Origin of the sequence: Rhizobium rhizogenes NBRC 13257 (assembly GCF_000696095.1) — a bacterium.
GTDB lineage: Bacteria > Pseudomonadota > Alphaproteobacteria > Rhizobiales > Rhizobiaceae > Rhizobium > Rhizobium rhizogenes.
In genome coordinates this window covers 285,136-339,649 of sequence record NZ_BAYX01000004.1, presented here as the reverse complement: position 1 = coordinate 339,649, position 54,514 = coordinate 285,136, and the positions used below count along the sequence as shown (strand labels likewise).

60 protein-coding genes and 1 pseudogene (2 of these 61 running past the window's edge) are annotated in these 54,514 nt (G+C 61.1%); 31 read left to right on the top strand and 30 right to left on the bottom strand.

All coding sequences use genetic code 11. The annotated features are described in order from the left end of the window. The 5 genes from RRH01S_RS11110 to RRH01S_RS11090 form a co-directional block, all read left to right on the top strand. Positions 1-590 carry the 3' portion of a uroporphyrinogen-III synthase gene (locus RRH01S_RS11110; RefSeq protein WP_012652678.1) on the top strand. The gene continues 136 nt to the left of window position 1, outside the view, so only the last 590 of its 726 coding nucleotides appear in the window; its start codon lies beyond the left edge, outside the window; it ends in the stop codon at positions 588-590. 79 nt (positions 591-669) lie between these two features. Then, complete coding sequence (locus tag RRH01S_RS11105; RefSeq protein ID WP_012652679.1) at positions 670-1,944, top strand: COG4223 family protein; 1,275 nt, start codon at positions 670-672, stop codon at positions 1,942-1,944. Positions 1,945-1,959: 15 nt separating this feature from the next. After that, entirely contained in the window at positions 1,960-3,558 is a 1,599-nt protein-coding gene (locus tag RRH01S_RS11100) for a heme biosynthesis protein HemY (RefSeq protein ID WP_012652680.1), read from the top strand. A 69-nt stretch (positions 3,559-3,627) separates the two neighbouring features. Beyond that, the gene (locus RRH01S_RS11095; RefSeq protein ID WP_007693694.1) at positions 3,628-4,113 is read left to right on the top strand and encodes a tellurite resistance TerB family protein; all 486 of its coding nucleotides are present in this window, start codon (positions 3,628-3,630) and stop codon (positions 4,111-4,113) included. Beyond that, complete coding sequence (locus RRH01S_RS11090; RefSeq protein ID WP_012652681.1) at positions 4,106-4,840, top strand: glutamine amidotransferase; 735 nt, start codon at positions 4,106-4,108, stop codon at positions 4,838-4,840. Before RRH01S_RS11095 ends, RRH01S_RS11090 begins: the two co-directional genes overlap by 8 nt. A 13-nt stretch (positions 4,841-4,853) precedes the next feature. On the opposite strand, the gene RRH01S_RS11085 is transcribed toward RRH01S_RS11090, so the two are convergent. Both RRH01S_RS11085 and RRH01S_RS11080 read right to left on the bottom strand, forming a co-directional pair. Continuing rightward, positions 4,854-5,474, bottom strand: a complete 621-nt coding sequence (locus RRH01S_RS11085; protein WP_012652682.1) for a poly-gamma-glutamate hydrolase family protein — start codon at positions 5,472-5,474, stop codon at positions 4,854-4,856. 9 nt (positions 5,475-5,483) lie between these two features. After that, positions 5,484-6,740, bottom strand: a complete 1,257-nt coding sequence (locus RRH01S_RS11080; RefSeq protein WP_034521687.1) for an MFS transporter — start codon at positions 6,738-6,740, stop codon at positions 5,484-5,486. Between the two features lie 113 nt (positions 6,741-6,853). Between RRH01S_RS11080 and RRH01S_RS11075 the strand changes: the two genes are divergently transcribed. Together RRH01S_RS11075 and RRH01S_RS11070 are read left to right on the top strand one after the other, a co-directional pair. After that, on the top strand, positions 6,854-7,177 hold the full coding sequence (locus tag RRH01S_RS11075) for a YggT family protein (RefSeq protein ID WP_042471625.1): 324 nt from the start codon (positions 6,854-6,856) through the stop codon (positions 7,175-7,177). Then, the gene (locus RRH01S_RS11070; RefSeq protein WP_037218966.1) at positions 7,174-7,488 is read left to right on the top strand and encodes a DUF167 domain-containing protein; all 315 of its coding nucleotides are present in this window, start codon (positions 7,174-7,176) and stop codon (positions 7,486-7,488) included. The genes RRH01S_RS11075 and RRH01S_RS11070 overlap by 4 nt, the downstream gene beginning before the upstream one ends. Here the strand turns inward: RRH01S_RS11070 and ppa are convergent, their stop codons facing one another. The 5 genes from ppa to RRH01S_RS11045 all read right to left on the bottom strand — a co-directional run bounded on the left by ppa (position 7,489) and on the right by RRH01S_RS11045 (position 13,676). After that, positions 7,489-8,025, bottom strand: a complete 537-nt coding sequence (gene ppa, locus RRH01S_RS11065) for an inorganic diphosphatase (protein WP_007693707.1) — start codon at positions 8,023-8,025, stop codon at positions 7,489-7,491. It lies immediately after the preceding gene. Positions 8,026-8,151: 126 nt separating this feature from the next. Further along, positions 8,152-8,658, bottom strand: a complete 507-nt coding sequence (locus RRH01S_RS11060) for a GNAT family N-acetyltransferase (RefSeq protein WP_007693708.1) — start codon at positions 8,656-8,658, stop codon at positions 8,152-8,154. A 206-nt stretch (positions 8,659-8,864) separates the two neighbouring features. Continuing rightward, positions 8,865-10,691 carry a translational GTPase TypA gene (gene typA / locus RRH01S_RS11055; RefSeq protein ID WP_012652687.1) on the bottom strand — a complete coding sequence of 609 codons (1,827 nt, stop codon included), beginning with the start codon at positions 10,689-10,691 and terminating at the stop codon, positions 8,865-8,867. Positions 10,692-10,873: 182 nt separating this feature from the next. After that, entirely contained in the window at positions 10,874-12,937 is a 2,064-nt protein-coding gene (locus tag RRH01S_RS11050) for a M3 family metallopeptidase (protein WP_042471619.1), read from the bottom strand. A gap of 97 nt (positions 12,938-13,034) precedes the next feature. Then, positions 13,035-13,676 carry a LysE family translocator gene (locus RRH01S_RS11045; RefSeq protein WP_042471616.1) on the bottom strand — a complete coding sequence of 214 codons (642 nt, stop codon included), beginning with the start codon at positions 13,674-13,676 and terminating at the stop codon, positions 13,035-13,037. Positions 13,677-13,835: 159 nt separating this feature from the next. Between RRH01S_RS11045 and RRH01S_RS11040 the strand changes: the two genes are divergently transcribed. Then, positions 13,836-14,318: a MarR family winged helix-turn-helix transcriptional regulator gene (locus RRH01S_RS11040; RefSeq protein WP_007693713.1), complete on the top strand. Its 483-nt coding sequence runs from the start codon at positions 13,836-13,838 to the stop codon at positions 14,316-14,318. Between the two features lie 80 nt (positions 14,319-14,398). On the opposite strand, the gene RRH01S_RS11035 is transcribed toward RRH01S_RS11040, so the two are convergent. Further along, the gene (locus tag RRH01S_RS11035) at positions 14,399-15,622 is read right to left on the bottom strand and encodes an argininosuccinate synthase (RefSeq protein WP_007693714.1); all 1,224 of its coding nucleotides are present in this window, start codon (positions 15,620-15,622) and stop codon (positions 14,399-14,401) included. A 239-nt stretch (positions 15,623-15,861) separates the two neighbouring features. On the opposite strand from RRH01S_RS11035, the gene RRH01S_RS11030 reads away from it, so the two are divergent. Together RRH01S_RS11030 and RRH01S_RS11025 are read left to right on the top strand one after the other, a co-directional pair. Next, a complete protein-coding gene (locus tag RRH01S_RS11030; protein ID WP_034521699.1) occupies positions 15,862-16,716 on the top strand; it encodes an SDR family NAD(P)-dependent oxidoreductase in 855 nt (284 codons plus the stop codon). Between the two features lie 64 nt (positions 16,717-16,780). Further along, positions 16,781-17,422: a LysE family translocator gene (locus RRH01S_RS11025; protein ID WP_007693716.1), complete on the top strand. Its 642-nt coding sequence runs from the start codon at positions 16,781-16,783 to the stop codon at positions 17,420-17,422. Here RRH01S_RS11025 and RRH01S_RS11020 read toward each other — a convergent pair. From RRH01S_RS11020 to RRH01S_RS11000, 5 genes are all read right to left on the bottom strand, one after another. Then, positions 17,406-17,828: a hypothetical protein gene (locus RRH01S_RS11020; protein WP_034521701.1), complete on the bottom strand. Its 423-nt coding sequence runs from the start codon at positions 17,826-17,828 to the stop codon at positions 17,406-17,408. The genes RRH01S_RS11025 and RRH01S_RS11020 overlap by 17 nt on opposite strands. A 5-nt stretch (positions 17,829-17,833) precedes the next feature. After that, entirely contained in the window at positions 17,834-19,069 is a 1,236-nt protein-coding gene (gene rlmN / locus RRH01S_RS11015) for a dual-specificity RNA methyltransferase RlmN (RefSeq protein ID WP_007693718.1), read from the bottom strand. A gap of 264 nt (positions 19,070-19,333) precedes the next feature. Further along, on the bottom strand, positions 19,334-19,885 hold the full coding sequence (locus RRH01S_RS11010) for an invasion associated locus B family protein (RefSeq protein ID WP_034521703.1): 552 nt from the start codon (positions 19,883-19,885) through the stop codon (positions 19,334-19,336). A gap of 335 nt (positions 19,886-20,220) precedes the next feature. Next, on the bottom strand, positions 20,221-20,610 hold the full coding sequence (locus RRH01S_RS11005) for a YkvA family protein (protein WP_007693721.1): 390 nt from the start codon (positions 20,608-20,610) through the stop codon (positions 20,221-20,223). 65 nt (positions 20,611-20,675) lie between these two features. After that, the gene (locus RRH01S_RS11000) at positions 20,676-20,981 is read right to left on the bottom strand and encodes a 4a-hydroxytetrahydrobiopterin dehydratase (RefSeq protein ID WP_007693723.1); all 306 of its coding nucleotides are present in this window, start codon (positions 20,979-20,981) and stop codon (positions 20,676-20,678) included. A 36-nt stretch (positions 20,982-21,017) separates the two neighbouring features. Here RRH01S_RS11000 and RRH01S_RS10995 point away from each other — a divergent pair, with 36 nt between their 5' ends. Then, a complete protein-coding gene (locus RRH01S_RS10995; protein WP_012652694.1) occupies positions 21,018-21,500 on the top strand; it encodes a low molecular weight protein-tyrosine-phosphatase in 483 nt (160 codons plus the stop codon). Here the strand turns inward: RRH01S_RS10995 and thpR are convergent. Continuing rightward, positions 21,431-22,027, bottom strand: coding sequence for an RNA 2',3'-cyclic phosphodiesterase (gene thpR / locus RRH01S_RS10990; RefSeq protein WP_007693727.1), 597 nt, complete (start codon positions 22,025-22,027; stop codon positions 21,431-21,433). The genes RRH01S_RS10995 and thpR overlap by 70 nt on opposite strands. 68 nt (positions 22,028-22,095) lie before the next feature. Further along, a complete protein-coding gene (locus RRH01S_RS10985) occupies positions 22,096-22,746 on the bottom strand; it encodes an arylesterase (RefSeq protein ID WP_012652696.1) in 651 nt (216 codons plus the stop codon). Between the two features lie 75 nt (positions 22,747-22,821). Between RRH01S_RS10985 and RRH01S_RS10980 the strand changes: the two genes are divergently transcribed. From RRH01S_RS10980 to RRH01S_RS10960, 5 genes are all read left to right on the top strand, one after another. Continuing rightward, positions 22,822-23,532, top strand: coding sequence for an ABC transporter ATP-binding protein (locus RRH01S_RS10980; protein WP_007693732.1), 711 nt, complete (start codon positions 22,822-22,824; stop codon positions 23,530-23,532). Further along, positions 23,529-26,075 carry an ABC transporter permease gene (locus RRH01S_RS10975; protein WP_012652698.1) on the top strand — a complete coding sequence of 849 codons (2,547 nt, stop codon included), beginning with the start codon at positions 23,529-23,531 and terminating at the stop codon, positions 26,073-26,075. Before RRH01S_RS10980 ends, RRH01S_RS10975 begins: the two co-directional genes overlap by 4 nt. 195 nt (positions 26,076-26,270) lie before the next feature. Further along, the gene (locus RRH01S_RS10970) at positions 26,271-27,014 is read left to right on the top strand and encodes a Bax inhibitor-1/YccA family protein (RefSeq protein WP_007693736.1); all 744 of its coding nucleotides are present in this window, start codon (positions 26,271-26,273) and stop codon (positions 27,012-27,014) included. A gap of 118 nt (positions 27,015-27,132) precedes the next feature. Further along, positions 27,133-27,690, top strand: a complete 558-nt coding sequence (locus RRH01S_RS10965) for a GNAT family N-acetyltransferase (protein ID WP_012652699.1) — start codon at positions 27,133-27,135, stop codon at positions 27,688-27,690. Positions 27,691-27,990: 300 nt separating this feature from the next. Further along, positions 27,991-28,614 carry an outer membrane protein gene (locus RRH01S_RS10960; protein WP_034521707.1) on the top strand — a complete coding sequence of 208 codons (624 nt, stop codon included), beginning with the start codon at positions 27,991-27,993 and terminating at the stop codon, positions 28,612-28,614. A 107-nt stretch (positions 28,615-28,721) separates the two neighbouring features. Here RRH01S_RS10960 and RRH01S_RS10955 read toward each other — a convergent pair whose 3' ends face one another. From RRH01S_RS10955 to acnA, 3 genes are all read right to left on the bottom strand, one after another. Next, positions 28,722-29,123, bottom strand: a complete 402-nt coding sequence (locus RRH01S_RS10955; protein ID WP_034521709.1) for a DUF2794 domain-containing protein — start codon at positions 29,121-29,123, stop codon at positions 28,722-28,724. 300 nt (positions 29,124-29,423) lie between these two features. Continuing rightward, positions 29,424-30,167 (bottom strand): DUF1223 domain-containing protein, encoded by a 744-nt coding sequence (locus tag RRH01S_RS10950; protein WP_007693744.1) that lies wholly within the window; start codon positions 30,165-30,167, stop codon positions 29,424-29,426. 263 nt (positions 30,168-30,430) lie between these two features. Continuing rightward, positions 30,431-33,121, bottom strand: coding sequence for an aconitate hydratase AcnA (gene acnA / locus RRH01S_RS10945; protein WP_034521712.1), 2,691 nt, complete (start codon positions 33,119-33,121; stop codon positions 30,431-30,433). A gap of 262 nt (positions 33,122-33,383) precedes the next feature. Here acnA and ccmA point away from each other — a divergent pair, with 262 nt between their 5' ends. The 5 genes from ccmA (at position 33,384) to RRH01S_RS10910 (ending at position 36,493) form a co-directional block, all read left to right on the top strand. After that, positions 33,384-34,031, top strand: a complete 648-nt coding sequence (gene ccmA / locus RRH01S_RS10935) for a heme ABC exporter ATP-binding protein CcmA (RefSeq protein ID WP_012652703.1) — start codon at positions 33,384-33,386, stop codon at positions 34,029-34,031. 199 nt (positions 34,032-34,230) lie between these two features. Further along, a complete protein-coding gene (gene ccmB / locus RRH01S_RS10925) occupies positions 34,231-34,890 on the top strand; it encodes a heme exporter protein CcmB (RefSeq protein WP_012652704.1) in 660 nt (219 codons plus the stop codon). 58 nt (positions 34,891-34,948) lie between these two features. After that, a complete protein-coding gene (locus RRH01S_RS10920; protein WP_012652705.1) occupies positions 34,949-35,710 on the top strand; it encodes a heme ABC transporter permease in 762 nt (253 codons plus the stop codon). Between the two features lies 1 nt (position 35,711). Then, the gene (gene ccmD / locus RRH01S_RS10915; RefSeq protein ID WP_012652706.1) at positions 35,712-35,885 is read left to right on the top strand and encodes a heme exporter protein CcmD; all 174 of its coding nucleotides are present in this window, start codon (positions 35,712-35,714) and stop codon (positions 35,883-35,885) included. Beyond that, entirely contained in the window at positions 35,882-36,493 is a 612-nt protein-coding gene (locus RRH01S_RS10910) for a DsbE family thiol:disulfide interchange protein (protein WP_012652707.1), read from the top strand. Before ccmD ends, RRH01S_RS10910 begins: the two co-directional genes overlap by 4 nt. 212 nt (positions 36,494-36,705) lie before the next feature. Here RRH01S_RS10910 and RRH01S_RS10905 read toward each other — a convergent pair whose 3' ends face one another. Genes RRH01S_RS10905 through dapF form a run of 5 tightly spaced genes read right to left on the bottom strand, consistent with a single transcriptional unit; the run spans position 36,706 to position 41,718 of the window. Next, positions 36,706-37,299 (bottom strand): DUF2585 domain-containing protein, encoded by a 594-nt coding sequence (locus RRH01S_RS10905; RefSeq protein ID WP_042471606.1) that lies wholly within the window; start codon positions 37,297-37,299, stop codon positions 36,706-36,708. Beyond that, positions 37,296-37,970 carry a septation protein A gene (locus tag RRH01S_RS10900; RefSeq protein WP_374188750.1) on the bottom strand — a complete coding sequence of 225 codons (675 nt, stop codon included), beginning with the start codon at positions 37,968-37,970 and terminating at the stop codon, positions 37,296-37,298. Before RRH01S_RS10900 ends, RRH01S_RS10905 begins: the two co-directional genes overlap by 4 nt. A 38-nt stretch (positions 37,971-38,008) precedes the next feature. Continuing rightward, positions 38,009-39,526, bottom strand: coding sequence for a signal recognition particle-docking protein FtsY (gene ftsY / locus RRH01S_RS10895; protein ID WP_042471601.1), 1,518 nt, complete (start codon positions 39,524-39,526; stop codon positions 38,009-38,011). Positions 39,527-39,541: 15 nt separating this feature from the next. Further along, on the bottom strand, positions 39,542-40,816 hold the full coding sequence (gene mtaB / locus RRH01S_RS10890) for a tRNA (N(6)-L-threonylcarbamoyladenosine(37)-C(2))-methylthiotransferase MtaB (RefSeq protein WP_042471598.1): 1,275 nt from the start codon (positions 40,814-40,816) through the stop codon (positions 39,542-39,544). Continuing rightward, a complete protein-coding gene (gene dapF, locus RRH01S_RS10885) occupies positions 40,813-41,718 on the bottom strand; it encodes a diaminopimelate epimerase (RefSeq protein WP_012652711.1) in 906 nt (301 codons plus the stop codon). Before dapF ends, mtaB begins: the two co-directional genes overlap by 4 nt. 270 nt (positions 41,719-41,988) lie before the next feature. Between dapF and RRH01S_RS10880 the strand changes: the two genes are divergently transcribed. Then, positions 41,989-42,432 carry an SRPBCC family protein gene (locus tag RRH01S_RS10880; protein WP_007693771.1) on the top strand — a complete coding sequence of 148 codons (444 nt, stop codon included), beginning with the start codon at positions 41,989-41,991 and terminating at the stop codon, positions 42,430-42,432. 80 nt (positions 42,433-42,512) lie between these two features. Here the strand turns inward: RRH01S_RS10880 and RRH01S_RS10875 are convergent, their stop codons facing one another. Both RRH01S_RS10875 and RRH01S_RS10870 read right to left on the bottom strand, forming a co-directional pair. Beyond that, a complete protein-coding gene (locus RRH01S_RS10875; protein ID WP_012652712.1) occupies positions 42,513-43,532 on the bottom strand; it encodes an MBL fold metallo-hydrolase in 1,020 nt (339 codons plus the stop codon). Continuing rightward, positions 43,529-44,491: a hypothetical protein gene (locus RRH01S_RS10870; protein ID WP_034521723.1), complete on the bottom strand. Its 963-nt coding sequence runs from the start codon at positions 44,489-44,491 to the stop codon at positions 43,529-43,531. The genes RRH01S_RS10875 and RRH01S_RS10870 overlap by 4 nt, the downstream gene beginning before the upstream one ends. A 414-nt stretch (positions 44,492-44,905) precedes the next feature. Here RRH01S_RS10870 and ffh point away from each other — a divergent pair, with 414 nt between their 5' ends. The 7 genes and pseudogenes from ffh to RRH01S_RS34785 all read left to right on the top strand — a co-directional run. Continuing rightward, positions 44,906-46,471 (top strand): signal recognition particle protein, encoded by a 1,566-nt coding sequence (gene ffh, locus RRH01S_RS10865; RefSeq protein WP_042471595.1) that lies wholly within the window; start codon positions 44,906-44,908, stop codon positions 46,469-46,471. An 18-nt stretch (positions 46,472-46,489) separates the two neighbouring features. After that, on the top strand, positions 46,490-46,792 hold the full coding sequence (locus RRH01S_RS10860) for a chorismate mutase (protein WP_007693779.1): 303 nt from the start codon (positions 46,490-46,492) through the stop codon (positions 46,790-46,792). Between the two features lie 115 nt (positions 46,793-46,907). Continuing rightward, complete coding sequence (gene rpsP / locus RRH01S_RS10855; protein ID WP_007693780.1) at positions 46,908-47,270, top strand: 30S ribosomal protein S16; 363 nt, start codon at positions 46,908-46,910, stop codon at positions 47,268-47,270. Positions 47,271-47,393: 123 nt separating this feature from the next. Then, positions 47,394-47,966, top strand: a complete 573-nt coding sequence (rimM, locus tag RRH01S_RS10850; RefSeq protein WP_012652715.1) for a ribosome maturation factor RimM — start codon at positions 47,394-47,396, stop codon at positions 47,964-47,966. Positions 47,967-47,973: 7 nt separating this feature from the next. After that, positions 47,974-48,666 carry a tRNA (guanosine(37)-N1)-methyltransferase TrmD gene (gene trmD, locus RRH01S_RS10845; protein WP_012652716.1) on the top strand — a complete coding sequence of 231 codons (693 nt, stop codon included), beginning with the start codon at positions 47,974-47,976 and terminating at the stop codon, positions 48,664-48,666. Between the two features lie 151 nt (positions 48,667-48,817). Continuing rightward, positions 48,818-49,552 carry a phosphotransferase gene (locus tag RRH01S_RS10840; protein ID WP_012652717.1) on the top strand — a complete coding sequence of 245 codons (735 nt, stop codon included), beginning with the start codon at positions 48,818-48,820 and terminating at the stop codon, positions 49,550-49,552. A gap of 38 nt (positions 49,553-49,590) precedes the next feature. After that, positions 49,591-49,695, top strand: a pseudogene (locus RRH01S_RS34785) (tRNA (guanosine(37)-N1)-methyltransferase TrmD); the annotation flags it as partial. Between the two features lie 201 nt (positions 49,696-49,896). Here the strand turns inward: RRH01S_RS34785 and RRH01S_RS10835 are convergent. Both RRH01S_RS10835 and RRH01S_RS10830 read right to left on the bottom strand, forming a co-directional pair. Then, positions 49,897-50,463, bottom strand: coding sequence for a flavodoxin family protein (locus tag RRH01S_RS10835; RefSeq protein ID WP_042471590.1), 567 nt, complete (start codon positions 50,461-50,463; stop codon positions 49,897-49,899). A gap of 187 nt (positions 50,464-50,650) precedes the next feature. Continuing rightward, positions 50,651-51,013 carry a DoxX family protein gene (locus tag RRH01S_RS10830; RefSeq protein WP_080515873.1) on the bottom strand — a complete coding sequence of 121 codons (363 nt, stop codon included), beginning with the start codon at positions 51,011-51,013 and terminating at the stop codon, positions 50,651-50,653. A 143-nt stretch (positions 51,014-51,156) separates the two neighbouring features. Here RRH01S_RS10830 and RRH01S_RS10825 point away from each other — a divergent pair, with 143 nt between their 5' ends. Beyond that, positions 51,157-51,732, top strand: a complete 576-nt coding sequence (locus RRH01S_RS10825) for a TetR/AcrR family transcriptional regulator (protein ID WP_012652719.1) — start codon at positions 51,157-51,159, stop codon at positions 51,730-51,732. A 162-nt stretch (positions 51,733-51,894) separates the two neighbouring features. On the opposite strand, the gene RRH01S_RS10820 is transcribed toward RRH01S_RS10825, so the two are convergent. Together RRH01S_RS10820 and RRH01S_RS10815 are read right to left on the bottom strand one after the other, a co-directional pair. Then, entirely contained in the window at positions 51,895-52,284 is a 390-nt protein-coding gene (locus tag RRH01S_RS10820) for a cupin domain-containing protein (RefSeq protein ID WP_007693790.1), read from the bottom strand. Between the two features lie 114 nt (positions 52,285-52,398). Then, on the bottom strand, positions 52,399-52,881 hold the full coding sequence (locus RRH01S_RS10815; protein WP_080705427.1) for an Lrp/AsnC family transcriptional regulator: 483 nt from the start codon (positions 52,879-52,881) through the stop codon (positions 52,399-52,401). Positions 52,882-52,960: 79 nt separating this feature from the next. Between RRH01S_RS10815 and RRH01S_RS10810 the strand changes: the two genes are divergently transcribed. Then, positions 52,961-53,935, top strand: a complete 975-nt coding sequence (locus RRH01S_RS10810; RefSeq protein WP_012652722.1) for a threonine ammonia-lyase — start codon at positions 52,961-52,963, stop codon at positions 53,933-53,935. Positions 53,936-53,956: 21 nt separating this feature from the next. Here RRH01S_RS10810 and RRH01S_RS10805 read toward each other — a convergent pair whose 3' ends face one another. After that, positions 53,957-54,514, bottom strand: the 3' portion of a protein-coding gene (locus tag RRH01S_RS10805; protein WP_012652723.1) for a sugar O-acetyltransferase. It continues 30 nt past the right edge of the window; the window shows 558 of its 588 coding nt (coding positions 31-588); its start codon lies beyond the right edge, outside the window; it ends in the stop codon at positions 53,957-53,959.

Sequence of the window (54,514 nt, the reverse complement as noted above, 5' to 3'; positions counted from 1 at the left end):
CGGAAACGCAAGGCGCTATTGCCGTCACCAGCGCCGAGGCGATCCGCACCCTAGCCGCACTGGGCCAAAATATCGCGCCTCATCTTGGTCGCCCGCTCTTTGCCGTCGGCAAGGCGACGGCAAAGGAAGCAAGGATCCTTGGCTTTACCCATGTTCTTACCTCCGAAGGCAGCGGCATCGAACTCGCGGAGCTGATTGCCCACAACCGAGCCGGCATGCAACAGACCTTGCTCTATCTCGCCGGCTCGCCGCGCGCCGCCGGTTTTGAAACAAGATCGACGGAATTGAATATCCCGCTGCGGACGGTGGAATGCTACCACATGCTGGATATCACCCCCGACGATGCGACCCTCCGCAAGTTTTTTATCGACACCCCTGCCGACGCCGTACTGTTCTATTCCCGCCAGACGGCACTGCGCTTTTTCAGCCTGCCCTTCCTGCGGCAACAGCCGGATGCCCTTGCCCCAACGAGGTTCCTCTGCCTCAGTGAAGCGATTGCGGATGCTGTCCCGGCCTTGCTGCGCGCCCAATCGGATATTGCCGCCATGCCGGATGAAGACAGTCTTCTGGCGCTTCTGACGACGGAGTAAGGCCTCAATTTTGATCTAAGCTCTTTCCATATTCGACTTGTCTGTCTAACCTCGCTGCAGCGCATGAAAAGAGGACCTCATGGTATCGCGAAAAACGCCAAACCATTCGAAGCCCAACGACGAGCCGGTCACGATCGACCTCAAAGCTGAGGAAGCTGTGCAAGCCGCAGCTTCGGAGGACGTCACCGAGCGCAACCCCAGCGAACCCGGCAGCTCATCCGCCAACGAGGTGGAAATGCCGCTGGAAGCGGAGAAGGAAACGTTGCGCGACGAGGAGGCCGGCGAGCCCGTCACGGAAACAGCGGAAGAGAAGCTCAAGGCCGAGCTCGACCAGGAAGCTGAAACCTACTCTTTCCGTAGCGAGCCCCCCGCTGCACCCCAGCGTCAACAAGGATCGACCTCGGGCCTGATTGCCGCCGGCATTGTCGGCGGTCTGATTTCCCTCATCTGCGTCGGCGCCATCCAATATGCCGGCCTTCTGCCCGGCGGCAGGGCAGCGAAGGACACGTCCGCCGATATCGCCGCGCTCACCGCCGAAATCGATGGACTGAAACAAACCGTTTCCAATCTCGCCGCCGCACCCGCAGCAGCGCCCGACACGACGCTCGCCGCCCGCATCGCGACCCTTGAGACCGCCGCGGCCAACAACACGGCGACCGGCGGATCATCCGGAGCAAGCAGCGGCGACGCCGATCAGAAGATCGCAGCGCTTAGTGCCGAGATGGGCCAATTGAAGGCAAGCCTCGACCAGACGACGCAAAGCCGGGCCTCGGCCGACGCCGATGTCAGCAAGCGTCTCGATGATGCCGAAAAGAAACTGAGCGAGCCGAGCCAGGAAAGCGCCGTTGCCCGTGCGATTGCGGCCGCGGCATTGAAGGCCGCGATCGATCGCGGCGGGCCTTTCCAGCCCGAGCTCGACACCTTCGCCAATGTCGCGCCGGATGATCCTGCCGTTGCCGATCTCAAGAATTTCGCCCAGAGCGGCATTCCGTCCCGTGCCGATCTCATTCGCCAGGTTTCCAACGTCACGACCGCGATCGTCGGCTCGGTGCAGCAGGACGATCCGAACCAGAGCTGGAGCGACCGGATGCTGTCGGGCGCCAAATCCCTGGTGCAGGTGCGCCCGGTCGGCAATGTCTCCGGCGATGGCGTCGATGCTATTGCAGCCCGTTTCGAGGATAAGGTGAAGAATGGCGACCTGCCTGGCGCCATCACCGAATGGAACAGCCTGCCGGATGCCGCCAAATCGGCTTCCGCCGCCTTCAAGCAGTCGCTGGAAGCCCGCATCCGCGTCGAGGATCTGGTCAGCGACGCCCTGTCGAAGGCGATCGCCAATACCGGAAAACAGAACTGAGGACGGAGCGCGAGAATGATCAGACTGCTTATCTTCGCCCTCCTCGTCCTGGCGCTCGGCTATGGCTTTTCGTGGCTGGCGGATCGCCCCGGCGATCTCTCGCTGGTCTGGGAAGGCCAGCTCTACCAGACCAAGCTGATCGTTGCCGCCGGCATCCTGATCGCGTTGGTCGCGGCCACCATGATCGTCTGGTGGTTCATCCGGCTGATCTGGAACTCACCACATTCCGTCACCCGCTATTTCCGCGCCCGCAAGCGAGATCGTGGCTATCAGGCGCTGTCGACCGGGCTGATCGCCGCCGGTGCCGGCAATGCGCTGCTTGCCCGCAAGATGGCGGCACGCACGCGCGGCCTGATCCGCGCCGACCAGGAGCCGCTGATCAACCTGCTTGAGGCGCAGGCGGCCCTGATCGAAGGCAAGCATGACGAAGCGCGCCAGAAATTCGAGCTAATGGCCAACGACCCGGAAACCCGGGAACTCGGCTTGCGCGGTCTCTATCTCGAGGCCAAGCGCCTCGGCGCCAATGAGGCGGCGCGGCAATATGCCGAAAAGGCCGCCGATCACGCCCCCTATCTGCCCTGGGCTGCGCAGGCAACGCTGGAGTATCGCAGCCAGGCCGGCAACTGGGACGATGCCATCAAGCTTCTCGACCAGCAGAAAGTCGCCCATGTCGTCGACAAGGAGACCGCCAACCGCCAGCGCGCCGTGCTCCTGACCGCGCGCGCCAACGACAAACTCGAAAGCGATCCGGCCGGCGCCCGCGACGATGCGCTCGCGGCGCTGAAACTGTCCGCCGATTTCGTCCCCGCCGCGCTGACAGCCGCCAAGGCATTGTTCCGCGAAGACAAGGTGCGCAAGGCCGCCTCCATGCTCGAACAGGTCTGGAAGGCAAAGCCGCATCCGGAGATCGGCAAAGCCTATGTCCGCGCCCGCAGCGGCGACAGCGTCACCGACCGCCTGAAGCGCGCCGAGCGGCTGGAAGCCATCCGCCCGAACAATGTCGAGGCGCTGCTCGTCACCGCGAAGGCGGCGCTTGATGCCCACGACTTCGCCAAGGCCCGCGCCAAGGCCGAGGCCGCCGCCCGCATCGACGCCCGCGAAGGCGCCTTCCTGCTGCTGGCCGATATCGAGGAGGCCGAGACCAACGACCAGGGCCGCGTCCGCCACTGGATGGCGCAGGCGCTGCGCGCGCCGCGCGATCCGGCCTGGGTAGCCGACGGTTTCGTCTCCGACAAATGGCTGCCGCTGTCGCCCATCACCGGCCGGCTCGATGCCTTCGAATGGAAAGCACCCTTCGGCCAGATCGAGGGACCACTGGAAGAAGGCACGGCCGTTTCGGTCGATGCCGCGCTGAAGTCGCTGCCGCCAATGCGCGAGGCTACTCCCGCAACCGCTGCGGCAAAGGCGACTTCACCAATAGTTGCATCGCCGACTACCCGCACCTCTGTTATAGAGCTGGAACCAATCGCGGCGAAGCCGGCAACAGCCGCCGCCGCAACCGAGCCGGCGAAGGAGCCGGAACCAAGGCCCTTCTTCGGCGGTGCGCCGGATGATCCGGGTGTGAAAAATCGAGAACTTGAACCGGACCCCAAGACACGGCTCAAGTTGTTCTAGGGCATGATCTCAGGGAGCGCGCAGCGCTTTCCAGAGGAAGGTGCTCAGTTGCTCTAAGAATGGAACCGAATGTTTGAACGCTTTCAGGAATTTTTCCACAGCCTGACGAAAGACCACTCCAAATCCGGTTTTGCACCAGACGACCCGCGCATCGCGGTGGCGGCTCTGTGTTTTCAGGTGATGGAAGCGGACGGCAAGATCGAGGACAGCGAAAAAAAGCGGCTGCGCAAGCTATTGAAGAGCCAGTACGGTCTCGACGGCCGCCAGCTCGACGCGCTGATCGCCGCCGGCCAGGAAGCCGAGAGCGAGGCGGTCGATTACTACCGCTTCACCTCCGACCTGAAACGCCATCTGAATAGCGAGCAGCGCCTCGAACTCCTCGGCATCCTCTGGGACATCGTCTATGCCGATGGCGAGCGCAGCGAGATGGAGGATCACGCGATCTGGCGGATCGCCGATCTCATGGGCATCTCCGATCGCGAGCGCATCGTGAAACGCCAGGAGGCCGCTGCCCGCGCCCCGGGCCACGCGATGGAGACTGGCGATGATGATTGAAGCGCCACGGCGCGGCAAGGATCGCCGCCCCGTCCTGATCGTGTTGCACCAGGAGCGCTCCAGCCCCGGCCGCGTCGGTCAGATGCTTCTGGACAAGGGCTATGATCTCGATGTCCGCCGCCCGGTGCTCGGCGATGGACTGCCGACGACGCTGGAGGGTCACGCGGGCGCGGTGGTCTTCGGCGGGCCGATGAGCGCCAATGATCCCGACGATTTCGTCAAGGCGGAGATCGGCTGGCTCAATGTGCCGCTCAAGGAAAACCGCCCCTATCTCGGCATCTGTCTCGGCGCGCAGATGCTCGCCCGCCATCTCGGCGCCAAGGTGAAGGCGCGCGACGACGGCAAGACCGAAATCGGCTGGTATCCGCTGCAGCCGACGGAAAGGGGCCGGCTTCTGATGCGCCGCTGGCCGCAAATGGTCTATCACTTCCACCGCGAAGGCTTCGACCTGCCGCACGGCGCCGAGCTACTGGCAACCGGCGAGACCTATCCCAACCAGGCTTACCGCTATGGCGCCAATGCCTGGGGCCTGCAGTTCCACGCAGAACTCACGCGTGCGATGATGCAGCGCTGGGTCGTGCACGGCGAACACCGCTTCTGCATGCCGAACGCCCAGCAGGGCCGCGAGCATCTGGAAGGCCGCATGATCTTCGATCCGCCGCTGAAAACCTGGCTCTCCGAATTCCTCGACATGGTGTTCGAGGGCAAGCAGGCGATGGCGGCTTGAGCTGCCCGATATCTCAGCTCGGCTCCAACATCGACATGTATCGCCTAATTGCTTGACGCACCGACGCGGCGAAGCGCCTTAAGCGTTCGCTATCGGCAGCAAGCTCATCCCGCAGCGTTCTCGGGATCTCCAGCTGAACGCCCACATTCCGCTTGCCGCCATTGCATATATTGCCAGCCGCCGTGCCTGCCAGAGGCTCGCCCTTCACTCTCGCAACGGCCCTGAACCCGCCCTCGGACAATGCTTGCACGATCACGTCGCGAAGGACCTCATCAAGGCCACCGACCCAGGAGGCCTCCGGATCGTCCCTGTCGATCCGGCCGTGAATGGCAACGACAATCGAGGATGCCGAAACCAGAGCACGCGCCTTCGGCTCGTCGAAACGGTCCGAGGTGATATGAAGCTCACGATGCGCCCTGCCCGCTCCAAGTCCCTCGAAGCAGTAAGCGGAGAAAGTGTCGGACGCTATTTCCAGCGCGATCTCCGACGTCGTGGGCTCGATGAAGCCTCCGTGGGGAGCAATGATGGCGGCCGGCGATGATCTCGCTTCCACACGGATGCGATAGTCGACACCCTCGGTTTCATGCTCTCGCAGCGTTGAGAAGGAACTATATCGATCCGGCTGCTTTACCATGGTGCACCTTTACGCCACCTGTGGCTCGCCCTCGCGGTCCGGTGCGTTCAAACTGTCGATCTTGCGTAGCTGCGGGAAGCCCGTCGCCCAGATGATCGCGACCGCCAGCGTGCCGATGCCGCCGATGACGACGGCAGGGATGGCGCCGAAATAGCTGGCCATGGTGCCCGCCCGGAATTCGCCGAGCTCGTTCGACGCGCCGACAAAGACCATGTTGACGGCGTTGACGCGGCCACGCACATGATCCGGCGTCCAGAGCGTGATCAGGGTTTCGCGGACATAGACCGAGATCAGGTCGGATGCGCCCATGATCGCAAGTGCCGTGATTGATAGCCACGGCGTATGGGAGATGCCGAAGATCAGCGTTCCCAGGCCAAACATGCCGACGCCGATAAACATGCAGATCCCGGCCCGGTGCCGGATGGGATAGGTCGCCAGAAACAGGCCCATGGCGATGGCGCCGAAGCTCGGTGCGGCGCGTAGGAGGCCGAGGCCCCAGGGGCCGAGCGTCAGAATATCGCGTGCAAAGATCGGCATCAGCGCCACCGCGCCGCCGAGCAGCACGGCGAACAGGTCGAGCGAGACCGCGCCCAGCACCACCTTCTCCGACCAGATGAAACGGAAGCCGGCAAGAATTTCGTTCAGGCTCTTCGATTGATGGGCCACGCGCTGTTGCGGCTTCGGAATGAGAAAGGTGAGCACAGAACCGGCCGCAAAGAACAGCACGGCAACGCCATAGGAAACGCTCGGACCGATGCCGTAAAGCAGGCCGCCGGCGACCGGGCCGAGGATGGCGGCGGCGTCCCAGGACATGGAGTTCCAGGTCACCGCATTCGAAAGATCCGCAGGCGGAATGAGATTGGGAGCAAGCGACTGTGTCGCCGGCGTCATGAACGCGCGCTCGATACCAAAGACCGTGAGGATCAGGAAGACCAGCCATGGCTTAAAGGCGTCGGCAACGGTCAGAAGCAGCAGCGCAGCCGTGCAGATCGTCCCAACGAGAATGCAGATGGCGGCGATCATGCGCCTGTTGTAGCGGTCGGCCACAGTGCCGGTCACCAGGATCAGCAGCAGCGACGGCAGGAACTGCACCAGACCGATCAGGCCGAGATAGATCGGCTTGCCGGTATGCTCGTACATCTGCCAGCCGACAGAAACGCTGACGACCTGCGTGGCAAAGCCGGTCAGAAAACGGGCAAAGAAGAAATAGGTGTAGGCGATATGCCGGAACGCGGCAAATCTGTCTCCGCTGGCAACCAACGACATATGTGAGACTTTCCGACCGGAGCAATGGCGCAGAACGCGCTCGCTCGGCCTGTTAGGCATGATTCAGCCTGTGTCAAAGCATGGGGCTTGCCCGTTAAGTCGCCAATGTCTACATGTCTGTCAACCACGAAATGGAGACGGACATGCTCGCCTTATTTCAAACCATTGATCTGGCTTTGAATCTTTATACCTGGGTGCTGATCGCCAGCGCCATCTTCTCTTGGCTCTATGCTTTCAACGTCATCAATTCGAGCAATCAGTTCGTCAATTCGGTCGGAAGCTTTCTGTATGCAGTCACTGAGCCGGCGCTGCGCCCGATCCGTCGCGTGCTGCCCAATCTCGGCGGCATCGACATTTCGCCGATCATCCTGCTCCTGCTCATCTTCTTCGTCCGCTCGCTGATGTGGAACTCGCTGTATCCGCTCTTCGTGCGGTGAACGGCGCCTGGCAGGCTTTTGCCGATCATGTGAGGCTATCGGTCCGGCTCACGCCCAATGGCGGGCGTGATGCCGTCGATGGTATCGAGACCGGCGCCGATGGCGAGGCCTACCTCAAGGCCCGCGTTTCGGCCGTGCCGGAAAAGGGCAAGGCCAACAAGGCGCTGATCGCGCTGCTGGCCAAGCGCCTTAGCATCCCCAAATCCTCGCTCAGCCTGATTTCCGGCGACACAGCACGTAAAAAAATCCTCCGGATCGATGGCGACCCGGAGGATTTGATAGGCAGGCTGAAAGCTATCGTGAAGGGCTGATCAGGCCTTCGCCTTCTTGGCGCGCTCGATGGCTTCAAGAATAAGCTCACCAGCTTCCTTGGAACCGCCCCAGCCATAGATCTTCACCCATTTGCCGGGTTCCAGATCCTTGTAGTGCGCAAAGAAATGCTCGATCTGCTTCAGCGTGATCTCCGGCAGGTCGGTATGTTCCTTGACCTTTTCGTAGCGCAGCGTCAGCTTCGGCGACGGAACGGCAATGATCTTTTCGTCCTTGCCGGAATTGTCTTCCATCTTCAGCACGCCGATCGGGCGAACATTGATGACACAGCCCGGAACCAGCGGACGAGTGCTGGCGATCAGCACGTCGATCGGGTCGCCGTCTTCGGAAAGCGTATGGGGAACGAAGCCGTAATTGCCTGGGTAGGTCATCGGCGTGTAGAGGAAACGGTCGACGACCAGCGTGCCGGCCTCCTTGTCCATTTCATACTTGATCGGGTGACCGCCGACCGGAACTTCAACGATGACGTTGACGTCTTCGGGCGGGTTCTTGCCAATGGAAATCGCGTCGATGCGCATGCGTGTCCCCTAAATATTCAGGATGGTTACCGCAAGCCAGATAATCGGAATCATTCCGCAACGCAACAATGCATTGGTAGAGTGTGGGATTTTATCGGGGATCGCAGCCGAGACGATGCGGTACTTTCAAGGCCAGACGAAGCCGATCTTCTTGATCTGCTTGCGGTCGAAGGTCTCGACACCCTCACAGAAATCGGCGCCGCCCTGGCCGCGATAGAAGCGGTCGGCATTCTCGTTTTCTTCGAGGCACCAGACGACGAGACCCTTGCAGCCGAGCGACTTCAACAACCGGCGCGCTTCACCAAACAGCAGCCGGCCAAGACCGATACCCTGATATTCCGGGCGAAGATAAAGCTCGTAGATCTCGCCTTCCTGCGGCAGAGCGCGGGCGCGGTTGAGACCGAGCGTGGCATAGCCGGCAATCTCGCCGGCGACATCGAGAACGAGAAGCGTGGCCGGACCGCTGGTCGCCTTGCGCCACCAGCTTTCGCCGCGCCGTTCGATCATCTGGCTCAGCGCACGATGCGGAATGATGCCGGAATAGGTGTACTGCCACGACTGGCGGTGCACCTCCGAAATAGCCCGGGCATCATGCGGTTCTGCCCGCCGAACATCAATCGACAACGTCTTCATAACGTTTACTCTGGTCTCGCCAGCCCAAATTAACCATCCTCATTTACGAAGACGGCCGACTTGCCCACAGCCTTTATCCGTGGACGACTGCTGAAAATTAACGCCTTTTTAACCTTTGCCACAAGGGTCCAAAAATCGAACACACAAAATAAAACCCCGGCACAATGGCCGGGGTTGAATGGTTCGAAGCGATACAGGCCGTTCCGTTAAGCGGAACGCGCCTTTTCGAAGCGCTTACGCTCGTTCGGGTCGAGATACATCTTGCGCAGACGAATCGACTTCGGCGTGACTTCCATCAGCTCGTCGTCCTGGATCCAGGAGAGGGCGCGATCGAGCGTCATGCGGATCGGCGGCGTCAGCTTGACGGCCTCGTCCTTGTTGACCGAGCGGATGTTGGTCAATTGCTTACCCTTGAGGACGTTGACTTCAAGGTCGTTGTCGCGTGTGTGGATGCCGATAATCATGCCGGCATAAACCTTTTCACCCGGATCGATGATCATCGGACCGCGATCTTCCAGGTTGAACATCGCGTAGGCGACGGCTTCGCCGGATGCGTTGGACAGCAGGACACCGTTGGAGCGGCCGCCGATCGCGCCCTTGAAGGGCTGATAATCATGGAACAGACGGTTCATGATGGCAGTGCCGCGCGTATCCGTCAGCAGTTCCGACTGATAGCCGATGAGGCCGCGGGTCGGTGCAAAGAACTTCAGGCGCAGGCGATTGCCGCCGGACGGACGAAGCTCGACCATTTCTGCCTTGCGCTCGGACATCTTCTGCACGACCACACCGGAATGTTCTTCATCGACGTCGATGACGACTTCTTCGATCGGCTCCAGCATCACGCCCGTGGCTTCGTCCTTGTGCATGACAACGCGCGGACGCGACACGGCAAGCTCGAAGCCTTCACGGCGCATGGTTTCGATCAGAACGGCGAGCTGCAATTCGCCGCGGCCGGAGACGTAGAACGAATCCTTGCCTTCGGCTTCTTCGATCTTCAGCGCGACATTGCCTTCGGCTTCCTTGAACAGGCGGTCGCGGATGACGCGCGAAGTAACCTTGTCGCCTTCGGTGCCAGCCAGCGGGCTGTCGTTAACGATAAAGGACATGGTGACGGTCGGCGGATCGATCGGCTGGGCGTGCAGCGCCTCGGTCACCGACGGATCGCAGAACGTGTCGGCGACGGTGCCCTTGGACAGGCCGGCGATGGCGACGATATCGCCTGCATGGGCTTCATCGATCGGCGTGCGCTCGATGCCACGGAAGGCGAGGATCTTGGAAATGCGGCCGGTTTCGATCAGCTTGCCGTCCTGGCCCAGAACCTTGACGGCCTGGTTCGGCTTGATCGAGCCGGAATGAATACGGCCAGTGATGAGGCGGCCGAGGAAAGGATTGGCTTCGAGAAGCGTGCCGATCATGCGGAATGCGCCATCTTCTTCGCCGACACTCGGCTCCGGCACATGCTTCAGCACGAGATCGAGAAGCGGACCAAGGCCCTCCTCAACCGGGCCTTCCGGCGAATAGTTCATCCAGCCAGCGCGGCCAGAGCCGTACAGGATCGGGAAATCGAGCTGCTCGTCGGTGGCGTCGAGCGCTGCGAAGAGATCGAAGACTTCGTTGATGACTTCTTCATGGCGAGCGTCCGGACGGTCGATCTTGTTGATCGCGACGATCGGGCGAAGACCGACTTTCAGCGCCTTGCCGACCACGAACTTGGTCTGCGGCATCGGGCCTTCCGAGGAATCGACCAGCACGATAGCGCCATCGACCATCGACAGGATGCGCTCGACTTCACCGCCGAAGTCGGCGTGGCCGGGCGTGTCGACGATGTTGATGCGAACGCCCTTCCAGATGACGGAGGTCGCCTTGGCGAGAATGGTGATACCGCGCTCTTTTTCCAGATCGTTGGAATCCATCATGCGCTCAACGGTGCGCTGGTTCTCGCGGAAGGAACCGGACTGCTTCAGAAGCTCGTCAACGAGGGTGGTTTTCCCATGGTCAACGTGCGCGATGATCGCGATGTTGCGAAGTGCCATAATCTTATATCTCTGGGGCTGAGGCGCGATATAAAGTAAACACGCCAATTACGTTTGGCGCGCTCATACCCTTTTTTTCGCGTTTGCGAAAGGGGGGAGGCAAGAAAGCAGCAGCGAGCCTGCTTTCTTGTGTCTTCAGTGCGTCGATTTCGTCGCTCGAACGCTCATACCCAGCAGCTAAATCAAGCCGCCAACCCCTTCTTCTTCAGCATCGCATCCGGGCTCGGCAGCTTGCCACGAAATGCCTTGTAGGCGTCCTCCGGGTCGATCGAGCCACCGACGGAATAGATGTTGGCCTTCAGTTTCTCGGCCATCTGCGCATTGAAGGCGTCGCCGGTTTCCTCGAAGGCGGAGAAGGCGTCGGCGTCGAGCACTTCCGACCACATGTAGGAATAGTACCCGGCCGAATAGCCGTCGCCGGAAAAGACATGTTGGAAGTGTGGCGTGGCATGGCGCATGACGATCGATTTCGGCATGCCGATTTCTGAGAGCACCTCGGCCTGCACCGCCATCGGATCCTCGACGGCGCCACGCGTGTGGAAGGCCATATCGACCAGCGCCGACGAGGTGAACTCCACCGTGTTGAAGCCGGCATTGAAGGTGCGGGCGGCGAGAACCTTGTCGAGCAATGCCTGCGGGATCGGCGCGCCGGTCTCATAATGCACGGCATATTCCTTGAGGATCGCCGGCACGGTCAGCCAATGCTCATAGAGCTGCGACGGCAGTTCGACGAAATCGCGTGACACGCCGGTGCCGGCAACCGAGGGATAGGTGACGTTGGAGAGCATGCCGTGCAGCGCATGACCGAATTCATGGAACAGCGTGCGGGCGTCGTCCAGCGACAGGAGCGCCGGCTTGCCTTCGGCGGGCTTGGCGAAATTACAGACGTTATAGATGATCGGCAGCTCGCCAACATCGCCGTTCGGCAGCCGCAACTTATGCTGCGACTGGAACGAGCTCATCCAGGCGCCAGAGCGCTTCGAGCTGCGGGCGAAATAATCACCGAGGAACAGCGCCACCAGCCTGTCGGAACGATCGCGGATTTCGAAGACGCGGACATCGGGGTGATAGGCGGGAACGCCCTTCTGCTCGACGGCGCGGATGCCGAACAGGCGCCCTGCGACATCGAAGCAGGCGGCAATGATCTTTTCGAGCTGCAGATAGGGCTTCAGCTCAGCCTCGGAAAAATCAAACTTCTGCGTCCGGATCTTCTCGGCATAGTGCCGCCAGTCCCAGGGCATGACCTCGTGATTACGGCCCTCCTGCGAAATCAGTGCGGCGATATCGGCCTCTTCCTCGCCGGCACGCACGGCAGCCTTCGCCCAAACCGCCTTCAAGAGATCGTTCACCGCCTCCGGCGTCTTCGCCATGGTGTTGTCAAGCTTGAGCTCGGCAAAATTAGCGTAGCCAAGTAGCTTGGCCTTCTCGGCCCTCAGCGCCAGCGTCTCGCGGATGATCTTGCGATTGTCGGTCTCGCCGCCATTTTCGCCGCGCGCCACCCAGGCCTTGAAGGCCTGTTCGCGCAGATCGCGGCGCTCGGAGGCCGTCAGGAACGGCTCGATGATCGAGCGCGACAGGGTGACGGCATATTTGCCTTCTTCGCCCCGTTCCCGGGCTGCTGCCGCCATGGCGTCCTTAAGATAATCGGGAAGGCCGGCAAGATCGGCGTCTTCGGAAAGGATCAGCGCCCAGCTCTTTTCGTCGCCGAGGACATTCTGACCGAACTGCGCGCCGAGGCCCGCCAAGGTTTCGTTGATCGTGGCAAGCCGCTCCTGCTCGACCTTCGGCAGCTTGGCGCCCGACTTCACAAAACCCTTCCAGTGCCGCTCCAGAACCCGGGTCTCTTCCAGCGTCAGGCCGAGAGCGTCGCGCCCTTCCCAGAGCGCGTCGATGCGGGCGAAAAGCGCTGCATTCATGCCGATCTTCGAATAATGCCGCGATATCTTCGGCGCGATCTGGCGCTCCAGCGTCTGGATCACCTCGTTCGTATGCGCGCCGGCCTTGTTCCAGAACAGCGCGGACACCCGCGACAGCGCGTCGCCGGCAATCTCAAGCGCGGTAACGGTATTTGCGAAGGTCGGCGCCTCGCCATTTTTGGCGATCGCTTCGATCTCGGTCTCGTGGGAAGCAAGGGCCGCATCAAAGGCAGGCGCGAAATCGGCGTCCTTCACAGCGTCGAAACGTGGCAGGCCCTGGTGTCCGGTCCATTCGACGAGCGCGGGATTGACGGCGGCGTGGGAAGACATGCGAGGCATCCTTTCGGCAAACTTCTGATCGAAGCACGATATAAGGCCCGCTCCGCCGGATTGGTATGGCGGAGACAGAACAAAGATTGAGAAATGGTCAGGCCTTGCGCCAGCCGAGCAGGCCCGGCGTCGCATGCCACAGCGCCTGCGCCGCAAAGCCCATGAAAAGCACGCCGGAGCAACGCACGATCAGCCGCTCGTGAGCGCGATAGAAACGTCGGACGACTCCCGCGCCGATGATGCCGATCAGGATGATGTCGGCGGTGATGAAGCCGGCGAGAGAGACGGTAACCAGCAAGGGGAGCGCATCGAACGTCAATGCCCCGGCAGACCCTGCTACCAGCGCGGTGAAGGTCGCGAGCGCCACCGGATATCCCTTCGGATTGGTGACGCCGAAGATCAGTCCGCGACGGAACGGACGGTCGACATTGAGCAGCGTCTTGCCGTCCGCTCGTGGCTTGGCTGTCACCGCACTCCAGCCGATCCAGGCGAGATAAAAACCACAGAGCAGTCCAAGCAGATCGAAGACGAAGGTGCCGAGAGTTTTTGCACCAACGATTGCAACCAAGGCGAGCGAAGACCATATGAGATCTCCGACGAGGTGGCCGCTCATGAAGAAGGCACCGGCCTTGCGCCCCTGTCCGGCACCGATGCCGAGCAGCGCCAGAAAGGCCGGACCGGGGATCAACACATAGAACAACGCCGCCAGAAAGGCGCCGACGATAAGTGATTGCGTCATATTGAAAGTTCCCGATGGCAACTGTGACAGACTAACGACACGGCGAATCGGGTCAAGCCAACCGAGTCGTGTTTAAAATAAAGAATCCATTGAATTTAGGGGGCGATATCACTAAGAATTTACCGGGGCCTAAAAACAAGCGTAGGTAGGGAAGCGCTTATGAGCAGCAGGATAGATACGGATTCGCTTGCCTTTCTGGTAGCGGATTGCGCCCGATTGATGCGAGCGGCCTTCGAGCGGCGCATTCTGGTCGCGGGACTGGGCCTAACGGCGGGCGAAGCGCGCACGCTGATGCAGGTTGCCGCGGTCAATGGCAGCCGACAGCTTGACATCGCCTGTCGCATGGGCCTGGAACCGATGACGGTCAGCGCCTTCCTCGACAAGTTGCAGGCACGCGGCCTGATCGAGCGGCAGCCTGATCCCCTCGATCGCCGCGCCAAGCGCATCGTGTTGTCGGAAGCCGCCGACGCCAAGCTGAAGCAGATCGGCAAGGAGATCTGTGCAGTGGAGCGCGATGCGGTGCAAGGTTTCAATAACGGCCTGCAGGACGAACTGCATCACGCGCTCCGTGCCTTCCGCAGCAATCTGCAGAATGCGGATCTGCCGGTCGAGATGGAACGCGAATTGAGGCCGGCGGAGTAACTCCAGCCCGTCTACCAAGCCGGAAAAGACAAGCCCGCCTCCGATGATCGGAAGCGGGCTATATCTGCTTTCAATTCTGCTTACTTGGTCAGGTTGCGCTTGGCGAGCGTGCGCAGGCGCAGCGCGTTGAGCTTGATGAAGCCGGCCGCATCCTTCTGGTCGTAGGCGCCCTGGTCGTCCTCGAAGGTGACCAGCTTGTCAGAATAGAGCGACTTCGGGCTTTCGCGGCCGATGGTCATGACATTGCCCTTGTAGAGCTTCAACGTCACTTCGCCTTCGACATGCTCCTGGCTCTTGTCGATCAGCGCCTGCAGCATTTCGCGTTCCGGCGAGAACCAGAAGCCGTAATAGATCAGCTCCGCATAACGCGGCATCAACTCATCCTTGAGGTGAGCAGCGCCGCGATCGAGCGTGATCGATTCAATAGCGCGGTGCGCGGCAAGCAGGATCGTACCGCCGGGGGTCTCGTAGACGCCGCGCGACTTCATGCCGACGAAACGGTTCTCCACGAGATCGAGGCGGCCGATGCCGTTGTCGCGGCCATAATCATTGAGCTTTGCCAGCAGCGTCGCCGGGCTCAGGCGCTCGCCGTTGATCGAGACGGCATCACCCTTCTCGAAGCCGACCTTAATGACGGTCGCCTTGTCGGGAGCGGCTTCCGGCGAAATCGTCCGCATATGCACATATTCCGGTGCTTCCTGCGACGGATCTTCCAGAACCTTACCTTCGGACGAGGAGTGCAGAAGATTGGCGTCGACGGAGAACGGCGCTTCGCCCTTCTTGTCCTTGGCGACCGGGATCTGGTGCTTCTCGGCAAATTCGAGCAGGTCGGTGCGGCTCTTGAACGTCCAGTCGCGCCACGGCGCGATGATCTTGATGTCCGGGTTCAGCGCATAGGCCGACAGTTCGAAACGGACCTGGTCGTTGCCCTTGCCGGTGGCGCCATGAGCAATCGCGTCGGCGCCAGTCTTTTTGGCGATTTCGATCAGGTGCTTGGAGATCAGCGGGCGGGCAATCGAGGTGCCGAGCAGGTAAACGCCTTCATAAACGGCATTGGCACGGAACATCGGGAAGACGAAATCGCGCACGAACTCTTCGCGCACATCCTCGATATAGATTTCCTTGATGCCGAGCAGCTCGGCCTTCTTGCGCGCCGGCTCCAGCTCTTCGCCCTGGCCGAGATCGGCGGTGAAGGTGACGACTTCGGCGCCAAGCTCCGTCTGCAGCCACTTCAGGATAATCGAGGTGTCGAGACCGCCCGAATAGGCGAGAACGACTTTCTTCACGTCTTTATGTGATGCCATGATAATGAGATCCGTTTCAATGCGAGCCTGCAGAGAGGCCCGCAAACCCTGTGTCGCGGCACTTTTAGCGAGATTATCGCAAGGTGCAAGGGGAAGTGCGCCCGGTTCATGTCGTGCTCGCGACAAGAGGAAGTCTCAAGGTCGATCCAATTCGAGGACTCGATGATTTCGATTTGACTAGTCAGAACGACGCGTCATATCTGCCATTATCCAAACAATGCCCGGGGAGGACCCAGCTCGTGACCGATATTCAAGACATTTTCAAAAAATCCAATGTTGCCGTCATCACCGGCGGCGCCTCCGGCATCGGCCTTGCCGCGGCAAAATATTTCGCCGGGCTCGGCATGAGCGTCGCCATTGCCGATCTCGGCGGTGATCGGCTTGCCGATGCACGCGCCGAACTCGAAGCAATCAGCGGCGAAGAGCATGTGATGGCGGTCGAAACGGACGTTGCCCAGAAAGAAGCACTCGAAGCCCTCGAACGCGCCGTCCTGCAGCGGTTTGGCCGGGTGCATGTGCTGATGAACAATGCCGGCATCGGGCCGGAAACCTCAATCTTCAGCCCGCAGGCCGGCTGGGACGCCATTCTCGGCGTCAATCTCCTCGCCGTCATCAACGGCACGCGCGTCTTCGGACCGGCCATGCTGGCCCATGGCGAACCGGGCCTGATCATCAACACCGGATCGAAGCAGGGCATCACCACGCCGCCCGGCAACCCCGCCTACAATGTCTCCAAGGCCGGCGTGAAGGTCTTTACCGAAGCCTTGCAGCATGAGTTGCGCAACACCGAAGGCGCGAAAATCTCGGCGCATCTGCTGATCCCCGGCTTCGTCTTCACCGGCCTCACCCAAGGCGATCGCCGTGAAAAGCCGGCTGCCGCCTGGACGGCCGAACAGACGGTCGATTTCATGGTGGAGAGCCTGAAGCGCGGCGACTTCTACATCCTCTGCCCGGATAACGACGTGGCGCGGCCGACCGACGAGCGCCGCATGCTCTGGGCTGCCGGCGATATCGTCGAAAATCGCCCGCCGCTGTCGCGCTGGCATCCGGATTATGCCGACAAGTTCAAGGCATTCCTGGAAAAGAAGGATTGATTTGCAAATCGCCGAAAGCCGGATAGAAAACGCTGATCCCTATCCGGCTTTCGGAGCTGCCCCGATGGATTTCCTACCCAGCCTATCGACCCTTCTCGCCTTTACCGCGGCAACCCTGCTTCTCGCGATGACCCCCGGCCCCGACATGACGCTCTCGATCAGCCGTGCCTTGGCACAGGGCAAAAGGGCTGCACTCTTCGTCGTCCTCGGCACCACCCTCGGCGTCGTCGTCCACACATGCCTGGTGGCTTTCGGCATCTCGGCGCTGATTACAGCCTCGCCCATCGCCTTCACCATGCTGAAAACCGGCGGCGCCGCCTATCTGCTGTGGCTGGCGATCCAGGCGATCCGCTTCGGTTCCAGCCTGTCGGTCATGCAGGTCGACGCGGCCAGGAAAACACCGCTCTCCAACATCGCCAACGGCTTCTGGGTCAATCTGCTGAACCCGAAGGTCATCATCTTTTTCATGACCTTCCTGCCGCAGTTCGTTACGGCGGGCGACCCGGCCGTCACACACAAGCTGCTGTTCCTGGGATTCTTCTTCATTGTTGTCGGCGTGCCGGTGAACATCATCGTCGTTCTCGCTGCCGACAAGCTGTCGTCCTGGCTGCAGAACAATCGCGGCGTCCTGCGCGGTCTCGACTATACCTTCGCCGGCGTCTTTTCGATCTTCGCGGCGAAGATTTTCCTCACGCAGGCGCGTTGAGCGCCCGCCCGGCAAAGCGGCCGGCGATCCACCAATAGACGGTGGCGCTGGCAGCGCCGAGAAAGGCAAAACAGACAACCACGGTGATCAGGTTCAGGGCCTGCGGCTTGCCCAGGCCACCCGAAATCAGGACGGACGCCACCGCCGACAGCAAGGCGCCATAGATCGCATAGCCGTACCAGCGACGCATGCCGCGCCATTCGAAAAGCGGAATGACGACAAGCGACGGCAGGATGCTGACGATCATCGCAAGTTTGGTCAGGGCGACGGTGAGTGCGAACAGCTCTGGCGCGGCCATCCCGGGCATGGTCCAGGCGGCGACGGAAGCGAGCACGAAGCCCATCAGCACACAGGCGCCGAGATAGCCCCACAGGAGCCGCAGAGGCCTGCGCAACCCGAGAAGCATCGATCTCAATCCTCGCCGTGATTGGCGATCATCATTGCCTCAAAAGCCAGTCGCTCGGTCTTGCGCATGCGCTCCGAATCCGACTTCAACTGGCCGCAAGCGGCGAGAATGTCGCGGCCGCGCGGCGTACGGATCGGCGAGGCGTAACCGGCCGCGTTGATGAAATCGGCGAATTTCTCGATCTGCTCCCAATCCGAACACTGGTAATTCGTGCCCGGCCAGGGATTGAAGGGGATCAGGTTGATCTTGGACGGGATGCCCTTCAGAAGCTGGATCAGCCCCTTGGCATCCTCGAGACTGTCGTTGACGCCCTTCAGCATCACATATTCGAAGGTGATGCGCCGGGCATTCGAAAGGCCGGGATAGGCGCGGCAGGCGTCCATCAATTCCTTGAGCGGATATTTCTTGTTGATCGGCACTAGCATGTCGCGCAGATCGTCGCGCACGGCATGCAGCGAGATTGCCAGCATGACGCCGATCTCATCGCCGGTGCGGTAAATTTCCGGCACGACGCCGGAGGTGGACAGCGTGATGCGCCGCTTCGACAGCGACAGGCCGTCGCCGTCGGAGGCGATCAGCAGCGCCGTCTTGACGCTTTCGAAATTGTAGAGCGGCTCGCCCATGCCCATCATGACCATGTTGCTGACCTTGCGGCCTTCCGCCGGCATGATCGTGCCCTGCGGCGCTTCACGGTCCGGAAAATCACCGAGCCGGTCGCGCGCCAGAAGCAGCTGCGACAGAATTTCTTCCGCCGTCAGGTTGCGCACCAGGCGCTGCGTGCCGGTGTGACAGAAGGAACAGGTGAGCGAACAGCCGACCTGGCTGGAAACGCAGAGCGTGCCGCGGCCCTCTTCAGGAATGTAAACTGTCTCGACCTCGACCGGGCGACCTGCGCCGCGTGGCGGAAAACGCAGCAGCCATTTGCGGGTGCCGTCGTTGGAGACCTGTTCCTCGACGATCTCCGGCCGGGCGATGGTGAAATGCGCCTTCAGCATTTCGCGCATGTCCTTGGAGACATTCGCCATGGCGTCGAAATCGGAGACGCCGCGCACATAGATCCAGTTCCAGAGCTGGCTGACGCGCATCTTGACCTGCTTGTCGGCGACGCCCTTCTCCTTGAGAGCCGCCCCCATCTCCTCGCGCGTCAGGCCGATCAGCGACGGTTTCGGTGAAAGCTCGACCGGCTGCGACACGGGCATCGGCTTGAGCTTGGATGGGGTCATGACATCGATGGCGGACATAGGATATTCCAATGGTTCATATCGGCGATGCCCCCAAAAGCTGGAAAGCTGCGGGCGCGGGCAAGGCACTGAAATCAGAAGGTTCATCTAGGTGCGGGCAAGAAACTTGCAAAACACACCGCTTGTTGGGGCGGCCTTTAGCATTAATTTCAGTCCGCGTCATCCCTCTTGAAAAAGCAAAAGGCCAGCCACCCGGGCCGGCCTTAGCACTTCGGTCTCGATGGAACCCGCAATCACTTTGGCGTGATCGCAGCATCATCGATCCTATTTGCAGTTTTCGATCTGCTTGAGCGCCGCGGTGACGCCCTTCAGCGAGTAGGTATAGGTGGTACCCGTGCCCCTCTTCGAGGTCGCGGTGACCTTCAGCGAATGGCCGGACTTGAGCGCTGCGACCAGCGCCGGTTCCTGCGCGGCATTCTCGACCCAGGCTGCCTTGTCCTTGGTGAACATCACGAAGGTCTTGTTGTCGATGACGACATCGACCTTGGAATTGTCCTTGAGCGGATAGCCCATCATCGCCTGCGGCTCATAGGAGATGTTCTGACCCGGGCGCTGGGAAACTATGAAAAAGTTGTCACCGTGATCGATGCCAGTGGCCGGCATCTTGGTCGTCGGCACGGAAAGAACGTAGCAGACCTTGCCCGCGCCGGCCTGGTAGGAATAGGCGCCCCAGGCATCGAATTGCTGGATGCGCGTCGGAGCCGCCGGTGCTGCTGCCTGCGCCTGTGCGGGCGCCTGCTTCTTGGTCTGCGCTGAGGCAATGCCGGTGCCGGCCAGAACGAGCGAGAGGGCGATTGCGAAGCTTTTTACAAACATGGTTTCCTGCCGATTTCTTGCGGTCCAGAGCTCGAGGCGATTTGAGTACGCACGCCTGCCTATGCTCATGAGCTGCCCTATTTTGACTTTATTCAGGTTACCAAACCGTCAACGGAGCATTAAGTGCCCCCGTCTGTGCCATTTCAATTCAAGCGCCGCGCCAGGCCTGAAACGCATCAGGAAGAATTGGAAAACCCGGATGGCGGAACACCATCCTACGGGATCGAGTTATGACAGAAAGATTCAGGCAAGAATTTGACCTCTCTAAAATCAGGAGGACCTGATAAAGGTCTGGAAACCCGGCAGGATTTCCGCCACGTCCGGCAGGGCGGGACTCACGCCGTCTTTGCGGCCTCGGGCTCGTTGGCCAAGGCCCGGTCGGCGGCGTCATAATGTTCCTGGCGGATATGGCCCTTGATCATGCTGAAAGCGAGCGTCAGCACCGCGACATCATCCGAAAAACCGATGACCGCGAAGAAATCGGGGATGATATCGATCGGCATGACGAAATAGCCGAGCGCAGCCAGCAATATGCCGCGAACGCGCGTCGGCGTCTGCGAATCGAGGGCGCAATAGAAGGCCGCAACGACATCGCGGGAAAACGGAATGTACCGTGCCGCCTTGCGCAAGGTCGGCCAGAACTTGCTGCGCACCGACTTCTCCTGACGTTTTTGGGTCTCTTCGTCACCAGGCATCAGGATCTCCCCATACTTGATGTCATCCATTCCACGCACTCCACCGAAGCCCCTGTTCCAGGGCGCATAAACATATGGTGATCGCTCTCCGCGATTCAATCGGCTCGTCGCGCCGCCGCCTTTTCCATCGCTTTTGCGAGCTTGACGTCGTGATCGGTCAAGCCATTGGCGTCATGGGTCGTCAGTTTCACGTCGACACGCGAATAGACATTGAACCATTCCGGATGATGGTTGAGTTTCTCCGCCGTCAGGGCCGCCTCGGTCATGAAACCGAAGGCTTCGACGAAATTGCGGAATTTGTAACTCTTCGAAATCGACAGACGGTCCGCGGCCAATGTCCAGCCAACAAGGCCAGCGACGGTTTCATCGATTGCGGCCGGTTCCAGCTTTTCGTATTTCATGGCAAGGTCACTCCTCTCGATCGGTTGAAGGATATCATGGACCGCTTCAGGATTCTGTTTGTTTGCGCCGGCAACATCTGCCGCTCACCGCTCGCCGAAGGTATTTTTCGGCATCTTGCGACTGAGGCCGGTCGCGGCTCCGCGTTCGAGGTCGATTCGGCCGGCACCGGCGGCTGGCATCAGGGTGAAAGACCGGACCGCCGCTCGGTGGCTGCCGCCGCCGGTCACGGCGTCGACATTTCCGGCCAACGCGCACGCCGCATCGAAGCCTTGGACTTCGACCGGTTCGACCTGATCCTGGCAATGGATCAAGACAATTTGAAGAATTTACGGAAAATCGCGCCTGCCGATGCGCTCGGCAGGCTACATCTCTTCAACGCCCTCGCGCTGGGCAGCAATAAGGACATTCCCGACCCTTACTATGGCGGCCACGAGGGTTTCGAGGCGGTCTACACCATGCTCTTGGCGGGCTGCAACGCGCTGCTTCCCACACTGGGGAAGGCACTGCGGGCCTCATGAAGCGGGAAGACCTCTTCGGTGAGGTAAGGACCGCCGCCGACCGATTCGCGTGATGACAACAGCACGAAGCGGCCCACCGTGAACGGCGAGGTATGAAAGTCGCCGCGTCCGGAGAGATAGTGCACCACATCGTCGACGCGCGAGGATTTTAGACGGGCGAGCGTCACATGCGGCGTGAATTTGCGAGGATCCGGCGGCAAGCCGATGCGCTGGCAGATGCGCTCGATCTCGCCTTGCAGGGCGTACATGTCGGGCGTCTGCGTGACGCCAGCCCAGACCGAATGTGGTTTCTTGGAACCGAAGGAGCCGATACCTTCCAGCCGAAGCTGGAATTCCGGCCGGTCGATCCGATCCAGACGGTCGACGATCTCATCCGCCGTGCGCCCATCGACATCGCCGATGAAACGAAGGGTGATGTGATAATTTTCAACGTCGATCCATCTGGCACCGGGAAGACCGCCGCGCAACAACGAAAGGCTCATGGCCGCGTTGCGCGGAATTTCGAGGGCGGTAAAAAGTCTCGGCATTACGAGCACTCCCCGAATCTCTTGCAGGTATAAGCAGGGAATCACGCAATTGCAGCCGGTGCAAGCATCTATTTCGCAGCTGCGGCAATCGTCCCTATGAAACTGGCAGCGACGGGCTCGAAGCGTTGCACCATCACATCGACCCCCTGCGGGTTCGGATGCATGCCGTCATTCAGTTGCAGATCCGCATGTGTCGCAACCCCATCGAGAAAGAACGGATAGAGCGTCAGCTGATATTTATCGGCAAGCCGCTGGTAGATCGGATTGAATTTCGCCGCATAGTCCGACCCCATGTTCGGCGGCGCCAGCATGCCGGCAAGTAGCACGGGAATGTTGCGCGCCTTCAGCCTGGCGATGATCGTATCCAGGTTCTTTTCGGTGTCTTCCGGCGGAATGCCGCGCAAGGCGTCGTTGGCACCGAGCTCGAGGATCACCCCGTCAGTCCCGTCCGGCACCGACCAGTCGATGCGCGACAACCCGCCCGACGTCGTGTCGCCAGATACGCCGGCATCGGCAATCGCCACGTCCAGCCCCTTCGCCTTCAGCGCCGCCTCCAGCTTGGCCGGAAATCCGTCGCCCGGCGGCAGCTGGTAGCCGGCCATCAGGCTGTCGCCGAAACCGACCAATTGGATGGTCCGCGCTTCGGCTGCGCTCGCCGTGCCAAACAAAAGGCCGAAAGCAATGACAGCGAAGTGAAACGCAGCAGCTTTAAAACTCATGATCCATTCCCTAAATTCGCTGCGCGGGCCAAATCGCGCCCGCCATGATCTCAGATGTATATAGGGCGTCCCGCATTGGCAAAAACCATCATCGAGCTGAAGAAGGCGGATTTGACGCTCGGCAATGCCGCCGCCTCCGTCCATGTGCTGAAGGGCATCGACCTCACGATCATGGAGGGCGAGGCCGTCGGCATCGTCGGCCCCTCCGGCTCCGGCAAGTCGACGCTGCTGATGGTGCTGGCCGGCCTGGAAAAGCTGGATAGCGGCGAACTTCTGATCCGCGACACGCCCCTGCATGCCTTGAGCGAGGATCGCGTCGCTGATTTCCGCGGCCGCAATATCGGCATCGTCTTCCAGTCCTTCCATCTCATCGCTAACATGACGGCGCTGGAAAATGTCGCCGTGCCGCTGGAACTCGCCAATGTCCGCGACGCCTTCGACATCGCCCGGAAAGAGCTGGAGGCCGTCGGCCTCGGCGAGCGGCTGAGCCATTATCCCGGCCAGCTTTCAGGCGGCGAACAGCAGCGCGTGGCGATCGCCCGCGCGCTCGCCCCCTCGCCGGCCCTTCTGATCGCCGACGAGCCGACCGGCAACCTCGACACCGATACCGGACGGCAGATCGCCGACCTTTTGTTTGCCCAGCAGGCCGAGCGCGGCACGACGATGCTGCTCGTCACCCACGATCCCTCCCTCGCCGCCCGCTGCTCCCGCCAGATCCGCGTCCGCTCCGGCGAGATCGAGGGCGACAGCGCCCACGCGCGGACCAGCCAGGCGGCGATAGCATGACGGCGGCAGGCGCACGCTTCACGCTTGCCTTCCGCCTGGCGCTGCGCGAATTGCGCGGCGGTCTCGGCGGCTTCTACATCTTTCTCGCCTGCATCGCGCTCGGCACCGGCGCGATTGCCGCCGTCAACTCGGTCTCGCAGTCGATTACCGACGCGATTTCGACCCAGGGCCAGTCGCTCCTTGCCGCTGACGTCCGCTTCGAGCTTAACAATCGCGAGGCAAGGCCGGACGAACTGGCCTATCTCGAAAGCCTCGGCCGGATCTCCCGATCCACCGGCCTGCGCTCCATGGCCCGGCTGCCCGATGGCTCCGACCAGGCGCTGGTCCAGGTCAAGGCGGTCGATGGCGCCTATCCGCTCTATGGCACCTTCGAGGCCGATCCGAACCAGCCGCTGTCGACGCTGCTCGCCGCCAGGGACGGGACCTATGGCGCCGTCCTCGCCCCCCTGCTTCTCGAACGGCTGAACCTCAAAATCGGCAGCGAACTGCTGCTCGGCAATACAAAGCTTCGGGTCACCGGCACGGTGAAGACCGAGCCGGACGCGGTCTCCGAAGGTTTCGGCTTCGCCCCGCGACTGCTCACCAGCCGCGAGGCCTTGCAAGCTTCCGGGCTGATCACCACCGGCAGCCTGGTCGAACAGGTCTACAAGATCCGCATGGACGATCCCGCCAGCGGTCTGCGCGATATCACCACCCGCGCCAATGCGGCTTTCCCGCAGGCCGGCTGGTCGGTCCAGACCAGCAACCGGGCCGCCCCGGCGCTTGCCGACAACATCACCCGTTTCTCGCAATTCCTGACCCTGGTTGGCCTCACCGCCCTGATCGTCGGCGGTGTCGGCGTCGCCAATGCCGTGCGCGCCTTCCTCGACGCCAAGCGTACCACCATCGCCACCTTCAAATGTCTCGGCGCGCCAGCCTTCGTCGTGGTGATGATCTACCTGATCCAGATCGTCCTGATCGCGCTTGCCGGCGTTGCCATCGGCCTCGTGTTCGGCGCCATCGCACCGATGCTGGCCTCGCAATTCATGGCCGAATTCCTGCCGATCTCCACCGCGCCGCAGCTCTATCCCGGCCCGCTGGCGCTGGCTGCCCTTTTCGGTCTGCTGACGACGCTCGCCTTCGCCATTCCGCCGCTCGGCCATGCCCGCGAAGTGCCGGCAACCGCGCTCTTCCGGGAACAGGGCTTCGAAGCACGCCGCCTGCCGGGCTGGCCCTATCTGCTGACCGCCGGCCTGCTGATGGCGGCACTGGCAGCCCTTGCGATCTATACCGCCTATGACCGCCGCATCGCTGTCGTCTTCATTGTCTCGATCGCGGGTGCCTTCGTCGTGCTTCGCGCGGTGGCCGCGCTGTTGTCATGGCTTGCCCGCCGCAGCCCGCGCGTGCACTCGCCGGCCCTGCGACTGGCGATCGGCAACATCCATCGGCCCGGCGCGTTGACCTCCTCCGTCGTCCTGTCGCTCGGCCTCGGCCTGGCGCTTCTGGTGACGCTGACGCTGATCGACGGCAACATGCGCCAGCAGCTGACCGGGCGCATGAGCGAACAGGCGCCGAATTTCTTCTTCGTCGATATTCAAAGCTCGGAGCTCGACGGCTTCCGCAAGGTCGTGCAGGCCCAGGCACCCGAGGGCAAGCTCGTCGAGGCACCGATGCTGCGCGGCCGCATCGTTGCCTTCAACGGCGAAGACGTCAGCAAGATAAAGGTGCCGCCGGCCGGCCAATGGGTGCTGCGCGGCGATCGCGGCATCACCTATGCCGATACCATGCCCGAAAACGCCGCCCTCACGGAAGGCGAATGGTGGGGCAAGGACTATAGCGGCGAACCGCTGGTTTCCTTCTCCGATGAAGAAGGCAAGGCGCTCGGCCTGAAGCTCGGCGACAAGCTGACCGTCAACGTGCTCGGCCGCAATGTGACGGCCAAGGTCGCCAGCTTCCGCAAGGTCCAGTGGCAGTCGCTGTCGATCAACTTCGTCATGATCTTCTCCCCCAACACCTTCAAGGGCGCACCGCATGCATGGCTTGCGACCCTGACCGATCCTTCCGCCACCTCGGTGCAGGAAGCCGCGATCCTGAAGAACGTCACCAACACCTATCCGACGATCACCAGCATCCGGGTCAAGGACGCGATCGACATCGTCAATACGCTGGTCGGGCAGCTTGCCACCGCCATCCGCGCCGCGGCTTCCGTCGCACTCATCGCCTCGGTGCTGGTGCTTGCCGGCGCGCTGGCGGCGGGCAACCGCGCCCGCACACATGATGCGGTGGTGCTGAAGACGCTCGGCGCGACGCGGGCGATGCTGATCCGCGCCTTCAGCTACGAATATCTGATCCTAGGGGCTGCCACCGCCGTCTTCGCGCTCCTCGCCGGCTCGACGGCCGCCTGGTATGTCGTCAGCCGTATCATGAAACTGCCGTCGACCTTCCTGCCCGACGTCGCCTTTTCGACGCTTGTCATCGCGCTGCTGCTGACGGTCGGCATCGGCCTTATCGGCACCTGGCGCGTGCTCGGCCAGAAAGCGGCGCCCGTTCTGCGCGAGTTATGAACCACGATCGGGCCGCGCCTCTTCACCGCGAAACGGCCCGATATTACATCGATTTAACCCCGCCCCAACCGCTTGGGCCTTGTGCAAAAGCCTTGAAAGCCTCATATTCTACGCAGGCATGCTGGAGCTCCGCAGCGGCGCCTGGGACGAAATCGCCCGACACCGTAATCATATCGGAGCTTAAAAGAGGAAAACATGGCTGACTTTCGCAATTACCAAAACCGGACGCCGCAAGCAGGCGCGCAGACCGGTGCGATGATAGATGAGGGCCTTCGAGCTTACATGCTCAAGGTCTACAACCTGATGGCGCTGGGTCTGGCGATCACAGGTCTGGCCGCCTATTTCGCATTCTCGCTCTCCTTCTCCGACGGCCAGATCACTGCCTTCGGCCAGGCGATCTACCAGAGCCCGCTGAAGTGGGTCGTGATCTTCGCACCGTTGGCGATGGTGTTCTTCCTGAGCTTCAGGATCAACAGCATGAGCGTGGCCGCCGCTACGACGACCTTCTGGGTCTACGCCGCGCTGGTGGGCCTGTCGCTGTCGTCGATCTTCATCATCTACACCGGCCAGAGCGTCGTGCAGACCTTCTTCGTGACCGCCGCCTCGTTCGGCGCGCTGTCGCTATACGGCTACACGACCAAGCGTGATCTGTCGGCGATGGGTTCGTTCCTGATGATGGGCCTGTTCGGCCTGATCATCGCGTCGCTCGTCAACATCTTCCTGGCTTCGTCCGCCATGCAGTTCGCGATCTCGGTGATCGGCGTGCTGATCTTCGCAGGCCTCACCGCCTACGACACGCAGCGGATCAAGGAAATGTACTATCAGGCCGACGACGTTGCCGTGGCCGGCCGCAAGGCGATCATGGGCGCCCTGTCGCTCTACCTCGACTTCATCAACCTGTTCATGTTCCTGCTGCAGTTCATGGGCAACCGCAAATAATTGCAGCGACCTGAATGAAAGTTCGAAAAGGCGGCCTCGGCCGCCTTTTCTGTTTGCCTAACCTGCCCGCGCGATTTTATATCGGGTCTCCAAACCGCAGATCAGGCAATAAACCCAGATGTCCTTCCGCCTTCGCCAGGCCGCCCCGAACGACCTCCCCCGGATTACCGCCATCTATCGCGACGCCGTTCTCAACGGCACGGCAAGCTATGAGCTCATCCCACCGGACGAGGCGGAAATGGCAAACCGTTTTCAGGCGATCCTGGATAAGGGCTATCCCTATATCGTCGCCGAGGACGGCAGCGGAAAAATTCTAGGCTACGCCTATGCGTCCGCCTTCCGCACACGGCCGGCCTATCGCTGGATGGTGGAGGATTCGATCTACATTGCGCCTGAAGCACGCGGTCGCGGCCTCGGCAAGCTGCTGCTGGCAAAGCTGGTGGAGACCTGCGAAGCGCTCGGCTTCCGCCAGATGATCGCCGTCATCGGCGGTGCCGCCCCGGCCTCGATCGCCCTTCACCGCGCCGCCGGCTTCGCGGAAACGGGCCTGCTGAAAGGCACGGGCTACAAGCACGGCCGCTGGCTGGACACGATGCTGATGCAGAAGGCGCTGGGCGACGGTGCGGAAACGGACCCCGATCCCTCGGCCTATCCGGGAACCCTGTTCAGCGAGTAAGGCAGTCTCTCCTTTTCCCTGGAGAAAAGACGCCAGGCCAGCCGGATAACAATGGGGCTGGAGCAAAAGCTCCAGACGATCCCAGTGTCCGGAGAAGAGCCGGATACGATCCCGCAACATTTCTCAACATTAAAGCAGCCACGGCAACATTCGATTCGCTATTTTGACGGCGATAACGCTTCGCAACCGCCGATTCCCCGATTTGTTCAGAGATTCGTTTTCCCTCGCGTTGAGGCAGGATCGCACGCCGCAACCTGTGGGCATCGCATTGGCACATATGATTTATAGAAGGAAATATATATGAAATATCTGCTCATTCCCGCCTTGCTCGCGCTGGCCTCCACGTCCGCGGTTGCCGCTGATCTGACCGAGGAGCCTGTTGCGGCTGCAGCTCCGGCTTCAGTCTTCACCTGGTCCGGCCCTTATCTCGGTGTCCACGGCGGCGGCGCGATCACCAAGGGCAACTTCAAGTTCGGCAGTGGCGACCAATCCGAAGACTTCAAGGGCGGCTTTTTGGGTAATTTCTTCGGATACAACTATCAGTTCGACAAGGTCGTCGTCGGCGTTGACGGCAATATCGACTACAACTGGAACAACAAGGCCGTCGCCAACGCATCGAGCGTCGGCACCGATTGGTCGGGCGCAGTTCGCGGACGGGTCGGCTATGCTTTCGACAATCTGCTGATCTACGGCGCGGCCGGATGGACCGCTGCTCGCGGCTTCGCCGATGTTTCCGGTTCGGGCGACGGCAAGGTTGTCTTCAGCGGCTGGACGGCCGGCACCGGTGTCGACTATGCCTTCACCAACAACATCTTCGCCCGCGCGGAATACCGCTACAGCGATTTCGGCAGCAAGGAATTGCAGGGCGTGAAGAGCGACCTCACCGAGCAGTCGATAAACCTCGGCGTCGGCTTGAAGTTCTAATTTCGACGCTACCAGGCTCCAAACGAAACCCCGCCCACCGGCGGGGTTTTTCGTTTGTCCATCAGCCGTTGATCACAGGCAGGACCGATTGCTCGAGATAATCGAGATCACTTCTCCACCAGCTTCAGCTGCTTGTCGAAAACCTTCAGCACGTGGCTCAGCTCGTGGCCCCGCTTCAGGATCATGCCGTTGGTGTTGACCACGCTGAAGGCGCCCTGCTTAGCGGCGAGCTTCGGGTTTTTCTCGATGCGGAAGAGCGGCAGTTCACCGGAGCGCTTGAAGACGGAAAAGACCGCCTTGTCTCCGAGATGGTCGATGGCATAGTCCCGCCACTCGCCCTCGCCGACCATGCGGCCGTAGATCCACAGGATCGCATCCAGCTCCCTGCGATGGAAGGTTACCGGCAGCGGATCCCTGTTCTGCTTGTATTCCCTGAGATCAACAACGACGGAAGAATTGGTGTCGACGGAACGGCTTTCGCCGTGTCGCAAATCCGGCTGATCAGTCATCAATCCCCCAGGGGCTGGTCATGACAAGAGGATGACAGTTTGCCTCAGCCGCACCAAATTGCAAGACCGGCGGCCTCTCACAAATTTTTACGCCGGAGGAAAGCATCTCCGCGCCGCCGCATTTCAGTCAAAACGACGCCCCATTTTCCGGAACTATTGGTAGCCGTTTGGCGCCGCCGCGCCAAACGGCCCGGCCGGGGGCGCGTCGACCGAACCCCAGCCCCGAATGCGTCCTCGCCGGGCACTTCACCTTGTTGCGACCTATCGGACTAAGACTTCTTCGGCCCTGGCCAAAAACGATCAGCCGTCGGAGCCGATCGTCAGCACGGTCGCACCGATGATCGCCGCCGGATCGCCGGACGACGTGGAAGATTGCAGCAGAACCGCCATGCCGCGCCGGCCGTCCTTGTCCAGGACATTGGCGGGCAGCACCACGCTCATTTGCTTGCCGTCCCACATGCCGACGGTCTCGACGTCCGAGACCGCATGCAGATAGGCGATCTGCTGGCCGTTGTTTTCGCCACCCTTCGGGGAGACGAGCTGTTCCTTGTCGAAATAGGCAACGACCACATTCGCCTTGCCCTGGCCGGCGCCGATCTTGATCTCCAGCTCGTCGCCCTTCATCGCGGCGGTCACCGGGATCGTTAGTCCCTTGCCCTGGTGCTGGAAGTCGTCGAGCTTGACATTGATGCCGTCGAAGTCGGCACCACTCATATGGTCTCGGCCATTGATGATCGCCTGCGGCGTATAGACCCCGCTGCGGCCCATCGTCCGGGCATAGGCATATTGGCGCGCCGTATTGTCCTTGGAGGCCATCGTGTCGTTCCAGCCGAGATAGTTCCAGTAGTCGACATGATAGGCGAGCGCCACGACGTCGCCCTGCCGGATCAGTTTGCGAAACGCGGCATCCGCCGGCGGGCAGGACGAACAGCCCTGAGACGTGAACAGCTCGACAACCCCCTTGATCTTGGCAAGCTCCTGCGCATGCAGCGAACTCGCGAGCGCGATGCCTGCCAGAAGTGAAACCGAAAATCGAAGGCGCATGCCGTTATACCTCTTTCTCAGACGCTGAAGGCCAAAGCCAATACAGCACCCTGAAATCGCCTGCCGCTTTCCAGGGTATCCGTAAAGCTCTCATCAAGCCTGATAAATCTGAAACAAGAGATAATAGCTAAGCGCGATGACTAAAAGTCACGAAGGGGTGAGAGCAGGGCCTAAGGCCACCGCGGCGAACACATCAGCGTGAAAAACAAGACGCCGCCGGGGAAGTTTCCCCCGGCGGCGTCCAAACATGGCCTTAATGGCTATCAGGCAGCGAGATCGCGCAGAACCGTCTGCAGGATGCCGCCATTGTTGACGTAGACGACCTCATCCAGCGTATCGATACGGCAGATGATCGGGATATCCCGGACCGTGCCGTCGCCATAGGTGACCTTGGCGATCTTGCGCTCGCGCGGCTTGATGTCTTCCAGGCCTTCGATCGTGACAACTTCATCACCCTTGAGGTCGAGAGTGGCCCAGGTGGTGCCGTCCTCGAAGACGAAGGGGATGACGCCCATGCCGACCAGGTTCGAGCGGTGGATACGCTCGAAGGACTGGGCAACGACGGCGCGCACACCGAGCAGGTTGGTGCCCTTGGCAGCCCAGTCGCGCGACGAGCCGTTGCCGTATTCGACGCCGGCGAAGATCACGAGCGGAACGCCCTCGGCCTTGTACTGCATAGCCGCGTCATAGATCGACATCTCTTCCTTGGACGGATAGTGGATGGTGTAGCCACCTTCCTTGCCGTTCGGGCCGAGCATGTGGTTGCGGATGCGGATATTGGCGAAGGTGCCGCGCATCATCACTTCATGATTGCCGCGACGCGTGCCGTACTGGTTGAAGTCGGCAACGCCGACGCCATGACCGAGCAGGTAGGAACCAGCCGGCGAAGCAGCCTTGATCGAACCGGCAGGCGAAATGTGGTCGGTAGTGATCTTGTCGCCGAAGAGGCCGAGAACGCGGGCACCCTTAATGTCGGAAATGCCGGCGCCGGTCTTGCCCATGCCCACGAAGTAAGGCGGGTTCTGGACGTAGGTCGAGTTGTCGTCCCAGGCATAGGTCTGGCCCGGAGGAATCTGCACGGCCTGCCAGTTGGCATCGCCCTTGAAGACGTCGGCGTACTTGGATTCGTAGAGTTCGCGGGTGACGTATTTCAGGATGAATTCCTGGATCTCATGCGAGCTCGGCCAGATATCCTTGAGGAAGACCGGCTTGCCGTCCTGATCTTCGCCGATCGGCTCCTTGGTCAGGTCGAGCTGCACCGTGCCGGCGAGCGCATAGGCGACGACGAGCGGCGGAGAAGCGAGATAGTTGGCCTGGACGTCAGGCGAAATACGGCCTTCGAAGTTGCGGTTGCCGGAGAGAACGCCGGAAACAATCAGGCCCTTGTCGTTGATCGTCTTCGAGACCGGCGCCGGCAGCGGGCCGGAATTGCCGATGCAGGTGGTGCAGCCGAAGCCGACCAGGTTGAAGCCGAGCTTGTCGAGATCGGCCTGCAGACCGGACTTGGCGAGATATTCGCCAACGACCTGAGATCCGGGTGCCAGCGAGGTCTTGACCCACGGCTTGCTCTTCAAGCCCTTGGCAACGGCGTTGCGGGCGAGAAGGCCGGCTGCGATCAAAACCGACGGGTTCGAGGTGTTGGTGCAGGACGTGATGGCGGCGATCGCCACGTCACCATGGCCGAGATCGAAATCCGTGCCTTCAACCGCATAGCGGTTCGAAAGCTGGCCGGGCTTCTTGTATTCGGTTTCGAGCGAGGTGGCGAAACCGGAGGCAATGTTTTCCAGAGGAATACGGCCTTCCGGGCGCTTCGGGCCAGCCATGGCCGGCACGACGTCGCTGAGGTCGAGTTCAAGCGTGTCGGTGAAGACGAGATCGGCGCCGTCGTTGTCACGCCACATGCCCTGCGCCTTGGAATAGGCTTCGACCAGCGCGATACGATCCTTCGTACGGCCGGACATGTTGAGATAGTTCAGGGTTTCCTTGTCGACCGGGAAGAAGCCGCAGGTCGCGCCGTATTCCGGACCCATGTTGCCGATGGTGGCGCGGTCGGCGAGCGGCAGCGCGTCGAGGCCAGGGCCGAAGAATTCGACGAACTTGGAGACGACGCCCTTCTTGCGCAGCATCTGCACGACGGTCAGCACCAGGTCGGTCGCCGTGACGCCTTCCTTGAGCTTGCCGGTGAGCTTGAAGCCGATGACTTCCGGCAGCAGCATGGAAACCGGCTGGCCGAGCATGGCGGCTTCAGCCTCGATACCGCCAACGCCCCAGCCGAGAACGCCGAGACCGTTGATCATGGTCGTGTGCGAATCGGTGCCGACGCAGGTGTCGGGATAGGCGATCGTCTCGCCATCCTCTTCCTTCGTCCAGACGGTCTGGCCGAGATATTCGAGGTTGACCTGGTGACAGATGCCGGTGCCGGGGGGAACGACGCGGAAATTCTTGAACGCCTGCTGGCCCCACTTCAGGAAGCGGTAACGCTCGCCATTGCGCTCATATTCCAGCTCGACGTTGCGGGCAAAAGCCTGCGGCGTGCCGAATTCGTCGACGATGACGGAGTGGTCGATGACGAGGTCGACGGGAACGAGCGGGTTGATCTTTTCAGGATCGCCACCGAGCGACACCATCGCGTCACGCATGGCGGCGAGATCGACCACGGCCGGAACGCCGGTGAAGTCCTGCATCAGCACGCGCGCCGGGCGATAGGCGATTTCGTTCTCGACGGTACCCTTGTTGGTCAGCCATTCGGCAACGGCAAGGATGTGTTCCTTGGTGACCGTCTGACCGTCTTCGAAGCGCAGCAGGTTTTCCAGCAGCACCTTCATCGAATAGGGAAGCTTGGCAACGCCGGGCAGACCATTGGCCTCGGCCTTGGGCAGGCTGAAATAGACATAGTCTTTTCCGCCCACGGTCAGCGTGGACCGACAATTGAAACTGTCAAGAGATTTAGACACGAGATACCCCGTTTCTGATAGCCAACACAGTCGTGCGAACGCCTATGCACTTTATGCACATCAGGATGCGGGTACGGCCATTTCCGCTGTCCGCACGTAAGGCAAAACACCTTATGTTCGGCGCAAGGATGAAATTCACGCCGACCGCTGGCGTGGTTGCCGGTCTTATAGATAATTTCGTAAAGACTTGCCAGAGTGGCCGAGCGCAAAATTTGAGATTTTTTTCGCACTGCGACAACGAAAACGGGGAAAGCCTGAGCTGATGCATCTAAGCGCTGAAAACCTGGCCGCAAGGCGAGGCGAAGACCTGATTTTCGCGAACGTTTCCTTTGACTTGGAGGGCGGCGAGGCATTGATCCTGACGGGCCGAAACGGCTCGGGGAAATCAACACTTTTGCGTGTCGTCGCAGGCCTGCTGCGACCGGAAAAAGGCCGGGTGATTCTCGCGGATTCCCAAGGAGAATCGGATCGCCAGCCGGGGGAAGCCAGCCACTATCTCGGCCACCGCAATGCGATGAAATCCGAACTTACGGTTGCGGAGAACCTTTTATTCTGGAAAGAGTTTCTCGGCGATATCGAGGGTGGCGCCGGTCTTGCGATCGAAGATGCGGCCGAATCTGTCGGCCTTGCCAACATCACCCACCTCCCCTTCGGCTACCTCTCCGCCGGCCAGCAGCGCCGGATAGCCTTCGCAAAACTGCTGGTCGCCTATCGCCCGATCTGGATTCTCGACGAACCCACGGCGGCGCTGGATACGGCCGCGGACCGACTGCTCGCGAATCTGATCGCCTCGCATCAGACGGCGGGTGGGATCGTGCTCGCGGCAACGCATCAGCCGCTGGAGCTCAAGAATGCGCGGGAGATGCGGATGACGGGGTTTGCCGGGGTGAATGAGGAGGTTTGGGGATGACCATACGTCCCACATGGCCCCTCATCCGTCCTTTCACGGTTTCGCAAAGCGTAACCGCTCAAGTCCACCTTCTCCCCGTTTCACGGGGCGAAGGGGCTTGGTTGGCTCCATCGTCCCCTCTCCCCACCTGCGGGGAGAGGGCTAGGGTGAGGGGCAAAACCACGATCTCCGTCGATAATGAAATCAAGGAGTTCGCCGCATGACCGCCCTCTTCCTCCGCGACCTCAAACTCTCGGTCCGCGCCGGCGGCGGCGCGCTCATCGGCATTCTCTTCTTCCTGACCGTCGTCGCCGTCATTCCTTTCGGCGTCGGTCCCGACCTCAAGCTGCTGTCGCGCATCGGCCCGGCCATCGTCTGGATCGGCGCGCTGCTCTCCGCCCTGCTCGGCCTCGACCGCCTGTTCCAGGCTGAGCGCGACGACGGGTCGCTCGATCTGCTAGTGATGCAGGAAACGCCGTTGGTGCTGACGGTGCTGACCAAATGCGCAGCACACTGGGTGGCGACCGGCCTGCCGCTGGTGATCGCCTCGCCGCTGCTCGGGCTCTTCATGAACATGAACGAGACGGCGATCGGTGCGACGGCCCTGACACTGCTTGTCGGCACGCCCGCGATCACTTTCATCGGCGCCGTCGGTGCGGCCGTTGCCGTCGCCTTGCCGCGCGGCGGTTTGCTGGTGTCGATCCTGGTACTGCCGCTCGCCATTCCAGTGCTGATCTTCGGCGTCAGCGCCACCTATGCTGCCGTAGAAGGTCCGCAGCCCTTCCTGCCACCCTTCCTCATCCTGCTGGCGCTTACCTTGTTCTTTGCCGTGCTCGGCCCGGCGGCGGCGGCACTCGCGCTGCGCAACACGACGGATTGATCGATCTCAGGCAATCCGGTCGATTGCCGTCAAAAGCATATCGGGTTAAACAAACCGCATGAGCGATATCAGCCCTGCGATCAGCCGATTTTCCGACCTCGCCAACCCGACCCGGTTCCTGGCGTTGTCGGCGCGTCTGATCCCGTGGCTGGCGGCGATCACGGCCATACTCTTTTTGATCGGCCTCTATCTCTCCTTCTCGACCGAAGGCGACTACCAGCAGGGTGATACCGTCCGCATCATGTATATCCATGTGCCGGCCGCCTGGCTGTCGATGATGTGCTACACGATCATGAGCCTATCGGCGATCGGCACGCTGGTCTGGCGCCATCCGCTCGCCGATGTCTCGGCCAAGGCCGCAGCCCCTCTCGGCGCTGCTTTCACGCTGATTGCGTTGGTCACCGGCTCGCTCTGGGGCAAGCCGATGTGGGGCACCTATTGGGTCTGGGATGCCCGGCTGACCTCGGTCTTCATACTCTTTTTGATGTATCTCGGCCTGATCGCGCTCAACCGCGCCATGGACGACCCCTCAAGGGCTGCGCGCGTCACCGCAGTGCTGATCCTCGTCGGCTTCATCAATATTCCGATCATCAAATTCTCGGTCGACTGGTGGAACACGCTGCATCAGTCGGAAAGCCTCATGCGTATGGACGGCCCGGCCATCGATGCGGAATTCCTTTGGCCGCTCTTCACCATGGCGCTTGCCTTCACGCTGCTGTTCTTCACGCTGCACCTGATGGCGATCCGCAACGAGATCTGGCGCCGCCGCATCGCCGCGCAGCGCCGTCTCGCCGCGCGCATGGCCGCCCGCGAGGACTAGCATGACCCATCCCTTCTACGTCTACGGTTCCTATGGCTTCGCCGCCGCGATGATCATTGCCGTCATCGTCTGGACATGGATCGACGGCCGTCTGCGCCGCAGGGAAATGGCCGTGCTCGAAGCCTCCGGCATCCGCCGCCGGTCGCAAAGCGCGCCAAAGGACAAGGCGCAATGAGCATCGAAACCGAGAAGAGCGGCGAGCCGAAGTCGGGCGGGACCGCACGCTATCTGATGGCGCTCATTCCGCTGATCGTCTTTGCCTGCATTGCGCTCGCCGTCGGCAAGGTGATGTATGATCAGGAAGTCCACGGCACCGATATTTCCGCCATCCCGTCCGCCCTGATCGGCACGAAAGCGCCGGCACTGGCGATGGCGCCGCTTGACGGCTCCAACCTGCCGCCACTGACCGATGCCGCCATCAAGGGCAAGCTGACGCTCGTCAATGTCTTCGCCTCCTGGTGCATTCCCTGCCGCGAGGAACATCCCGTGCTGAAGCAGCTCGCCCAGGACGGCCGCCTGAACATCGTCGCCATCAACTACAAGGACACCAGCGAAAACGCCCTGCGTTTCCTCGGCGAGCTCGGCAATCCCTATACCGCCATCGGCATCGATCCGAACGGTTCGGCCGCAATAGATTGGGGCGTCTACGGCATCCCCGAATCCTACCTCGTCGCCCCCGACGGCACGATCCTCTACAAGCAGGTCGGACCTTTTTCGGCCACCAGCCTGAAAGAGGGACTGTATCCGGCTATGGAAAAGGCGCTGGGGAAGCCGGGGGCATAAACACTCGCCTATCGAGCAGAGGCGGCCACCCGCCCTCGTGGTTCGAGGCTCCAGCCCTGCGGGCCTCCGCACCTCACCATGAGGGCTGATCTTTGTCGCTCAACCGCAAAAGCCACTCCACCTCATGGTGAGGCTCTTTGTTACCGAAGCTATAGCGTAGGTAACAAAGCCTCGAACCACGAGATGGCCACGAGGCCAGCTTCAAAGTTCTCTTAAAGCCCGCCCTGCCAGGTCTTGATCGCCTCGATCGGCCATACCAGCATGATGACATTCAGGGTGAGATTGTCGCGGATGAGCCAGCCGGTCAAAAGCTCGAAGAAGACGGCGATGGCGATGGTCAGCGCCACCGGCGCCCGCCAGGCGAACAGGAAGCCGACGACCATGAACACCGCGTCCATCGCCGAATTCAGAATGCTGTCGCCGACATAGTCGAGCGAGATCGTTGCCGCGCGGTAGCGATTGATGATGATGGGCGAGTTCTCCAATAACTCCCAGCCGGATTCGATCAGCATGGCGACGAACAGGCGCATGGAGAGCGGCTTGCGGCGCATGATCAGATGCGTCAGTCCGAAGAACAGGAAGCCGTGGATGATGTGCGACGGCGTGTACCAGTCGGCGATATGCTGCGAATTGCCGCTGGAATTGACCACGGGTTCGAAGAGCTTGACATAGCCGCAGGTGCAGATCGGCACCCGGCCCATCATATATTCCGCGACGATCTGCACGAGCAGGACCACGGCGCAGGCGATGAGCCAAAAGCTCTGTCGCTGGTAACGGTTTTCAGCGTCCGAGAGCATGGCCATCATTCGGCTTCCGCCGGCGGCTCGATCGTGTGCTTCATGATCAACGGCATCTGCGACAGCGTGAAGAGAATGGTGATCGGCATCGTGCCCCAGACTTTGAAGTTCACCCAGAGATTATCCGCGGCCTTGACGTCGGGCAGGTAAAGCCAGTTCGACCCGCGCCAGACGACTTCGTTGAGCACGGCAAGAACCAGGAAGAAAATACCCCAACGGAAGGTGAGCTTGCGCCAGCCTTCCGCGTCGAGCTGAAAGGCGGCGTTGAAGACATAGCCGAGCAGCGACTTGCCAAAGAAGAGGCCGCCGAGCAGCGCCACACCGAACAGGGCATTGACGATGGTCGGCTTCATCTTGATGAAGATTTCGCTCTGCAGATAGATGCCGAGCGCGCCGAAGATGAGGACGACGATGCCCGAAACGAAGGGCATCAGCGGCAGATGGCCAAGCATGATCTTCGAGACGATAAGAGACAGCGCCGTCGCCACCATGAACAGCCCAGTCGCAACGAAAAGCGGACCGCCGAGCGCGGACAATGCCGGGAACTGCTGCACCAGCCATTCGCCGCGCAGATTGGCGAAGAAGAACACCAGCAACGGCCCGAGTTCCAGCACCAGCTTCAACAGCGGATGATGCTTGTCGGCGGTGCTTGGGGCGAGGTCACGGTCACTGGTCGTCATTGCGGCACTTTCATTATCGTCGAGTTTGGACTTGTCGTTCATTGGCCGTTTCCGGGGTTGATCCCGGCAATAGCCTGGGCGAATTCCTCGGCCTCGAAAGGCTCGAGATCGTCTACACCTTCGCCGACACCAATGAAATAGACGGGCAGCTTATGCTTGGCCGAGATCGCCACCAGAATGCCGCCGCGCGCCGTGCCATCAAGCTTGGTCATGATCAGGCCGTTGACGCCGGCGACATTGCGGAAGATTTCCACCTGGTTCAGCGCATTCTGGCCGGTGGTCGCATCCAGCGTCTGCAACACGGTATGCGGCGCATCCGGATCGAGCTTGCCGAGCACGCGAACGATCTTTTCCAGCTCCGCCATCAGCTCCGTCTTGTTCTGCAGCCGGCCGGCGGTGTCGATGATCAGCACGTCGCTCTTGTTGGCCTTGGCCTGCTGGAAGGCATCGAAGGCAAGGCCGGCGGCGTCGGCGCCAAGCTTGGTGCCGATGAATTCGGATTTGGTACGGTCGGCCCAGATCTTCAGCTGCTCGATGGCAGCGGCACGGAACGTATCGCCGGCGGCAACCATCACCTTCAGTCCAGCGCCCGACAGCTTCGCCGCCAGCTTGCCGATCGTCGTCGTCTTGCCGGTGCCGTTGACGCCAACGATGAGGATGACATGCGGCTTGTGGCTGAGATCGAGCTGCAACGGCTTGGCGACCGGCTTCAGCACCTTGGCGATTTCCTGCGCCATGATCCGGCTGACATCCTCGCCGGTCACATCCTTGCCGTAGCGCTCCGAAGCCAGCGTATCGGTCACCCGCATCGCCGTCTCGACGCCAAGATCGGCCTGGATCAACAGATCTTCCAGATCCTGCAGCGTCTGATCGTCCAGCTTGCGCTTGGTGAACAGCGCGGCGATCTGTCCGGTGAGCTGCGACGAGGTGCGCGCAAGGCCGGCGCGCAGGCGCTGGAACCAGGAGAGCTTTTGCTTGGGGGCTTCGGGAGCGGGCTCCGGGATGCTGGAGGCGTTGGCGAAGCCTTTGGGGAGGATGGGAGTGGCGTCGCTGTCTTTCGAGGTTAGGTCCGTATCCGCCGAAGCTTCATCACCCCCCTCTGTCCTATCGGACATTTCCCCCACAAGGAAGGAGATCGGTTCTGGGGCGGCATCCTCCGCTACAACATCGGCTTCAGCGTTTTCGACTTGCTCCGGCTCAACAATTTCACTCTCGCCAGCTGGCTCCAAAGCAACCGGTTCATGCGATACAACCGCCTCTATGGCCTCCTCAGCCAATTGTTCTTGCTCAATCGGCGCAGCATCCTCCAACCGATCTTCCCCCTCGTGGTGGGGTCCGGAGGACGGGTCGAGACCCGTGGCTCGACCCAACGGTCCCGAAGGGACAGAGGGGGGCTCGACAGGCTCGGCAATCTCGGACGCCGCTGGCAAATCCACCACAGGCTCTTCCGGCGCAGGAACAGCAACCTCAACCGAAGAAACCTCTTCCGGCGCTTTTTCTTCCACCGGCTTTTCGCGGCCGAAGGTGAAGACTTTTTTGATGAAACTGAGCGCCATGAAAATTCCGTGGGGTCAGGCCGCGTCGGCGGCCGTAAGTTGCATGTCGAGGTGCTTGCCATTGTGGCTGGTGATCGCCACCTGCACAAGGTCGCGCGGCCGAAGGCCTGGTGCCGCGACAAGCGTGAAGTTTTCCGTATGTGCCAGGCCGTTGTTTTCGACAAGCAGCCATTGCCGCGTACCGACCATACTATCGAGATGGGCCTGATGCAGCCTTTGTCCAGCCGCGCGGAGGCGAGCGGCGCGTTCCTTGATCAGCGCGCGGTCGAGCTGCGGCATGCGTGCCGCCGGCGTGCCGGAGCGCGGGCTATAGGGAAAGACGTGCAAATGGGCGATTGCAGCCTCTTCCGCCAGGCTGACGGCATTTTCGAACATCGCGCCGGTTTCGGTCGGGAAGCCGGCGATCATATCTGCACCAAAACTCATCTCCGGCCGCAGACGCCGGACATCCTCGATGAAACGAATAGCGTCAGCGCGCGAATGCCGCCGCTTCATCCGCTTCAGGATCATGTCGTCGCCATGCTGCAGCGATAGATGCAGATGCGGCATGAAGCGCGGCTCGTCGGCGATCAGGTCCAGCAGATGCGCGTCCGCCTCGATGCTGTCGATCGAGGACAATCGCAGGCGGCGGATCTCGGGGATCTGCTTCAATAGCGTTTTCGCCAGAAGGCCGAGCGTCGGCTCGCCCGGCAGGTCGCCGCCATAGCTGGTGGCGTCGACGCCGGTCAGAACGATCTCGCGGTAACCGCTTTCCACCAGATTGCGCGCCTGGCTCACCACCGCGCCCATGGGTACGGAGCGGGAATTGCCGCGGCCATAGGGGATGATGCAGAAGGTACAGCGATGGTCACAGCCATTCTGCACCTGGATGAAGGCGCGCGCATGCCCGTCAATATGCTTGACCATCTGCGGCGCGGTGTGGCGCACGCTCATAATGTCATTGACCCGCAGCTTCTCTTCCGCCGAAACGCCGAAATCCGGCAGTGAACGATAAGACGCGCTGGTCAGCTTCTCTTCGTTGCCGAGTACGGCATCCACTTCGGCCATCTCGGCGAAAGTCTGCTTTTCCGTCTGTGCGGCGCAGCCGGTGACGATGATGCGGGCATGCGGATTGTCGCGGCGGGCACGGCGGATCGCCTGGCGCGCCTGGCGCACGGCCTCGCCGGTGACGGCGCAGGTGTTGACCAGGATCGCGTTGTTGAGCCCGGCTTTCTCTGCCTCGGCCCTCATCACTTCGGATTCGTAGGTGTTGAGACGACAGCCGAAGGTAATGACCTCGACCCCGCTCACCGCGCCTGAGCCCCCTGCTCCTGAGCGCGCGTGAAGCTGCCCGTCACGGGATCGACCACACCAGACCATTCCCACTCCGCCGGACCGGTCATGACGACATGGTCGTCATTCTCTCGCCACTCGATGGTGAGCTGGCCTGAGGCCGGCGCGGAGGCGACATCGATCGTCACCTTGCGGCCAGTGCGGCCCGTGCGCGCGGCGCTGACGGCGGCAGAACAGGCGGCGGAACCGCAGGCAAGCGTCAGGCCGGCGCCGCGTTCCCAGGTGCGGGTGCGCAGTAAGGTCGGCGAAAGCACCTGCGCCAGCGTGATATTGGCGCGCTCGGGAAACATCGGATGGTTTTCCAGCAGCGGCCCGAAGCGGGCGAGATCGTAGGACATCGGGTCCTTGTCGACCCAGAAGATCGCATGCGGATTGCCCATCGACATTACCGAAGGCGAATGCAGGACGGGATTGTCGATCGGCCCGATCTGCAGCTCGATGCGGCGCGTGTCGGCGAATTCCTCGGCCAGCGGGATCTTGTCCCAGTCGAAGACCGGCCTGCCCATGTCGACGGAAATCGTGCCGTCCTCATGCTCGACGGCGTTCAGAATGCCGGCGACGGTCTGGAAGGTGAATACCTTTTTGCCGGTTTCAGCCGCAAGCGCCTGCACGACACAGCGCGTGCCATTGCCGCAGGCCTGCGCCTTAGTGCCGTCGGAATTGAGAATATCGATCCAGGCATCGGTGCCCTCAGCCTTCGGATCGTGGATCGCCATGATCTGATCGAACTCGGTCGCCGGATCGGCATTGAGCGCAATCGCGGCTGCCGCCGTCACCACATCTTTCCGGCCGCGCATGTCGACAACCAGGATCTTGTTGCCAAGCCCGTTCATCCGCGCGAATTCGACCGTATTGCTCATGGTGGTATGTCCGTCAGTGTTTTCGAGCTGTATATGGCCGAAATGTCGGGGAATTACCAGTGGCATGATGGTCTCTGGCCTTGGAGGCATCCTTTGGCTTCACGTCGCTTTGGTGACGGTTGAAGCCGGTCTCTACCTGATCTTGATCACAATCCCGCCGAGTGATGCCCAACGCAGTTTATTTCAATAAAAATTCGATCCAATGTCTGATCATGCAAACGTCGCACGTCCTAGGCTCGTCCACTCCGTCCATTCAGAAGGATGATAACCATGCCGAATACCATACGACTGCACCGCGTCCTGGCAACCAGCCCGGAAAAGGTCTATCGCGCATTCATCGAGGCGGACGCGCTCGCCAAATGGCTTCCGCCGAACGGATTTGCCTGCACCGTGCATCACATGGAGCCGACAGTCGGCGGTACGTTCAAAATGTCCTTCCGCAATTTCACCACGGGCAAAAGCCATGCCTTCGGCGGTGAATTTCGTGAGCTCGTTCCCGGCGAACGGGTGATCTACACGGACAAATTCGACGACCCCAACCTGCCCGGCGAAATGGAAGTGACCGTGACATTGAAAAAGGTCCTGGTCGGGACCGAGGTCAACATTACGCAGGCGGGCGTGCCGGATGTCATCCCGCCCGAGGCCTGCTATCTCGGCTGGCAGGAGTCATTGCGGAACCTCGCAAAGCTCGTGGAGCCTGATATCAACGAATAGTGCATGAGGGGCGAGCAAGGACTCTTGCAATCGGATCGCGTTGACGATCGTCGCGATCCGATTTGTCCGTGCGTTGTCCCTCAGACAACCGGGACGTCGTACACTTCGCCAGCCCTCAACGGCCGAAACCGATCCGGCTCCACGCCTTGTTCTTTAAGTGCCGCATCCAGCGCCCGCACCGGCGCATCCATGGCCTCGTCGGTCAGTTGGAAGGTCGCGAAATGATGGCCGGCAACGTGAGCCGCGTTGCAGAGCGTCATGCCGCGAACTGCCTCCGCCGGATTCTGGTGCTGGCCGCGCATGAACCAGCGCGGCTCATAGGCACCGAAGGGCAGGATGGCGAGGCGGAAGCCGCCGTGCTTTTCCCGAACCGCCTCGTAATTGATGCCGCCATGAAAGCCGGTGTCGCCGACATGGTAGATCTTGCCCACCGGCGTGGTGATGACGAAGGCGGCCCAGAGCGCCATGCGGCGGTCGCCGGCACGCCGCGCCGACCAGTGATGGCAGGGTTCGGCATCGATGGTCACCTTGGCGTTGATGGCGAGATGGTCGCCCCAGTCCATGGTGGAAATCTTCGCGCCGGGAACGCCGCGTTTGATGATCGTGTCGTTGCCGAGCGGCGTGACGATGTTAGGCGCATGCGCCTCGTGCAGCCGCTTCAGCGTCGCCAGATCGAGATGGTCGTAGTGATTGTGTGAGACCAACACGAGATCGATCGGCGGCAGATCCTCGAAACGGATGCCGGGCGGAACGACCCGTTTCGGCCCGATGAAGGTGAAAGGGCTCGCCCGCTCCGACCAGACCGGATCGGTCAGAATATTCAGCCCCGCCACCTGGATCAGCATCGAGGCGTGGCCGACCATGGTCACCCGCAATGTGTCACCGAAGACATGCCTGTCGGGCTTTGCCGATGGAAAGGCGCTGACGACCGGATTGGGCCAGCGTACCCGACCGCCGCCGAACTGCCATCTCAGCAGATCGAGCAGGCCGCCCGGCTCGACGCCTTCGGGATTAAAAAACCGCAGTCCGTCGAAATGGTCGGAAACAGGACCTTGATAGTAAGGGTTCTGCTTTTTGCCGGAGCCGGATTCGTCTGTCATTGTGTGCCGGCTCCTTGTCCCGCCGGCACACCGGCCTTTGCCAACCATTCGCCGCTCTCCGCCGCCGTCAATTCGCGTTCGATCATGACATTCGCCGGCATCGCGAAGAGCTGCGGCGTAAAGAAGCTCGTATCCCAAAGCGGCGCACCGGCAGCAGCGGGCGAGAGAAGGATGACCTGCGTGCCGTCGATGTACGGAATGCTGTCGACGGAAGCCTCGCCGGCGATGGAGGTCTGACTTACCGGAGCGCCATAATGCCACCAGGCCTCATCGGTCCCGTCCTCCACCAGCGTCACGCACCGCGCCATGTCGACGATGAACCTGTTGGGCTCGCGCCCGCCCGGCAGGATTTCGCCGAAGGCCGCCTGGATCAGCGTGAAGAGATGGCAGCAATTGGCGATGTTCTCATAGCGCAGCCGGAAACCCCGGCCGCTTGGCTGGTGCAGAACGATCAACTCATCGCTGTGGCAGAGAAACATCTGCCGCACCCAGGCAGCACCAGGCGTATGATCCTGCAGATCCTGAAGCTGCCGCATGAGGCCCGCATTTTCCCCCGCCAACCTTCTCTCCTCAGGCATCATCGCAAGATGCGAGACAACCGACCGGCCGACGAGCTGAAAGGCCTCCAGCAATTGCTGCTGCCGGGGGCTGAGCGGCTTGCGGCTCGAAAAACCGCGATGGACCTGCGGCAGCCAGGCAAGATAAAGCTCCCACACCGCCGCACCGCTGCGCTCCGGCGAACCGCCCGTCTCGGCAATGGTGCCCAGCATATTGGCAAGGATCGCGGCGCCCGGAGGCGGCAGGCTGCGCAGTTCGCGCGCCGCCCGCGACACGATCTTCGGCTGCGCCTTGGCACTCGCATAAAACGCCTGCGCTGCCTCGTTGAAACGCGCATCGACACGACCGCCTGCATAGATGCGGCAGGCAGTTAGGAGATTGGTGAGGGCTGCATCGTTCATTCGCGTCTGTCTCGGGGAATCACATTGTCGCGGCGGATGGGCACAACAATAGCGGACTGTGCTATCAGCGAAATCCCATTCACGGCTCCGACTGGTCACATTGGCAGGCTGTGGCATTTTTGCCCTTTGGCTTGACTTTGCCGGCCGTTTCCTGTTTATCCGCGCTCATCTGCGACGAGCACAAGCCTCCGAGCCACCGACCGGGACCCTACAAGGTATAAAGAGATCCCGGAGGTCAACACCCGACAGCGCGTTGCGCCCTCGGGTGCTTTTTGGCTTTGCGTCTTGTTTTCGTCATGGAAAAGCACGACGTTTTCGGGCGATGACCCGCGCATGTCCCTTTCGAGGCGGAGCCGAGAAAGATAAGGCATAGGCGCAAATCAAAAGCCCCGAGCGATCGATAAGGAAGAAACGATGTTTGAAAACCTCCAGGACCGTCTTGGCTCCATTCTGAATGGACTGACAGGCCGCGGTGCGCTCTCGGAAGCCGATGTTTCCGCAGCGCTGCGCGAGGTTCGCCGCGCGCTGTTGGAAGCCGACGTGGCGCTGGATGTCGTTCGCTCCTTTACCGACCGCGTCCGTGAAAAGGCCGTCGGCGCCGAGATCCTGAAGTCGATCAAGCCTGGCCAGATGGTCGTCAAGATCGTCCATGACGAGCTGATCGAGATGCTCGGCGGCGAGGGTGTCGGCATCGACCTCAACGCGCCGGCCCCGGTCGTCGTCATGATGGTCGGCCTGCAGGGCTCCGGTAAGACCACCACCTCTGCCAAGATCGCCCATCGCCTGACCAGCCGCGACCGCAAGAAGGTCCTGATGGCCTCGCTCGACACGCGCCGTCCGGCAGCGCAGGAGCAGCTGCGCCAGCTCGGCGTCCAGGCCGGTATCGACACGCTGCCCGTCATCGCCGGCCAGTCGCCGACCGACATCGCCGCTCGCGCCGTGCAGGCGGCCAAGCTTGGCGGCCATGACGTCGTCATCCTCGACACCGCCGGCCGTACGCATATCGACGAGCCGCTCATGGTCGAGATGGCGGACATCAAGAAGAAGTCCAATCCGCACGAAATCCTGCTGGTCGCGGATAGCCTGACCGGTCAGGACGCCGTCAACCTCGCCCGCAACTTCGACGACCGCGTCGGCATTACCGGTCTCGTTCTGACCCGCATGGACGGCGATGGCCGCGGCGGTGCCGCTCTTTCGATGCGCGCCGTCACCGGCAAGCCGATCAAGCTGATCGGCGTCGGCGAAAAGATGGGCGAGCTGGAAGAATTCCATCCCCGCCGTATCGCCGACCGTATCCTCGGCATGGGCGATATCGTTTCGCTGGTCGAAAAGGCCGCCGAGAACATCGACGCCGAAAAGGCGGCCGCCATGGCCGCCAAGATGGCCAAGGGCAAGTTCGACCTGAACGATCTGGCCGATCAGCTCGGCCAGATGCAGAAGATGGGCGGCATGGGCGGCATCATGGGGATGATGCCCGGCATGTCCGGCATGAAGGACAAGATGGCCGCAGCCGGCCTCGACGATCGCCTGTTCAAGCGGCAGATCGCCATCATCTCCTCGATGACCAAGGCAGAGCGTGCCAATCCCGATCTGCTCAAGCATTCCCGCAAGAAGCGCATCGCCGCCGGCTCCGGCACCGACGCCTCCGACATCAACAAGCTTCTGAAGATGCACCGCCAGATGGCGGACATGATGAAGATGATGGGCGGCAAGGGCAAAGGCGGCATGATGAAGCAGATGATGGGCGGCCTTGCCGGCAAGATGGGTCTTGGCGGCGGTATGGGTGGCATGCCCGATCTGTCGAGCATCGATCCCAAGCAGCTCGAAGCCCTGCAGAAGCAGGCCGAAGCCGCCGGCCTCGGCCGTCCCGGCGGCATGCCGGGCCTCGGTGACGGCGGATTGCCAGGCCTAGGCGGCGCCAAGCTGCCGGGCCTCGGCGGTGGTTTCCCGGGATTGCCCGGTTTGCCGAAGAAGAAGTGAGAAGGATCGTTGACCCCCATGATTGATCCAGACGTCAAGGCCCAATTGGGCAACTACCGCCAGTCGATCGATAATATCGATGCAGCCTTGGTGCATATGCTGGCCGAACGCTTCCGCTGTACCAAAGAGGTCGGCGTGCTGAAGGCCAAATACAATCTGCCGCCGGCTGACCCGGCGCGCGAGGAATTCCAGATCGAACGCCTGCGCCTTCTGGCAAGGGACGCCAATCTGGACCCGGATTTCGCCGAGAAGTTCCTGAACTTCGTCATCAAGGAAGTCATCCGGCATCACGAACAGATCGCTGCTGATCTCAAAGCATGATCCTGAAAAGTGTGAAGCGGTTTTCGGAAGAGATCATGCGACACACAAAAACAGCAACGTCAAATAAACACACCGCCCCAGAAAGCGGTTACAAAAAGCCTAAGGAGTAAGAAACATGGCACTGAAAATTCGTCTCGCCCGCGGTGGTTCCAAGAAGCGCCCGTACTACCACGTTGTTATCGCCGACGCCCGTTCGCCGCGCGATGGCCGCTTCCTGGAAAAGGTCGGTTCCTGGAACCCGATGCTTGCCAAGGACGATGCCAAGCGCGTTGAACTCGACGCCGACCGCATCAAGCATTGGCTCGACAACGGCGCTCAGCCGACCGACCGCGTTCTGCGCTTCCTCGACGAAGCCGGCGTTGCCAAGCGCGAAGTCAAGAGCAACCCGGAAAAGGCAAAGCCGGGCAAGCGCGCTCAGGAACGCGCTGCTGAAAAGGCACAGAAGGCTGCTGACGCCGCCGCTGCTACTGCTGAATAATCAGCCGTAACGACGATCTGAAACGGGTGGCATGGCGACATGCCACCCGTTTTTTGTTTCCTATTCGTGCGCTTCATCTTATGAGAGAACGCAATCGATCCTCCGGCAGTCGGCAACGAGACCATGACGAAACTTGAAAACCCGGTATTGATGGCAACCATCGGCGCCGCGCAGGGCCTGCGGGGCGAAGTGCGCGCCCGCGCCTTTACCTCGGACCCGACTGCGCTCGGCGATTACGGCCATCTGCACAGCATGGACGGCCGCATCTTCGAAGTGCTGGAAATCCGCGAGGCCAAGAACGTGGTGATCGTGCGCTTTCGCGGCGTCAACAACCGCGATGCCGCCGAGGCTCTGAACGGGCTGGAACTCTATATCGAACGCGACAACCTGCCCGATGACGAGCTGGAGGACGACGAGTTCTTCTATACCGACCTCGAGGGCCTGGAAGCGGTCGATGACAAGGGCACCGCCTATGGCACGGTCAGCGGCGTCTATGATTTCGGCGCAGGCGATCTGCTGGAGCTGAAAGGGCCGGGCAAGCGCCCGGTGCTGATCCCGTTCTCCGAGGCAGCCGTGCTGGAAATCGACCTCGAAGGCGGCAAGATCCTGATCGATCCAATGGCGGCCGGCCTGATCGACAGCCCCGACGATCTCACCGGCAAGCCGCCGAAGCCGCCCGGCAAGACGAAGGAGTGATCTGCTCATGAGTTTTCGGGCGACCATCCTCACGCTCTACCCCGAGATGTTTCCCGGCCATCTCGGCGCGTCGCTTGCCGGCAAGGCGATGGAGCGCGGGCAATGGGCGCTGGACACCGTGCAGATCCGCGATTTCGCCACCGACAAGCACCGCACCGTCGATGACACGCCGGCCGGCGGCGGCGCCGGCATGGTGCTGAAGCCGGATGTGCTTGCCCGCGCCATCGACCATGCCTCCGAGAACGACAATCGCCCGCGCTTGCTGATGAGCCCGCGTGGAAAGCCGCTGACGCAGAAGCGCGTGCGCGAACTCGCCTCCGGCGACGGCGTCATCATCGTCTGCGGCCGCTTCGAGGGCGTCGACCAGCGGGTGATCGAGGGACGCGATCTCGAAGAAGTCTCGATCGGCGATTACATCCTCTCCGGCGGCGAGCCGGCGGCGCTGATCCTGCTCGACGCCATCGTCCGCATCCTGCCTGGCGTCATGGGCAACGATCTCTCAGGCCTGCACGAAAGCTTCGAGGGCGGCCTGCTGGAGCACCCACACTATACGCGTCCCCAGGTCTGGGAAGAGCGCGAAATCCCCGCAGTCCTGATCTCCGGCAACCACGGCGCCATCGCTAAATGGCAAAGGCAGGAAGCCGAAAAGCTGACGAAAGAGCGCCGGCCGGATCTGCTGGAGACGCAGCCCAAGACATAGCAGCGATAGACTGGGCTGCTGATGTGATGCCATTTGATGCCGCCGTGCTAGGCGGCAGCATGGGGCTGCTTTGGGTCAAGCGGACATTGTGGCGTCGTGAGCTTTCTCTATTTCGTCTGTTAATTGAATCAAGGCCGCTGAGGTATCGCCAATGGGATGGGAAGCACTCGGGCAATGGGGCGAAGACGCGGTTCGCATCGAACCGCTCACTGGTGGAGTTGCCAATGATGTGTGGAGCGTTCGCGTCCGCGGGCAGATCGCGGTCGGTCGCCTCGGCTCCAGGATCGACACTGATCTCGCATGGGAAACCGAGCTACTCCAACACCTCGACCGCGAAGGTATGATCGTTCCAGTGCCAATCCCGACGATTGACGGCCGGCTGTTCGTGGACGGTCTGGTGGTGATGAAATACATCGAGGGCGGGCCGCCCGAGACTGAGTCTGACTGGCGTCGCGTGGCCGACACGCTCCGCGAGCTGCATCGGTTGACGCGGGGCTGGCCGCAGCGCCCCGGTTGGAAATCGTCGACCGACCTCCTGCATGCCGAAACCGGAACGAGGGTCAATCTTGCGGCGATGCCGCCTGAAGGCGTTACTCGATGTCGAGCGGCGTGGGCGCGGCTAATCGGGCGTCAGACATGCGTTGTCCACGGCAACCCCAACAACCCTGGCAACATCCGCATGACTGCAGATCATGTCGCGTTAATCGACTGGGATGAATCACACGTCGACGCCCCTGACCTTGACCTGGTACTGCCCGACAACGCTGCCGATCTCGACGAAGGCGCGCATGATACTGCCGCGCAAGCGTCGGCCGCATGGGAAGCCGCCGTTTGCTGGCAGGACGAGTACGCAGTCAAGCGGCTTGCCGAAGTTCGAGCGGACTAAGCGGTTCTACCGGATAGACGGGCGACATCCATGCCGGAACCTCCGGTGACCACGGCGCCATCGCCAAATGGCAAAGACAGGAAGCCGAAAAGCTGACGAAAGAGCGCCGGCCGGACCTGTTGGAGAAGCAGCCAGCGAAGTAGCAGCGATAAACTGAGTGTGCCGATACGATGCCGTTTGATACCGCCGTGCTGGGCGAGCAGAGCGAATGACCTTCGTTTTGGTTATTGCGTTTGCTGACACGATCACGCCGCTATGTCGTGGGTCGGTCAGTCATTCTGAAGACGAGTGCTCTGCTCGCCAGGTTCATCGGTCTTTCAAGTGTTGGGAGTTAGGGCATTGCATCAGGCGACCTGAGCCGATGCGAACCGCTGTGCAACCCCTGCCACGCGTGCGCCGTACAGACGGGCGGTTTCGAGGTCGCCGGCAGACATCTCGCTTGGGGCTGCGTCTGCATCGCTCTGCGTCATTGGCGCGATGTACGAACCCATCCTGTTTGCGTCGTCCCGCTTCGACGCCTTCACGTTCGCTGGCTTTATCCCCAAACTGACCCACAGGCCTCCGTGCTGTCCAGCCAGAAGAACGAAGTATTCGAGGGTGTTAAGTTTGTCGCCATTCAAACTGGCGCTGTTGGTGAAGCCCCCGAAGACTTTGTCCTGCCATTTGTTGGTAAACCAGGCCTTCGAGGAGGTATCCGCGAACTTCTTAAACTGCCAGCTCGGGCCGCCCATGTAGGTTGGCGATCCGAAGATGATGGCGTCAGCGGCGTCCAACGCGGTCCATCCGTCATCTGAAAGGTTGCCGTCGGAGTCGATGGCGTAAAGCGCTCCGCCCGCGCCGTCCGCGATGGCTTCCGCCATCCGCTGCGTGTGGCCGTAGCCGGAATGATAGACGATGACTGTATTTGACATGGGGATTTTGGCCTCCTTTGGGCCATTGCTTTGCGCTGTCTGGAGACGAGTTCGCTCCGTCCGGTGACTTCCGGATAGGTTGATGATTGGAGTTTGGATGACGCCCGATGCCTGGGCGATGGAGACCTTTATCCGCTTGGTTAAGCGCGGATTCTCCAGACGGATGGCTCTGTTTCCCGCGAGATGCTCAGGCGTGCCCGCTGAGACTGGCCAGTATCAGCAGCAACAGGAACACGAGAGTCGGCGGGAGTTCGCGGTAATTCCGGATACGCAGGACAGCGGCGATCGCGGCCAGCATGATGCAGGTGCCCAAAGCGACCCCAATGTATCGGGTGCCGGCTGTGACCAACAGCGTCGCGGTAGCGAGTTCGAGGGCTGATGTTACCCAGCACCACCAGAATGGGAAACCAAGTCGCACAAAACCTGCGCGGATTTTCGGGTGTCCACTCGCGTTGACGATAGCGCCGACCAGAAACGCCCCGGCTGCTAGCCAAACGAGGATGGTATCGAGCACCGTTGCACCCGTGAAAATTTGAATTGGAAGATTCATTGATGTTCTCTTCTGTGATGACCCGTGTCAGGCGCCACTTCATATCGGTGGTATGTATTCTAGCGTCGCTAGATTGTCAATCGTCGCTTTATTTGATAGTCTCAACTTCAGAGAAATCGCGCGAATGAAGATAGAGGCACACGGTGGGAATCAGCGAACGCAAGGCCAGGGAACGGGAGGAGCGTGAACGCCGGATCATTGTCGCCGCAAGGACAATCGCGGAACGCGAGGGCTGGGCTTCCGTCACGATCCGGCGTCTCGCCGACGAGATAGAATTCAGTCAGCCGGTTCTCTATTCTCATTTCCAAAATCGCGATGAGATCGTCGGAGCGGTCGCGCTCGAAGGCTTCGGCGAGCTGGCGGCGATCCTCCGCGCAGCGATCCGGCCATCATCTACGCCAAGGGAGTTGGTGGAAGGCGTCGCGACCGCCTATCTCGATTTCGCTTTCGCCCGGCCTGCGATGTACGAGGCGATGTTTGTCCTGCCGACCGGTCTGCGCTTCGCCAGATCCGACACGCCACCCCAGCTCCGTGAGGGTTTCGGAGCCATGGCGACAGTGATCGCGCCGTTCTCCAAGGATGTGGATACCGCTACCGAAACTTTTTGGGCGGCACTTCACGGATTGGCCCAGCTTGAACGCCACGGCAGAATAAGACCCGCTTTCCGGGCTCACCGGATCACCCTCATCATGCAGATGGTGTCAGCTCACCAAGAATGAAAAACGGTTGGTCGAGAAGCTTCTGTCGAGGGACTTTTCGGGTGTTGACGCGTTACGCATCCAGTTTGCCTGCAATGGGCCGAAAGGCGACGACAGCGTTCGCCCGCTTCGCGCCAATTGCGATCGTTCTCAATCGCGGCGCTGACGACGCGCCTAGGCGGACTAAGCTGGCGGCAATTCGAGACCGTTCGGCAGTGAGATCCAGATGACGGTTTGTGCCTCTGGGGAATGACGTGACAGATGGCCCTTGCCGTGTGTGTCCTCCACCAACACGAAGCTGCCCGCCTGAACGTGGCGCACCTCTCCGTCGCTCGTCTCGTATTCAACCGAACCATCCAGCCTGACCGTAAGCACAGGCTCCGGGACTTTATGCCAGGCAACCTCGCGCATGCCTGCTGGGATGTGGGTGAGGCGGACGCGGGACGCCGGATAACTGGCCGTAACATCGAACTGGATGGCATCGGGGTGCACCGACGTCTTCGTCGTCGGCAATTCGACTTCGTCGAAATGCGACTCGCCGTCCGGAGTGGCATAGATGCGCAGGCACTTCATCGCGGCTGGCTCCTTCTCGTTCGCATGCTGAAACAACGCATGCCTATCATAAAGGAGGCGGGGTAACAGCAAGTGTCCCCTTAGAACCGAAAGGCGACGACGACTGGCGACGCCCTATTCATCCACCGAAAGAGCCATCCCATGCTTGATCGTTTTGAGCGCGATCAGGCTTTTGTACTTGCGCACAAGCTCTCGCTGATCTGTCATCATCCGCTCGATGAAGGCGTTGTATTCTTCAATATCCCGCACCGTTACCGACAAGACGAAGTCGGTGTCGCCGGTGACATACCAACAGGATTGGACTTCCGGCGCCTGGACAAGCCAACGTTGGAAAGCTTCGAGATTGTGGCGATACTCGTTTTGTATTTCGATCTCGACCAAAATTCTGAGGTTCCGACGGACGGCAGCAGGACTGACAACAGCGACGATCCGGTCGATCACGCCCTCGCGTTTAAGCTTGCTGATACGCCGCTCGACTGCAGAAGGCGAAAGATTGACGACTTGCGCGATGGCTTTCGCGGGCTGGTCAGCATTGTCCTGCAGGATCAACAGAATTTCTCGATCTTTCTCATCCAAGCGTGTTTCCCCCGAAAACATAGCCATCCATGCGGAAGAACAGCGCAATTACCGTAAATATCGATGAATTTCCGCATCGATGAGATCTATCATTGCCCCCATGACAAGACAATCTCAGCTATCCTCTTCGAATATCGTCGATGCCAGAAGGCGGATCGATCCGATCTTCCTGAACTCGGCATTGCTCACCGACGCGACACTCGGCCTGACACTTGCAGCCAAGGACGAAACGGATAATCCCATCCGTTGCTTCAAAGGCAGGGGCACCGGTTATTATCTGGCGTGCGCAAGCGCGGAGAGTGGACCTCTGGTCACAGCGTCGGCAGGCAACTTTGGCCAGGGGCTCGCCTACGGCGCGGCAAAACTGGGCCGCAAGCTGACCGTATTCGCCAGCCTCTCCGCCAATCCGCTGAAGATCGAGGCTATGCGCAGGCTCGGCGCGGAGGTCATTCTGTTTGGGGATGACTTCGACGCGGCGAAAGCAAGAGCCCGGGAATATGCCTCGGAAAGAGGGGCAACCTTCGTGGAGGATGGCGCAAGCGCCAGCATCGCGGAAGGCGCCGGAACGATCGCGGCCGAACTCACCGAGGCATTCGGCAATATCGATGCGGTTTTTGTGCCCCTCGGAAATGGTGCGCTGGCGGCAGGGATCGGCTGCTGGTTCAAAACGGCGTCGCCCACCACCAAAGTCATCGCAGTCGCCGCGAAAGGGGCTCCCTGCATGCAGCTTTCATGGCAGGCAGGCTACCCCGTTCCGACAGATAAGGCGACAACGATCGCGGATGGGATCGCCGTACGCGATCCGGTTCCGGTTGCCGTCGATTGGCTGGCCACGACGATCGATGACATCGTGCTTGTCGACGATGCCTGTATAATCGATGCCATGCGGTTTGCGCATTCCAGGTGGAACCGGCTGGTTGAACCGGCAGGCGCTGCGGGGCTGGCCGGTGTTTTGGCGACAGCCGCGACCATGCAGGGGACGAGGGTTGCGACAATACTGTGCGGAGCAAATCTTACGCCGGAGCAAATTGCCCAGTGGTTGCCGGAGGAAGCGGCTCGGGCCGCCTCACGCTGATTCGTCGAACCTGCCTGAGCGTTATTCGAAGCCCGTTTTGTCCTTCTCGGTGATGTCCCTGATGACCCTGCAAGGAACACCGGCGGCAATCACACCGGCGGGAATGTCCTTCGTCACGACGCTACCCGAACCGATGACCGCGCCGTCGCCTATGGTTACGCCCTGGTTGATGTGAACGCCGGCGCCGATCCATACCCGATTACCGATCTTCACCGGCTTTGCATAGCAGCCCCCGGCAGCGCGTTCGGAAGCGTCAATGGCATGGTTGGAGGTATAAATGCCCACGCGAGGCCCGAACAGGACGTCATCGCCAATCTCGATGCCGCCGCCGTCCAGCATCACGCAATCGAAATTGGCATAGAAATTGTTGCCGATGACGATGTTACGGCCAAACTCGCAACGGAAGGTCGGCTCGAAATGAACACTCTTGCCGATCGCCCCCAACAGCTTGCGCAGGATGCTTTCTCTTTCAGCCGACGGTTTTCCAAAACTGGCATTGTAATCATTGGTCAGAAAAACGGCTTCCTCGCGGGCCTTGATCAATTCCGGCGTCAGATCATTGTACATCCTGCCCGAGCG

Excerpts from the sequence above, each read along its gene's own strand:
- RRH01S_RS10955 (WP_034521709.1), bottom strand. The coding sequence starts at position 29,123 with ATGACTGATCAGCCGGATTTGCGACACGGCGAAAGCCGTTCCGTCGAC.
- RRH01S_RS10975 (WP_012652698.1), top strand. The coding sequence starts at position 23,529 with ATGACGGCGGCAGGCGCACGCTTCACGCTTGCCTTCCGCCTGGCGCTG.
- rlmN (WP_007693718.1), bottom strand. The coding sequence starts at position 19,069 with ATGTCCGCCATCGATGTCATGACCCCATCCAAGCTCAAGCCGATGCCC.
- RRH01S_RS10870 (WP_034521723.1), bottom strand. The coding sequence starts at position 44,491 with ATGAACGATGCAGCCCTCACCAATCTCCTAACTGCCTGCCGCATCTAT.
- RRH01S_RS11100 (WP_012652680.1), top strand. The coding sequence starts at position 1,960 with ATGATCAGACTGCTTATCTTCGCCCTCCTCGTCCTGGCGCTCGGCTAT.
- RRH01S_RS10950 (WP_007693744.1), bottom strand. The coding sequence starts at position 30,167 with ATGCGCCTTCGATTTTCGGTTTCACTTCTGGCAGGCATCGCGCTCGCG.
- RRH01S_RS11075 (WP_042471625.1), top strand. The coding sequence starts at position 6,854 with ATGTCTGTCAACCACGAAATGGAGACGGACATGCTCGCCTTATTTCAA.
- RRH01S_RS10835 (WP_042471590.1), bottom strand. The coding sequence starts at position 50,463 with ATGTCAAATACAGTCATCGTCTATCATTCCGGCTACGGCCACACGCAG.
- RRH01S_RS10910 (WP_012652707.1), top strand. The coding sequence starts at position 35,882 with ATGAGCATCGAAACCGAGAAGAGCGGCGAGCCGAAGTCGGGCGGGACC.
- RRH01S_RS11035 (WP_007693714.1), bottom strand. The coding sequence starts at position 15,622 with ATGGCATCACATAAAGACGTGAAGAAAGTCGTTCTCGCCTATTCGGGC.
- RRH01S_RS10960 (WP_034521707.1), top strand. The coding sequence starts at position 27,991 with ATGAAATATCTGCTCATTCCCGCCTTGCTCGCGCTGGCCTCCACGTCC.
- ftsY (WP_042471601.1), bottom strand. The coding sequence starts at position 39,526 with ATGGCGCTCAGTTTCATCAAAAAAGTCTTCACCTTCGGCCGCGAAAAG.
- RRH01S_RS10820 (WP_007693790.1), bottom strand. The coding sequence starts at position 52,284 with ATGAAGTGCCTGCGCATCTATGCCACTCCGGACGGCGAGTCGCATTTC.
- RRH01S_RS10965 (WP_012652699.1), top strand. The coding sequence starts at position 27,133 with ATGTCCTTCCGCCTTCGCCAGGCCGCCCCGAACGACCTCCCCCGGATT.
- RRH01S_RS10815 (WP_080705427.1), bottom strand. The coding sequence starts at position 52,881 with ATGTTTTCGGGGGAAACACGCTTGGATGAGAAAGATCGAGAAATTCTG.
- ccmA (WP_012652703.1), top strand. The coding sequence starts at position 33,384 with ATGCATCTAAGCGCTGAAAACCTGGCCGCAAGGCGAGGCGAAGACCTG.
- RRH01S_RS10880 (WP_007693771.1), top strand. The coding sequence starts at position 41,989 with ATGCCGAATACCATACGACTGCACCGCGTCCTGGCAACCAGCCCGGAA.
- ppa (WP_007693707.1), bottom strand. The coding sequence starts at position 8,025 with ATGCGCATCGACGCGATTTCCATTGGCAAGAACCCGCCCGAAGACGTC.
- RRH01S_RS10905 (WP_042471606.1), bottom strand. The coding sequence starts at position 37,299 with ATGATGGCCATGCTCTCGGACGCTGAAAACCGTTACCAGCGACAGAGC.
- rimM (WP_012652715.1), top strand. The coding sequence starts at position 47,394 with ATGACGAAACTTGAAAACCCGGTATTGATGGCAACCATCGGCGCCGCG.
- ccmD (WP_012652706.1), top strand. The coding sequence starts at position 35,712 with ATGACCCATCCCTTCTACGTCTACGGTTCCTATGGCTTCGCCGCCGCG.
- RRH01S_RS10900 (WP_374188750.1), bottom strand. The coding sequence starts at position 37,970 with ATGACGACCAGTGACCGTGACCTCGCCCCAAGCACCGCCGACAAGCAT.
- typA (WP_012652687.1), bottom strand. The coding sequence starts at position 10,691 with ATGGCACTTCGCAACATCGCGATCATCGCGCACGTTGACCATGGGAAA.
- RRH01S_RS10840 (WP_012652717.1), top strand. The coding sequence starts at position 48,818 with ATGGGATGGGAAGCACTCGGGCAATGGGGCGAAGACGCGGTTCGCATC.
- RRH01S_RS11005 (WP_007693721.1), bottom strand. The coding sequence starts at position 20,610 with ATGGATGACATCAAGTATGGGGAGATCCTGATGCCTGGTGACGAAGAG.
- ccmB (WP_012652704.1), top strand. The coding sequence starts at position 34,231 with ATGACCGCCCTCTTCCTCCGCGACCTCAAACTCTCGGTCCGCGCCGGC.
- trmD (WP_012652716.1), top strand. The coding sequence starts at position 47,974 with ATGAGTTTTCGGGCGACCATCCTCACGCTCTACCCCGAGATGTTTCCC.
- RRH01S_RS10875 (WP_012652712.1), bottom strand. The coding sequence starts at position 43,532 with ATGACAGACGAATCCGGCTCCGGCAAAAAGCAGAACCCTTACTATCAA.
- RRH01S_RS11080 (WP_034521687.1), bottom strand. The coding sequence starts at position 6,740 with ATGTCGTTGGTTGCCAGCGGAGACAGATTTGCCGCGTTCCGGCATATC.
- RRH01S_RS11060 (WP_007693708.1), bottom strand. The coding sequence starts at position 8,658 with ATGAAGACGTTGTCGATTGATGTTCGGCGGGCAGAACCGCATGATGCC.
- RRH01S_RS11085 (WP_012652682.1), bottom strand. The coding sequence starts at position 5,474 with ATGGTAAAGCAGCCGGATCGATATAGTTCCTTCTCAACGCTGCGAGAG.
- RRH01S_RS10995 (WP_012652694.1), top strand. The coding sequence starts at position 21,018 with ATGGACCGCTTCAGGATTCTGTTTGTTTGCGCCGGCAACATCTGCCGC.
- RRH01S_RS10920 (WP_012652705.1), top strand. The coding sequence starts at position 34,949 with ATGAGCGATATCAGCCCTGCGATCAGCCGATTTTCCGACCTCGCCAAC.
- RRH01S_RS10985 (WP_012652696.1), bottom strand. The coding sequence starts at position 22,746 with ATGAGTTTTAAAGCTGCTGCGTTTCACTTCGCTGTCATTGCTTTCGGC.
- RRH01S_RS11010 (WP_034521703.1), bottom strand. The coding sequence starts at position 19,885 with ATGTTTGTAAAAAGCTTCGCAATCGCCCTCTCGCTCGTTCTGGCCGGC.
- RRH01S_RS10810 (WP_012652722.1), top strand. The coding sequence starts at position 52,961 with ATGACAAGACAATCTCAGCTATCCTCTTCGAATATCGTCGATGCCAGA.
- RRH01S_RS11095 (WP_007693694.1), top strand. The coding sequence starts at position 3,628 with ATGTTTGAACGCTTTCAGGAATTTTTCCACAGCCTGACGAAAGACCAC.
- RRH01S_RS10860 (WP_007693779.1), top strand. The coding sequence starts at position 46,490 with ATGATTGATCCAGACGTCAAGGCCCAATTGGGCAACTACCGCCAGTCG.
- RRH01S_RS11025 (WP_007693716.1), top strand. The coding sequence starts at position 16,781 with ATGGATTTCCTACCCAGCCTATCGACCCTTCTCGCCTTTACCGCGGCA.
- RRH01S_RS11020 (WP_034521701.1), bottom strand. The coding sequence starts at position 17,828 with ATGCTTCTCGGGTTGCGCAGGCCTCTGCGGCTCCTGTGGGGCTATCTC.
- RRH01S_RS11105 (WP_012652679.1), top strand. The coding sequence starts at position 670 with ATGGTATCGCGAAAAACGCCAAACCATTCGAAGCCCAACGACGAGCCG.
- RRH01S_RS10970 (WP_007693736.1), top strand. The coding sequence starts at position 26,271 with ATGGCTGACTTTCGCAATTACCAAAACCGGACGCCGCAAGCAGGCGCG.
- RRH01S_RS10830 (WP_080515873.1), bottom strand. The coding sequence starts at position 51,013 with ATGAATCTTCCAATTCAAATTTTCACGGGTGCAACGGTGCTCGATACC.
- RRH01S_RS11040 (WP_007693713.1), top strand. The coding sequence starts at position 13,836 with ATGAGCAGCAGGATAGATACGGATTCGCTTGCCTTTCTGGTAGCGGAT.
- dapF (WP_012652711.1), bottom strand. The coding sequence starts at position 41,718 with ATGAGCAATACGGTCGAATTCGCGCGGATGAACGGGCTTGGCAACAAG.
- RRH01S_RS11090 (WP_012652681.1), top strand. The coding sequence starts at position 4,106 with ATGATTGAAGCGCCACGGCGCGGCAAGGATCGCCGCCCCGTCCTGATC.
- RRH01S_RS11045 (WP_042471616.1), bottom strand. The coding sequence starts at position 13,676 with ATGACGCAATCACTTATCGTCGGCGCCTTTCTGGCGGCGTTGTTCTAT.
- rpsP (WP_007693780.1), top strand. The coding sequence starts at position 46,908 with ATGGCACTGAAAATTCGTCTCGCCCGCGGTGGTTCCAAGAAGCGCCCG.
- RRH01S_RS11050 (WP_042471619.1), bottom strand. The coding sequence starts at position 12,937 with ATGTCTTCCCACGCCGCCGTCAATCCCGCGCTCGTCGAATGGACCGGA.
- thpR (WP_007693727.1), bottom strand. The coding sequence starts at position 22,027 with ATGCCGAGACTTTTTACCGCCCTCGAAATTCCGCGCAACGCGGCCATG.
- ffh (WP_042471595.1), top strand. The coding sequence starts at position 44,906 with ATGTTTGAAAACCTCCAGGACCGTCTTGGCTCCATTCTGAATGGACTG.
- RRH01S_RS11000 (WP_007693723.1), bottom strand. The coding sequence starts at position 20,981 with ATGAAATACGAAAAGCTGGAACCGGCCGCAATCGATGAAACCGTCGCT.